The organism is Shewanella sp. T24-MNA-CIBAN-0130 (assembly GCF_040310185.1).
Lineage (GTDB): Bacteria > Pseudomonadota > Gammaproteobacteria > Enterobacterales > Shewanellaceae > Shewanella > Shewanella psychromarinicola.
In genome coordinates this window covers 57,672-115,342 of record NZ_JBEOPP010000008.1, presented here as the reverse complement: position 1 = coordinate 115,342, position 57,671 = coordinate 57,672, and the positions used below count along the sequence as shown (strand labels likewise).

Annotated in this window: 53 protein-coding genes and 1 pseudogene (2 of these 54 cut by a window edge); 25 read left to right on the top strand and 29 right to left on the bottom strand. The window is 40.0% G+C overall.

The genetic code is table 11. The features are described from left to right. Positions 1 to 463, bottom strand: the 5' portion of a protein-coding gene (minC, locus tag AAEZ02_RS05385; RefSeq protein WP_101031929.1) for a septum site-determining protein MinC. 203 nt of this gene lie to the left of the window's left edge; 463 of the gene's 666 nt are visible here — the first part of the coding sequence; its start codon is at positions 461 to 463; its stop codon lies beyond the left edge, outside the window. Positions 464 to 582: 119 nt separating this feature from the next. On the opposite strand from minC, the gene AAEZ02_RS05380 reads away from it, so the two are divergent. The 3 genes from AAEZ02_RS05380 to AAEZ02_RS05370 all read left to right on the top strand — a co-directional run bounded on the left by AAEZ02_RS05380 (position 583) and on the right by AAEZ02_RS05370 (position 2,385). After that, on the top strand, positions 583 to 876 hold the full coding sequence (locus tag AAEZ02_RS05380; protein WP_101031928.1) for a YcgL domain-containing protein: 294 nt from the start codon (positions 583 to 585) through the stop codon (positions 874 to 876). 31 nt (positions 877 to 907) lie between these two features. Then, positions 908 to 1,876, top strand: coding sequence for a lytic murein transglycosylase (locus tag AAEZ02_RS05375; RefSeq protein ID WP_124011662.1), 969 nt, complete (start codon positions 908 to 910; stop codon positions 1,874 to 1,876). Positions 1,877 to 1,938: 62 nt separating this feature from the next. Further along, positions 1,939 to 2,385, top strand: coding sequence for a YcgN family cysteine cluster protein (locus tag AAEZ02_RS05370; RefSeq protein WP_101031926.1), 447 nt, complete (start codon positions 1,939 to 1,941; stop codon positions 2,383 to 2,385). Between the two features lie 159 nt (positions 2,386 to 2,544). Here the strand turns inward: AAEZ02_RS05370 and dsbB are convergent, their stop codons facing one another. Both dsbB and nhaB read right to left on the bottom strand, forming a co-directional pair. Beyond that, complete coding sequence (gene dsbB, locus AAEZ02_RS05365; protein WP_124011661.1) at positions 2,545 to 3,054, bottom strand: disulfide bond formation protein DsbB; 510 nt, start codon at positions 3,052 to 3,054, stop codon at positions 2,545 to 2,547. Positions 3,055 to 3,168: 114 nt separating this feature from the next. Beyond that, a complete protein-coding gene (nhaB, locus tag AAEZ02_RS05360; RefSeq protein ID WP_124011660.1) occupies positions 3,169 to 4,773 on the bottom strand; it encodes a sodium/proton antiporter NhaB in 1,605 nt (534 codons plus the stop codon). Between the two features lie 585 nt (positions 4,774 to 5,358). Here nhaB and fadR point away from each other — a divergent pair. Then, positions 5,359 to 6,078 (top strand): fatty acid metabolism transcriptional regulator FadR, encoded by a 720-nt coding sequence (fadR, locus tag AAEZ02_RS05355; protein ID WP_101031923.1) that lies wholly within the window; start codon positions 5,359 to 5,361, stop codon positions 6,076 to 6,078. 131 nt (positions 6,079 to 6,209) lie between these two features. Here fadR and AAEZ02_RS05350 read toward each other — a convergent pair whose 3' ends face one another. From AAEZ02_RS05350 to sodB, 4 genes are all read right to left on the bottom strand, one after another. Next, positions 6,210 to 7,736 carry a SpoVR family protein gene (locus AAEZ02_RS05350; protein WP_124011659.1) on the bottom strand — a complete coding sequence of 509 codons (1,527 nt, stop codon included), beginning with the start codon at positions 7,734 to 7,736 and terminating at the stop codon, positions 6,210 to 6,212. A 9-nt stretch (positions 7,737 to 7,745) separates the two neighbouring features. Next, on the bottom strand, positions 7,746 to 9,014 hold the full coding sequence (locus AAEZ02_RS05345; protein ID WP_351122169.1) for a YeaH/YhbH family protein: 1,269 nt from the start codon (positions 9,012 to 9,014) through the stop codon (positions 7,746 to 7,748). Between the two features lie 64 nt (positions 9,015 to 9,078). Then, positions 9,079 to 11,013: a PrkA family serine protein kinase gene (locus AAEZ02_RS05340; RefSeq protein WP_101031920.1), complete on the bottom strand. Its 1,935-nt coding sequence runs from the start codon at positions 11,011 to 11,013 to the stop codon at positions 9,079 to 9,081. Positions 11,014 to 11,311: 298 nt separating this feature from the next. Continuing rightward, on the bottom strand, positions 11,312 to 11,896 hold the full coding sequence (sodB, locus tag AAEZ02_RS05335; RefSeq protein ID WP_101031919.1) for a superoxide dismutase [Fe]: 585 nt from the start codon (positions 11,894 to 11,896) through the stop codon (positions 11,312 to 11,314). Positions 11,897 to 12,130: 234 nt separating this feature from the next. Between sodB and grxD the strand changes: the two genes are divergently transcribed. Continuing rightward, positions 12,131 to 12,472 (top strand): Grx4 family monothiol glutaredoxin, encoded by a 342-nt coding sequence (gene grxD / locus AAEZ02_RS05330; RefSeq protein ID WP_011637214.1) that lies wholly within the window; start codon positions 12,131 to 12,133, stop codon positions 12,470 to 12,472. Positions 12,473 to 12,587: 115 nt separating this feature from the next. Here grxD and AAEZ02_RS05325 read toward each other — a convergent pair whose 3' ends face one another. Beyond that, a complete protein-coding gene (locus tag AAEZ02_RS05325; RefSeq protein WP_101031918.1) occupies positions 12,588 to 13,817 on the bottom strand; it encodes a uracil-xanthine permease family protein in 1,230 nt (409 codons plus the stop codon). Positions 13,818 to 14,367: 550 nt separating this feature from the next. Here AAEZ02_RS05325 and AAEZ02_RS05320 point away from each other — a divergent pair. Further along, positions 14,368 to 15,462, top strand: a complete 1,095-nt coding sequence (locus tag AAEZ02_RS05320; RefSeq protein ID WP_351077316.1) for a DUF2066 domain-containing protein — start codon at positions 14,368 to 14,370, stop codon at positions 15,460 to 15,462. A gap of 153 nt (positions 15,463 to 15,615) precedes the next feature. Then, positions 15,616 to 16,326 carry a DnaA inactivator Hda gene (gene hda, locus AAEZ02_RS05315; RefSeq protein ID WP_101031916.1) on the top strand — a complete coding sequence of 237 codons (711 nt, stop codon included), beginning with the start codon at positions 15,616 to 15,618 and terminating at the stop codon, positions 16,324 to 16,326. A gap of 114 nt (positions 16,327 to 16,440) precedes the next feature. Here hda and AAEZ02_RS05310 read toward each other — a convergent pair whose 3' ends face one another. From AAEZ02_RS05310 to bepA, 4 genes are all read right to left on the bottom strand, one after another. Further along, positions 16,441 to 18,390 (bottom strand): hypothetical protein, encoded by a 1,950-nt coding sequence (locus tag AAEZ02_RS05310; protein WP_351122166.1) that lies wholly within the window; start codon positions 18,388 to 18,390, stop codon positions 16,441 to 16,443. Between the two features lie 148 nt (positions 18,391 to 18,538). Next, positions 18,539 to 18,916: a DUF2069 domain-containing protein gene (locus AAEZ02_RS05305; RefSeq protein WP_101031914.1), complete on the bottom strand. Its 378-nt coding sequence runs from the start codon at positions 18,914 to 18,916 to the stop codon at positions 18,539 to 18,541. Positions 18,917 to 18,927: 11 nt separating this feature from the next. Continuing rightward, the gene (gene arsC / locus AAEZ02_RS05300; RefSeq protein WP_101034680.1) at positions 18,928 to 19,284 is read right to left on the bottom strand and encodes an arsenate reductase (glutaredoxin); all 357 of its coding nucleotides are present in this window, start codon (positions 19,282 to 19,284) and stop codon (positions 18,928 to 18,930) included. A gap of 98 nt (positions 19,285 to 19,382) precedes the next feature. Continuing rightward, positions 19,383 to 20,852 carry a beta-barrel assembly-enhancing protease gene (bepA, locus tag AAEZ02_RS05295; protein WP_101031913.1) on the bottom strand — a complete coding sequence of 490 codons (1,470 nt, stop codon included), beginning with the start codon at positions 20,850 to 20,852 and terminating at the stop codon, positions 19,383 to 19,385. 126 nt (positions 20,853 to 20,978) lie between these two features. On the opposite strand from bepA, the gene AAEZ02_RS05290 reads away from it, so the two are divergent. Both AAEZ02_RS05290 and AAEZ02_RS05285 read left to right on the top strand, forming a co-directional pair. Next, complete coding sequence (locus tag AAEZ02_RS05290) at positions 20,979 to 21,200, top strand: sulfurtransferase TusA family protein (RefSeq protein ID WP_101031912.1); 222 nt, start codon at positions 20,979 to 20,981, stop codon at positions 21,198 to 21,200. 25 nt (positions 21,201 to 21,225) lie between these two features. After that, entirely contained in the window at positions 21,226 to 22,308 is a 1,083-nt protein-coding gene (locus tag AAEZ02_RS05285; protein ID WP_101031911.1) for an AI-2E family transporter, read from the top strand. A 180-nt stretch (positions 22,309 to 22,488) separates the two neighbouring features. Here AAEZ02_RS05285 and AAEZ02_RS05280 read toward each other — a convergent pair whose 3' ends face one another. The 13 genes from AAEZ02_RS05280 to AAEZ02_RS05220 all read right to left on the bottom strand — a co-directional run bounded on the left by AAEZ02_RS05280 (position 22,489) and on the right by AAEZ02_RS05220 (position 34,847). Further along, on the bottom strand, positions 22,489 to 22,737 hold the full coding sequence (locus AAEZ02_RS05280) for a DUF2897 family protein (RefSeq protein ID WP_351077310.1): 249 nt from the start codon (positions 22,735 to 22,737) through the stop codon (positions 22,489 to 22,491). A gap of 75 nt (positions 22,738 to 22,812) precedes the next feature. Beyond that, entirely contained in the window at positions 22,813 to 23,550 is a 738-nt protein-coding gene (kdsB, locus tag AAEZ02_RS05275; protein ID WP_124011652.1) for an 8-amino-3,8-dideoxy-manno-octulosonate cytidylyltransferase KdsB, read from the bottom strand. An 88-nt stretch (positions 23,551 to 23,638) separates the two neighbouring features. Beyond that, on the bottom strand, positions 23,639 to 24,709 hold the full coding sequence (gene kdnB, locus AAEZ02_RS05270) for a 3-deoxy-alpha-D-manno-octulosonate 8-oxidase KdnB (RefSeq protein WP_351077307.1): 1,071 nt from the start codon (positions 24,707 to 24,709) through the stop codon (positions 23,639 to 23,641). A gap of 71 nt (positions 24,710 to 24,780) precedes the next feature. After that, a complete protein-coding gene (gene kdnA, locus AAEZ02_RS05265; protein WP_124011650.1) occupies positions 24,781 to 25,965 on the bottom strand; it encodes an 8-amino-3,8-dideoxy-alpha-D-manno-octulosonate transaminase KdnA in 1,185 nt (394 codons plus the stop codon). A gap of 171 nt (positions 25,966 to 26,136) precedes the next feature. After that, positions 26,137 to 26,751: a carbonate dehydratase gene (can, locus tag AAEZ02_RS05260; RefSeq protein ID WP_101031906.1), complete on the bottom strand. Its 615-nt coding sequence runs from the start codon at positions 26,749 to 26,751 to the stop codon at positions 26,137 to 26,139. Positions 26,752 to 26,858: 107 nt separating this feature from the next. Then, the gene (locus AAEZ02_RS05255) at positions 26,859 to 27,707 is read right to left on the bottom strand and encodes an alpha/beta fold hydrolase (protein ID WP_164839494.1); all 849 of its coding nucleotides are present in this window, start codon (positions 27,705 to 27,707) and stop codon (positions 26,859 to 26,861) included. Positions 27,708 to 27,742: 35 nt separating this feature from the next. Then, positions 27,743 to 28,453: a M15 family metallopeptidase gene (locus AAEZ02_RS05250; protein WP_124011648.1), complete on the bottom strand. Its 711-nt coding sequence runs from the start codon at positions 28,451 to 28,453 to the stop codon at positions 27,743 to 27,745. After that, positions 28,444 to 29,577, bottom strand: a complete 1,134-nt coding sequence (gene dapE, locus AAEZ02_RS05245; RefSeq protein WP_124011647.1) for a succinyl-diaminopimelate desuccinylase — start codon at positions 29,575 to 29,577, stop codon at positions 28,444 to 28,446. The genes AAEZ02_RS05250 and dapE overlap by 10 nt, the downstream gene beginning before the upstream one ends. Continuing rightward, the gene (locus tag AAEZ02_RS05240; protein WP_124011646.1) at positions 29,577 to 29,918 is read right to left on the bottom strand and encodes an ArsC family reductase; all 342 of its coding nucleotides are present in this window, start codon (positions 29,916 to 29,918) and stop codon (positions 29,577 to 29,579) included. Before AAEZ02_RS05240 ends, dapE begins: the two co-directional genes overlap by 1 nt. Positions 29,919 to 30,234: 316 nt before the next feature. Beyond that, positions 30,235 to 30,744 (bottom strand): PTS glucose transporter subunit IIA, encoded by a 510-nt coding sequence (crr, locus tag AAEZ02_RS05235; RefSeq protein ID WP_335686900.1) that lies wholly within the window; start codon positions 30,742 to 30,744, stop codon positions 30,235 to 30,237. Between the two features lie 69 nt (positions 30,745 to 30,813). Next, the gene (ptsP, locus tag AAEZ02_RS05230; protein WP_351122161.1) at positions 30,814 to 32,547 is read right to left on the bottom strand and encodes a phosphoenolpyruvate--protein phosphotransferase; all 1,734 of its coding nucleotides are present in this window, start codon (positions 32,545 to 32,547) and stop codon (positions 30,814 to 30,816) included. An 81-nt stretch (positions 32,548 to 32,628) separates the two neighbouring features. Then, positions 32,629 to 32,886: an HPr family phosphocarrier protein gene (locus AAEZ02_RS05225; protein WP_101031899.1), complete on the bottom strand. Its 258-nt coding sequence runs from the start codon at positions 32,884 to 32,886 to the stop codon at positions 32,629 to 32,631. Positions 32,887 to 33,230: 344 nt separating this feature from the next. Then, entirely contained in the window at positions 33,231 to 34,847 is a 1,617-nt protein-coding gene (locus tag AAEZ02_RS05220; protein WP_124011643.1) for a methyl-accepting chemotaxis protein, read from the bottom strand. Between the two features lie 273 nt (positions 34,848 to 35,120). Here AAEZ02_RS05220 and AAEZ02_RS05215 point away from each other — a divergent pair, with 273 nt between their 5' ends. The 3 genes and pseudogenes from AAEZ02_RS05215 to AAEZ02_RS05205 all read left to right on the top strand — a co-directional run bounded on the left by AAEZ02_RS05215 (position 35,121) and on the right by AAEZ02_RS05205 (position 37,295). Beyond that, complete coding sequence (locus AAEZ02_RS05215) at positions 35,121 to 35,831, top strand: DUF3334 family protein (RefSeq protein WP_124011642.1); 711 nt, start codon at positions 35,121 to 35,123, stop codon at positions 35,829 to 35,831. Between the two features lie 148 nt (positions 35,832 to 35,979). Next, positions 35,980 to 36,135 (top strand): annotated as a pseudogene (locus AAEZ02_RS05210) (LacI family transcriptional regulator); the annotation flags it as partial. A gap of 227 nt (positions 36,136 to 36,362) precedes the next feature. Continuing rightward, positions 36,363 to 37,295 carry a DUF808 domain-containing protein gene (locus AAEZ02_RS05205; RefSeq protein ID WP_101031896.1) on the top strand — a complete coding sequence of 311 codons (933 nt, stop codon included), beginning with the start codon at positions 36,363 to 36,365 and terminating at the stop codon, positions 37,293 to 37,295. 103 nt (positions 37,296 to 37,398) lie between these two features. Here the strand turns inward: AAEZ02_RS05205 and AAEZ02_RS05200 are convergent, their stop codons facing one another. Both AAEZ02_RS05200 and trmY read right to left on the bottom strand, forming a co-directional pair. After that, a complete protein-coding gene (locus AAEZ02_RS05200; protein WP_124011641.1) occupies positions 37,399 to 37,794 on the bottom strand; it encodes a DUF805 domain-containing protein in 396 nt (131 codons plus the stop codon). Positions 37,795 to 38,603: 809 nt separating this feature from the next. Beyond that, positions 38,604 to 39,200 (bottom strand): tRNA (pseudouridine(54)-N(1))-methyltransferase TrmY, encoded by a 597-nt coding sequence (gene trmY, locus AAEZ02_RS05195; RefSeq protein ID WP_124011640.1) that lies wholly within the window; start codon positions 39,198 to 39,200, stop codon positions 38,604 to 38,606. A gap of 290 nt (positions 39,201 to 39,490) precedes the next feature. Between trmY and AAEZ02_RS05190 the strand changes: the two genes are divergently transcribed. Next, on the top strand, positions 39,491 to 39,952 hold the full coding sequence (locus tag AAEZ02_RS05190) for a GNAT family N-acetyltransferase (protein WP_124011639.1): 462 nt from the start codon (positions 39,491 to 39,493) through the stop codon (positions 39,950 to 39,952). A 98-nt stretch (positions 39,953 to 40,050) separates the two neighbouring features. Here the strand turns inward: AAEZ02_RS05190 and dld are convergent, their stop codons facing one another. Beyond that, positions 40,051 to 41,751 carry a D-lactate dehydrogenase gene (gene dld, locus AAEZ02_RS05185; RefSeq protein WP_124011638.1) on the bottom strand — a complete coding sequence of 567 codons (1,701 nt, stop codon included), beginning with the start codon at positions 41,749 to 41,751 and terminating at the stop codon, positions 40,051 to 40,053. A gap of 1,073 nt (positions 41,752 to 42,824) precedes the next feature. On the opposite strand from dld, the gene AAEZ02_RS05180 reads away from it, so the two are divergent. The 4 genes from AAEZ02_RS05180 (at position 42,825) to AAEZ02_RS05165 (ending at position 45,868) form a co-directional block, all read left to right on the top strand. Then, positions 42,825 to 43,712, top strand: a complete 888-nt coding sequence (locus AAEZ02_RS05180) for an STAS/SEC14 domain-containing protein (protein WP_124011637.1) — start codon at positions 42,825 to 42,827, stop codon at positions 43,710 to 43,712. Between the two features lie 25 nt (positions 43,713 to 43,737). Beyond that, on the top strand, positions 43,738 to 43,956 hold the full coding sequence (locus AAEZ02_RS05175) for a hypothetical protein (RefSeq protein WP_124011636.1): 219 nt from the start codon (positions 43,738 to 43,740) through the stop codon (positions 43,954 to 43,956). 259 nt (positions 43,957 to 44,215) lie between these two features. Further along, positions 44,216 to 44,458: a YecH family metal-binding protein gene (locus AAEZ02_RS05170; protein ID WP_101031891.1), complete on the top strand. Its 243-nt coding sequence runs from the start codon at positions 44,216 to 44,218 to the stop codon at positions 44,456 to 44,458. A 510-nt stretch (positions 44,459 to 44,968) separates the two neighbouring features. Then, positions 44,969 to 45,868 (top strand): universal stress protein, encoded by a 900-nt coding sequence (locus AAEZ02_RS05165; RefSeq protein ID WP_164839493.1) that lies wholly within the window; start codon positions 44,969 to 44,971, stop codon positions 45,866 to 45,868. A gap of 781 nt (positions 45,869 to 46,649) precedes the next feature. Here the strand turns inward: AAEZ02_RS05165 and AAEZ02_RS05160 are convergent. Then, positions 46,650 to 48,854: a YfaP family protein gene (locus tag AAEZ02_RS05160; RefSeq protein WP_124011634.1), complete on the bottom strand. Its 2,205-nt coding sequence runs from the start codon at positions 48,852 to 48,854 to the stop codon at positions 46,650 to 46,652. A gap of 304 nt (positions 48,855 to 49,158) precedes the next feature. Here AAEZ02_RS05160 and AAEZ02_RS05155 point away from each other — a divergent pair, with 304 nt between their 5' ends. The 8 genes from AAEZ02_RS05155 to AAEZ02_RS05120 all read left to right on the top strand — a co-directional run. After that, positions 49,159 to 50,136, top strand: coding sequence for a transposase (locus tag AAEZ02_RS05155; protein WP_124011633.1), 978 nt, complete (start codon positions 49,159 to 49,161; stop codon positions 50,134 to 50,136). Positions 50,137 to 50,432: 296 nt separating this feature from the next. Next, positions 50,433 to 51,926: a hypothetical protein gene (locus tag AAEZ02_RS05150; RefSeq protein ID WP_124011632.1), complete on the top strand. Its 1,494-nt coding sequence runs from the start codon at positions 50,433 to 50,435 to the stop codon at positions 51,924 to 51,926. An 85-nt stretch (positions 51,927 to 52,011) separates the two neighbouring features. Further along, complete coding sequence (locus AAEZ02_RS05145) at positions 52,012 to 52,536, top strand: hypothetical protein (RefSeq protein WP_124011631.1); 525 nt, start codon at positions 52,012 to 52,014, stop codon at positions 52,534 to 52,536. 511 nt (positions 52,537 to 53,047) lie between these two features. Continuing rightward, positions 53,048 to 53,476 carry a hypothetical protein gene (locus AAEZ02_RS05140; RefSeq protein WP_123778305.1) on the top strand — a complete coding sequence of 143 codons (429 nt, stop codon included), beginning with the start codon at positions 53,048 to 53,050 and terminating at the stop codon, positions 53,474 to 53,476. Position 53,477: 1 nt separating this feature from the next. Then, positions 53,478 to 53,909: a hypothetical protein gene (locus AAEZ02_RS05135; RefSeq protein WP_124011630.1), complete on the top strand. Its 432-nt coding sequence runs from the start codon at positions 53,478 to 53,480 to the stop codon at positions 53,907 to 53,909. A gap of 251 nt (positions 53,910 to 54,160) precedes the next feature. After that, the gene (locus AAEZ02_RS05130; RefSeq protein WP_124011629.1) at positions 54,161 to 54,718 is read left to right on the top strand and encodes a hypothetical protein; all 558 of its coding nucleotides are present in this window, start codon (positions 54,161 to 54,163) and stop codon (positions 54,716 to 54,718) included. 420 nt (positions 54,719 to 55,138) lie between these two features. Continuing rightward, positions 55,139 to 56,353 carry an RsmB/NOP family class I SAM-dependent RNA methyltransferase gene (locus AAEZ02_RS05125; RefSeq protein WP_124011628.1) on the top strand — a complete coding sequence of 405 codons (1,215 nt, stop codon included), beginning with the start codon at positions 55,139 to 55,141 and terminating at the stop codon, positions 56,351 to 56,353. 223 nt (positions 56,354 to 56,576) lie between these two features. After that, positions 56,577 to 57,671, top strand: the 5' end (the start) of a protein-coding gene (locus AAEZ02_RS05120; RefSeq protein ID WP_124011627.1) for a bifunctional diguanylate cyclase/phosphodiesterase. Its footprint extends 1,149 nt past the window's final position; 1,095 of the gene's 2,244 nt are visible here — the first part of the coding sequence; the start codon lies at positions 56,577 to 56,579; the stop codon falls past the right edge of the window.

Here is a 57,671-nt window from a genome sequence, read left to right as displayed (position 1 = left end):
ATATATGAATGCTACCATCTGCAATGACTTCTGCGCCATTACCAACCGCACCAAAAATGATTAAATCAGCATTTTGTGCGTATATTTGTTGTCCAGAACGCACATTTTGCTTAATAATTTTGGTTGCCCGTTTAGGCAACTCTGCTTTACGGGCTTGTTTGCCCGACTTTACCACGGCAATAGCCATGCACTTTGCTTGTTCAATTTGCGCTGGGCTTGCGTCGGTAATGCCAACAATAATAAGATTTCGGTCAATTAATAATTGTTTTAGCGCATTGAAATCTATGTGGGAATGCTGAATGGCAGATAAATTTAATACCAAGGGTGCGCCCAAAAAGAACTGAGGAGCTTGAGCCAATTTTGAGTCTAATTCAGATGCTATGATATCGAGATCGTTATGATTAATATGCAGCACTGACAATGTAAAAGACGTGGCCTTTAATTCGAGATTTTCTTTAGCCATCTCGGCGTGATTCTCCAATACTTCAGTGATAAACTGATTTACAATTATTTTCTTGTCTCACCATGTTATAGTGTGCTCAGTTGACTATCAAGTTTGAACCTTTGGAAATTTACACTAAAATGATATGTGCAGTATATAAAAGTGGTCGAAGAGCAGATACTTACCTTTTTGTTAAAAAACGTGATGTTTTTGATGAGGTTCCTGAGTCGTTAATGGAAATGTTCGGCACGCCTACATTAGTAATGATTGTCCCATTATCTAAACGAACTCACTTAGGTATCGCTGATATTAACAAAGTGAAGTCTGCATTGGCTGAACAAGGCTTTTACTTACAAATACCGCCACCGCAAGTTAATTTACTCGAACAACACAAACAAGAATTAGCTCTTAAGACAGTAGCCCTTAAGAAATAAGCTCATTCTCAAAGGAGTAATCAAGACTAATATGATTCAAAAAATCATTTTAAGCGTATTTTTTTACTTCTTTTGTTCTAATATCTTGATGGCTGAATACAGCCATCGTGAATTTACTGACTACCTGTTACAGCTTCAACAGAAGTCGATAGCCGCTGGCGTTAATCAACTTACAGCAGAACGCTATATTGCTAATATTAAAATATTCAAAAAAGCCAATTTCAGCACCGACTTACAACCATCGACATCCTTAGAGTACTTTATCCCCCAAGCTGTTCCAGAAATTACTGTCAGTACCGCTAGAGCGATGTTTCAGCAGCATGAACCCCAAATAAATGACTTGAGTCGAACTTATCAAGTTCAGCCTCGTTTCCTTATGGCGTTATGGGGCATGAACTCTCGTTTTGGAGAGCGTCCGGGTCGTTTCCCTGGACTATCTGTATTAGCCTCACTCGCATATAAAGGTGATAAAGAAGCATTCTACATTAACGAATTTATTGCTGCGCTTAAGTTAATCGAGCAGACAAATATAACTGAGGATTTATTGCTCAGTTCCTCATCTGGGGCGATGGGACAGATGCAAATAATGCCGAGCCAATTACTAAAGTACGGTGTCGATGCCGACAATAACGGTATAATCGATGTCTGGAACAGCATGGATGATGCCTTTGCATCAACGGCGAATATGTTGCACCAACAAGGGTGGCAATATGATTCTACATGGGGGCGACAGGTAAAAGCCACCATGATGTTAGATCCTAATTTGCATGGTTTAAGCACTCATCACACATTCCCACAGTGGCAAGCCTACGGTGTCAGACGCTTCAATGGTAATGACTTACCGCAACGAAACGACATGGATGTGTCATTAATTGTGCCTGATGGACCGAAAGGGCGCTTATATTTGGTGTACGATAACTTCCGTTTATTGCATCAATTCAATGACACTTTGTACGATACCTTAGCGATAACTTACCTCTCTGAGAGAATTAAACAGTAAACTGAGGTGTTTTCGGTGTAAAATGCGGTCAAATTTCGATAAAAAGTTACTATAGATAGAAAATGATGACTCAGTTTTGGACAACCACACCTTTAGAAAACATGACACCCGAACAATGGGAGTCACTTTGTGACGGCTGCGGTAAATGCTGTTTAAATAAAATCATCGATGATGATACCGATGAACTTTATTACACTAAGGCAGCATGCCATCTATTAGACAACGACACCTGTGGTTGCCGTAGTTACCTTGATCGCTTTACTTATGTTCCTGAATGTACAGCTATTACTCCAGAAAATATCGCTGAGTTGACTTGGTTACCTGACAGTTGTGCATACCGTCGCTTGCATCTTGGTAAAGGTTTACCGAGTTGGCATCCGTTGCTGACAGGAAGTAAAGAGGCCATGCACAGCGCGGGTATTTCGGTACAAGGCAAAACCGTCAATGAAATGAAAGTGAAATATTTAGAAGACTGTATTGTATTGTGGCCATTATTGGACATTGAATAATAAGTGCAATAAAACACCTGTTCGGGATATAAATAGCTGAAATAGTCCGGTTATAACCTAATCCGCCCTATCTTAAGCCCAGCAAAGGCTATAAAAGCCAAAAGACCTCAATGAGGTCTTTTGATGCTTAATTTACTCTTCACGCTTACTTTTGCTGGTTTATCTTGCTGGTTTAAGCGCCGGCAACAACATTAATAACCAGATTACACAATAAACAGCAAAACCAACCATCATCCACTGGGCCATGCTAACAGAAAGCCATGACCATGGTGAGTCACTGCACATGCCTGTCGGCGAGAATACTGAAGGCAACCATGTGTCCAATGGCATAAAGCTGGGGAACTCAGGGTAAAAAGAGCAAGTAGCAAAAGGTGACGGATTAACCTGCATATCATTTAATTCATACGCTAATTGTAAGCCCCACACAGCAGAGATTGCCCAACCGACCATACCTACTAGGCGTAAAAACCACACTTCAGGTTGTAGCATGCCTATAAGCCCAGCCAGAAAAATACCGAGTACCGCAACTCGGATGTAAATGCACATCACACAAGGCGCTAGATCCATGCCATATTGAAAAAATAGGGCCGCTAACTCTAGCCCAATAGCGGATAATAACAATAAACCCCAAGAAATACGGCTACGACAAAACTGCTGTAATTGCGACAATTTCAGTTCCTAATAAACGTTGTGATAGAAAAAAACACCCTCAAATGAGGGTGTTCTAATAGACTGTAGAGACTTTAAGATAATTTAACTGCTAAGTCCAATAACGAGATTTAATTAATGACCCATTGCAGCACCAGTGATGTCTTTGGCTGAGTGGTGGATTAATAATTGAGTTTCATAGAGCATATTAGTCATATCGACTAAGAAACCGGTTTCAATAGCCAATACACCGACAATAGATAATACAATGGTATAAGGTAAAGCCATCCATACCATACGGCCATAAGACAAGCGAATTAACGGTGCTATAGCCGACGTTAACAAGAACAAGAATGCAGCTTGTCCATTCGGCGTTGCTACTGAAGGCAGGTTAGTACCGGTATTAATCGCCACCGCAAGCAAGTCAAATTGGTCTCGAGTGATTTGGCCACTCATCAATGCAGCTTTTACTTCATTAATGTAAACAGTACCCACAAACACGTTATCACTGACCATAGACAATAAGCCGTTAGCAATGTAGAAAATCACTAACTGCATATTTCCTTCATAACCTAATGCCCACTGGATAACTGGTGCAAACAGATCCTGGTCAATGATCACACCAACAATGGCAAAAAATACCGCTAATAATGCAGTGAAAGGCAGTGCTTCTTCAAAAGCTTTTCCGAGCGCATGTTCATCAGTAACGCCATTAAATGCAGTGGTTAAAATAATAACAGATAAACCAATGAGGCCAACAGAAGCTAAGTGAAGTGCCAAGCCTGCAATTAACCAAACACCAATTAAGGCTTGGACAACCAGTTTCATTTTATCTTGATCTGTTCGGTGCGAGTCTTCATGGGCTGCATAATCAGATAAAATACGGTGTACAGCGTCGGGTAATTGAGCGCCATAACCAAAAACTTTGAATTTTTCGACAAGAAAACAAGTCAATATACCCGCAACCAATACAGGCATGGTCACTGGGGACATTCGTAGAAAGAATTCGCCAAATTGCCAATGGGCCTGCGCAGCAATGATCAAGTTTTGTGGTTCACCAACCATGGTACATACACCACCTAACGCGGTACCAATACCTGAGTGCATTAATAAGTTACGTAAAAAGGCTCGGAACGCTTCCAATTCATCGTGGTCAAGCTGTCCAGTTGTTTCAGAAGTATGGTCATGACTAGCATCGTCACTGTTACCATCACTAAAACTCTTGCCTGACGCGACTTTGTGATAGATAGAGTAAAAACCTACTGCAACAGCAATAATAACCGCGATGACCGTTAAGGCATCTAAAAACGCAGACAAAAAAGCTGATGCAATACAAAACATCAAGGACACGATAATTTTAGAACGCACTTTTGTGATCATTTTGGTAAATACGAACAGTAGTAACTGTTTCATAAAGTAAATACCGGCGACCATAAAGATCAAGAGTAATAAAACTTCTAAGTTGGCTTCAATTTCATGAAGAACCTGTGAGGCAGATGTCATACCGATAATTACGGCTTGTATGGCTAACAAACCACCGGGTTGCAATGGATAACATTTAAGCGCCATGGCAAGGGTGAAAATAAATTCAACCACTAAAACCCAGCCGGCGAAAAATGGACTGACATAAAAAAACAGCAGGGGATTAATTACTAAAAACGCCAAAATTGCGTATTTGTACCATTTAGGTGATTTGCCTAAAAAATTGACAAACAACGCCTTACCTCTGGTTACAGGCATAGTAGCCTCTCCGATATTGTTATTGTGACGGTATGGATACCATATTTGATAGCTTACAACACATCATTATGTTTAACAGATTCGGAAGAATAGAGGCAACTCACATTCGAAAACTTGATAAAAATCAATTTTTGGTTAATTGAGTTAAAATGCCATTCGATAAATAGAGGATTATGACCCATTATTTTCTGTTTAATAACGATATCTTGATATAGCAAACAATGAGTTAGTACAAGAATGTATGTGGCTAACGCTGCATGGCTGTTATTTTATCGATAGTGTAGCCTAAAAAAAATCGAATTGTAACGTTGTTATTTGGTAAAAAAAACAACATAAAGATAATAAAATATCTACATCAGTATATACTAAATCTGTTTGGTTTTATGACTTAAATTGCTGATATGTTCATGATTACAGTGGTTTAATGTGATGTGCATTCAATTAATGACATTTGAATAGACTAGAGTTGTTCGAAAATCAATCGTTAAGAGAGTGGTGATTAAACAATGGTTTTTATTTTCCACCGCTCTGGTATGATCAGTAATAATAGTTTCGTCATTGTTTAGCAATAGGATATGAAGGCTGATGATCATCAATGCCAAAGGGCCAGCAAGTTTTGCCGAGAAATATATTGTTCGTTCCATTTGGGAAAACAAATTTCCACCTGGTTCCATTTTACCTGCTGAACGTGAGCTTTCTGAACTTATCGGTGTTACTCGCACGACGTTAAGAGAAGTGCTACAACGTCTTGCTCGAGATGGTTGGTTGAAAATCCAACATGGTAAACCTACCCAAGTGAATAACTTTTGGGAAACGTCTGGGTTGAATATTTTAGGGACGATTGCTGATTTAAATCCTGATGGTTTTCCATTATTAGTCGATCAACTAATGGCTGCTCGTGGTAACGTCAGTAACATATATTTTCGGGCATCAATCCGTCACAATCCCGAAAAAGTGGTTGAAGTCTTGGCCGGTATTCACAGCTTAGAAAATGAGGCTGAAGCGTATGCTGAATTTGATTATCAGTTGCATCATACATTAGCCTTTGCATCAGGCAACCCATTGTATGTTTTGATTTTAAATGGATTCAAAGGCCTTTACAATCGTGTTGGACGCTATTACTTTTCAAGCCAAGAAGCGCGTGAATTAACCATGCGTTTTTATCTTAAACTTGAAACGCTAGCTAAAGACAAAAATTATACTGATGTGCCTTCGCTAATGCGTATTAATGGTATTGAAAGTGGCAAAATGTGGCAAAAGCTGCGCGATGATTTGCCCGCTGAAATGGGTCATGATAATAGCTAATTAACGTTAGTTGTGAATCATGATCCTTGCTTAATCCGCTTGGGATATCGAATCATAGATATAAAAAAACCAATCACATTGATTGGTTTTTTTATCTGTTAATTATGGCTCAATATCTGTGCTTAGTTAGGTCAGGTGGATATGCTGTACTCTTTTGTTTCAGGGCAAGTAGAGAGTGTGCTAACGTCGCCTGAGTCATCAATTTGTTCTAATGTGACGTTAAACCCCCATAACCGATGCAAATGTTTTAATACCTCTTGATGGTTGTCTGCGAGCGGAATGTTGTCAAATGGAATGTACCGTAAGATAATAGATCGATCACCGTCAACTTGCACTTTCTGCACCTGAATATTGGGCTCTATATTCGACAGGTTATATTGTTGCGATAAAATGTTGCGAATGTCTTGATAACCTTGATCATCATGAATGGCTGATATTGAAAGTTGACTGCGTTTTTGGTCATCTAAAACGCCAAATAATTTAAAGTCACGGATCACTTTGGGTGATAAATATTGGCTAATAAAACTCTCATCTTTAAAGTGCTCCATGGCAAAATGAACCGTAGTGAGCCAATCGCTACCTGCTATATCTGGGAACCACTTTTTATCCTCATCCGTTGGCGTTTCACAAATTCGTTTGATGTCGATAAACATTGCAAACCCTAATGCATAAGGATTAATTCCGTTGTAAGAAGGACTATTGTAGGCCGGTTGTGCGACTACCGCGGTGTGATTTTGTAAAAATTCGAGCATAAAACGGTCGGTGACTTTACCTGTATCATATAAGTGATTCAGGATAGTGTAATGCCAAAAAGTCGCCCAACCTTCATTCATGACTTGGGTCTGCTTTTGTGGATAAAAATACTGTGCCATTTTACGTACAATGCGCACTAATTCACGTTGCCAAGAGGCTAATAATGGCGCGTTTTTTTCAATAAAATATAAAATATTCTCTTGGGGTTCGCTGGGGAAAATGGCTGTCGTTTTAAGGTTGTCTTTTTGTGGTGATGTCGGCAGCGTTCGCCATAAGTCATTTACTTGGCTCTGTAAATAATTCTCTCGCTCTTGTTGTCTTGCTTGTTCTTCTTTAAATGACACTTCAGCAGGACGCTTATAGCGGTCAACACCGTAATTCATTAATGCATGGCAAGAATCTAAGATCAGTTCGACTTGTTCAACACCATAACGTAATTCACATTCACGGATATAATTTTTAGCAAATACTAAGTAATCGATAATAGAGCTTGCATCAGTCCAAGTGTTAAACAAATAGTTATTTTTAAAAAAACTATTATGTCCATAACAAGCATGAGCCATAACTAACGCTTGCATGGTGATGGTATTTTCTTCCATTAAATAGGCAATGCAGGGGTCTGAATTGATAACAATTTCATACGCCAAGCCCATTTGACCACGTTTGTAGCCTTGTTCTGTTTGGATAAAACGTTTTCCAAATGACCAATGAGTATAACCAATCGGCATCCCAATACCTGCATATGCATCCATCATTTGTTCTGCAGTAATGATTTCAATTTGATTCGGGTAAGTATCAAGCTTAAAAAAAGCCGCTGCTTTTTCTATTTCTTGTTGATATTGTTTTAGTAAATCAAATGTCCACTCGGGTCCATCATCTAACGGGTTACGTTTTTTTTGAACCATGATAGCCCCCTATATAGCTTGTTTTTTAAAAAGTTCGCGAAATACAGGGTAGATATCTTCAACTTGGTGAATATGCTGTACCGCAATGTTATCAAACTGCTGTTGTAGTTGTTCATACTGGTCCCACAGCGTCTGATGAGCTCGATGGCTTATCTCTATATAACTGAAGTAACGCACTTTTGGTAAAATATGTTTCGCCAGTATTTCATGGCAAGTTGGGGAGTCATCAGACCAATTATCGCCGTCAGATGCTTGAGCAGCATAAATATTCCATTCAGTTTCGGGGTAACGTGCTTGTTGTATTTCGTGCATCAGTTTTAACGCACTTGATACGATAGTTCCACCGGTTTCTTGTGAGTAAAAAAACTCGTGTTCATCAACTTCTTTGGCTTGTGTATGGTGGCGAATATAGACCACCTCGAGGTTTTGATAACTGCGAGTAAGAAATAGGTACAGCAGAATATAAAAACGCTTAGCCATATCCTTGGTTGTTTGATCCATAGAGCCAGATACGTCCATTAAACAGAACATTACCGCTTGGCTGGAGGGGATTTCACGTTTGGCATAGTTGTTATAACGTAAATCAAAGGTATCAAGAAAGGGCACTTTAGCGATTTGCTGCTTGAGTACTGATATTTGTTCTTTAATGGCTAAAATTATCTCAGCTTTGGCCCCTGGCGTATCTTCAAGTAACGCTAATTCGGCTTCTAATTGTTTGAGCGCTTTCTTTTTTCCACCACTCATGGCAATGCGCCTTGCAAGTGATGAACGTATCGATCTGACAATATTAATATTGACTGGTACACCATCATTGGTGAAGCCTGCACGGTAAGTTTGGTACTCTATCAGTTTATTGAGGCGGTTTTTTTGCAAGTTGGGCAATTCTAAATCTTCAAATAACAGTTCCAAATATTCATCTTTTGATATTTGAAACACAAAATCGTCATCTCCCTCACCAGAGTTTGAAGCTTCGCCCTGTCCAGATCCATTTCCTTGTCCGCCCTTAGGGCGTTGAATTTGATCACCGCGATTAAATTGATCATTACCCGGGTGAACACGATCACGCTTCCCGCCTTGACCTTGTCTAAACAGCGGTTCACTGAGATCTCGAGTCGGAATACTGATCTCTTCTCCTTTATCAATATCAGTGACACTGCGACGTGTTACCGCATCACCGACGGCTTTTTTGATTTGTTTTTTGTAACGTTCAATAAAACGCTGCCGATTAACGGTGCTCTTGCCTTTTGCGTTGAGTCGTCTATCAATAAAATTAGCCATACGCCTCTCCCAAGTCATATTTCTGCCAGAGTCATTGACTATCTACTCTGCCAATATTGGGTTTTTACGATGATTTCCGCACTCGTAAATACCATTCTGACAATAATCTGACTTGTTTTTTGGTGTAGCCTTTTTCCATCATGCGATTAACAAAATCGTCATGCTTACGCTGATCATCATTGGATGTTTTGCCGTTAAATGAAATAACCGGTAACAGATCTTCTGTATTAGAAAACATTTTCTTTTCTATGACAATGCGCAGCTTTTCATAGCTGGTCCACAACGGATTATTGCCTTCATTATTGGCTCTCGCACGTAAGACAAAATTGACAATCTCATTACGGAAATCTTTTGGATTACTTATCCCCGCTGGCTTTTCTATTTTCTCTAGTTCAGCATTGAGTGCTCCACGATCAAATAATTGTCCGGTTTCAGGATCTCGATATTCTTGATCTTGGATCCAAAAATCTGCATAGGTGACATAGCGATCAAAAATGTTTTGTCCGTATTCTGAATAAGACTCAAGATAGGCGGTTTGAATTTCTTTACCAATAAATTCAACATATTTAGGGATTAAATAACCTTTCAGAAACTCTAGATATTTTTCGCTAATGTCATTGGGAAATTGCATTTGTTCAATTTGCTTTTCGAGTACATAAAATAAATGAACCGGATTGGCCGCTATTTCTGCACTGTCAAAATTGAATACTCTTGATAAAATCTTAAAGGCGAAACGAGTCGATAAACCTTGCATGCCTTCATCTACGCCGGCGTAATCTCGGTATTCTTGGTAGGATTTGGCTTTAGGATCGGTGTCTTTTAAGCTTTCACCGTTATAGACGCGCATTTTTGAATAAATCGATGAGTTTTCAGGTGCGATCAAACGTGATAACACGCTAAATTGAGCCAGGGTTTCAAGTGTGCCTGGTGCGCAAGATGCAGTTGATAATTCGGAGTTGGCTAACAATTTTTGATAAATTTCCATCTCTTCAGAAACCCGTAAGCAGTAGGGCACCTTAACGATATAGACGCGATCTAAAAACGCCTCATTGTTTTTATTGTTTCTAAACGTCGACCATTCGGATTCATTGGAATGGGCCAAAATAATGCCGTTGTACGGTAACGCAGACAAGCCTTCAGTGCTGTTATAATTGCCTTCCTGTGTAGCGGTCAATAATGGATGGAGCACCTTAATCGGCGCTTTAAACATTTCGACAAACTCCATTAATCCTTGGTTGGCTCGACATAATGCTCCAGAGTAGGCGTAGGCATCGGCATCATCTTGTGAGAAATGTTCTAACTGACGAATATCAACTTTACCCACTAGTGCTGATATATCTTGATTGTTTTCATCCCCGGGTTCTGTTTTGGCGATACCAATTTGGTCTAATATCGACGGATAAACTTTAACCACTCGAAATTTAGCAATATCACCACCATATTGATGTAAACGTTTTACCGCCCAAGGAGACATAATTGTTTTAATATAACGGCTGGGAATGTTGTATTCGTTTTTAAGTAATTCGCTATCTTCTTCTGGGTCAAACAAGCAAAAAGGATGGTCGTTGACAGGGCTGCGAATGCCATCGGCACTTAATATATAAATGGGCACTTGCTGCATCAATGCTTTGAGTTTTTCGGCTAGCGATGATTTACCGCCACCGACAGGGCCTAATAGATACAATATTTGTTTTGATTCTTCTAAGCCTTGAGCAGAATGTTTTAAATAGGCCACAATTTGTTCAATCGCGTCCTCCATGCCATAGAAATCTTTAAACGATGGATAGCTTGCAATAACACGATTAGAAAATATTCGACTTAAGATCGGATTTTTTGCTGTGTCGATGATCTGCGGTTCACCAATGGCCATTAATAAACGTTCAGCAGCAGATGCAAAGGCACTTTTATCTTGTTTACAGATAGCGAGAAATTGCTCTAAGGTATATTCTTCGTCGCGTTTTTTTTGATAACGTTGTTGATAATGCTCAAAAATGCCCATAGTAACCCCTTAAAAACGTGCAGTTGTATTGCTTAAAAAGCCAGAGTGATTAACGCGATGGTCTATAATGTGGTGATGAGTCGGTGGCGCAATATTAGGCTTTACGACTAAAGTGTAGGACAGGAAAAATAACTTGGCGAAGTTTTAATGAAAAATAAATTAAATAAAAACAAAGACAAACAGTAGCATTTGCAATAGTTGCAAAAATAAAGCTGTCAGAGTCGTGGTACTTTTGGTGGATTTTAATGCATAAAAAAGGAGCCTTAACGGCTCCTTTGATTTTTGCTATTAATTAACATTAAGCAGCAAAGTTGTTGTTAACAAATTCCCAGTTAACAAGTTGCCAGAAGTGAGCTAAATACTCTGGACGTGCGTTACGGTAATCAACGTAGTAAGCATGTTCCCATACGTCTACCGTTAATAGAATGGTAACTGATTCGTCAGTTAATGGAGTAGCAGCATTGCTAGTGTTAACAATCGCTAATGAACCGTCAGCTTTTTTCACTAACCATGTCCAAGCGCTACCGAAGTTGTTTACTGCAGAATCGGTAAATTTAGCTTTGAATTCTTCAAAAGAACCAAAAGAAGCATTGATAGCAGCAGCGATATCGCCAGTTGCTTCGCCGCCAGCGTTAGGTGCTAAGCAGTTCCAGTAAAAAGTGTGGTTCCAAACTTGAGCTGAGTTGTTGAACATACCACCAGTTGAAGTTTTAACAACTTCTTCTAGTGTTTTGCCAGCAAATTCAGTTCCTTCAACTAAACCGTTTAGTTTTACCACATAGGTGTTGTGATGCTTACCATAATGGAACTCAATGGTTTCTTGAGAAATGTGTGGTTCAAGTGCGTTCTTTGCATAAGGTAATGCTGGTAGTTCGAAAGCCATTAGTATTTCTCCATGGATTCAGGTTATCGTTTTGTTTACCCATCAGGTAACATTCATTTAGGACCATTGTACTGATTATTTTTGTGATGTGAATCATTGTTTAGGGAATTATGTGGATTGCAGTAATCGATTTTATCGATTTTAAAAAAACCCTACAAACTGTGGCATTTTGTTCTTTGTCTAGGTGTCGTACAATAGTCACTATATGTTCAGTCGTTGTAATTAGGAAATCAAATGGAAACTGTAGAAAAGATTAAACAGCAAATTAGCGAAAACCCAATTATTGTGTACATGAAAGGTTCGCCTAAACTACCAAGCTGTGGATTTTCATCTCAAGTTGCTCAAGTGATGATCAACTGTGGTGAACAATTTGCCTTCGTAGATATTTTACAGCACCCAGATATTCGTGCTGAATTACCAAAATTTGCTAATTGGCCAACATTCCCACAATTATGGGTTGAAGGCGAATTGATTGGTGGTTGTGACATCATCACTGAAATGTTCCAAAAAGGTGAACTTCAGCCAATCATCAAAGCGACAGCTGATAAGTTCCGTACAGAAGATGCTGCAGAATAATTGCTATTGATTGAGTGCGTTAAGCGTTCAATAAAAAGCCCCAATGCTAATCGCTATTGGGGCTTTTTTATTTTACATTTTATATGTGTTTACTTAACGATGCTGTAAAAGGATATTACTCGTCTGTTTGTGGCTTTCTCACGGCAGGTAAAATCAGGTTCATGAAAATAGCCACGATACCGCACAAGCTGATACCTGTTAAACTGAACGAGCCAATACCAAAAGCCATTCCGCCAATACCAAACACTAATGTTACCCCGACAATACTCAGATTGCGTGGTTCTGATAAATCGACTTGATTACGAATTAATGTATTTAATCCCACCGCTGCAATAGAGCCAAACAGTAAGCACATAATGCCACCCATGACCGGAACGGGAATGGTTTGCATCATAGCGCCCAGTTTGCCGATAAAGGCTAAGGTAATCGCGGTGATAGCAGTCCAAGTCATAATGCGCGGGTCAAAGCTTTTAGTCAGTGTAACTGCGCCGGTGACCTCGCTGTATGTTGTATTAGGAGGACCGCCCAGTGCCGATGCAGCAATCGTAGCAATGCCATCGCCGATTAGGGTGCGATGTAAACCAGGCTTTTTGAAAAAGTCTTTTCTAGTGACATTTGATATCGCTAAAATATCGCCAATATGTTCTACCGCGGGGGCAATAGCGACTGGGATCATAAATAATATCGCGTGCCAGTTAAACTCAGGGGCCACAAAGTTTGGCATCGCGAACCAAGGCGCTTCACTGACAGGCGTAAAGTCGACAATACCATTAGCTAAGCTGACAGAATAACCCACTAAAATACCGGCGAGAATAGGCATTAAACGGACTAACCCTTTGGCAAATACCGCGACTATGATAGTCGTCATTAATGCAGAAAGAGAAATGATTAATGCGATATTTGGCTCGACGATGATGAGACTGCCATCACCGCTTTTGCCTAACGCCATATTGACCGCAACCGGTGCCAAGCCTAAACCAATGATCATGATGACTGGGCCAACGACAACAGGAGGCAATAGAGTATGAATAAATTTTGTGCCACGTAACTTTACTGTTAATCCAAGTAGCATATACATACCACCTGCAGCCATTAATCCGCCCATGGTGGCAGGAATACCCCATGTTTGTACGCCATATAAAATCGGCGCGATAAAGGCAAAGGAAGAAGCGAGAAAGACGGGGACTTGACGTTTGGTGACTAATTGAAACAGTAGGGTACCGAAACCGGCAGTAAACAAGGCAACACTTGTGTCTAGGCCCGTTAATAACGGCATTAGCACTAGTGCACCAAAAGCGACAAATAACATTTGTGCGCCTTGTAGCGGAATTAACACGCGTTTCATATTTTTCTCCATCTTTGATTAGAAAGTTAGCGTGTGATTAAACGGCGCGAATTGTCACATAAAAGCGATCATATGCATAACAACTTATAGGGCGCTGTAGCGATTATTGTTATTCGATATGGCTACAATACCCAGGTCTTGTTGAACTCGAGCTGTCAAAATTTTTTCGCGATAAGCGAGTTAGCTCTTTGCTTAAAATGATGCGGCGCAAGTGTTAGAGACAAAGTCTCTAAGTAAGCCTGTCTCTTGTAACAAAGACCCTAGCTTACAAAGACACTTGCTTAACATCATTACCGCGGTTTAGCCGAACCCTCCGGCAGCGTTTGTGGCTTCTTTCTACTGCATTATCACTTATTCATCTCGAACATCGACACACCATAAACGTTGCCTTGGATAAAACGGCCATAAACTGTTGTAAAATTTATCTCAAAAGATCAATCACTTCCTTTCAATATGTTTGTGCAAAAAAGAGTTTTCGTTATCTATTACTCGATGAAATTTTATTATGATATAATTTGCCTACTTTTATTTGCTGCGTTTATGTTATCAGATGCTGAAAAAACTAATTAATCTCATTGTGTTACCCCTGTTTGCGCTTACCTCAATCGCGCTCGTGCAAGCTGCAGAAGTCGGCAAGCTTGATGAAGCGGATATTGCGGTAAGCTCACGCGCAAACGATGTTAAAGATCACGGCCTCAAAGAGGCATTAGCTGCCGTTTTCATAAAAAATTCTGGTCTGCCTAGCGTGGTGTTAAATCCATTGGTTAAGGCTCAAATTAATACACCAGAAGTCATTTTGACTCAATATGGTTATTATGAAAAAAATGGCGAGCTAATGCTCAAGGCCAGTTTTGACCATCAACGGATTATTTCAACGTTACGTCAAGCAGGTTTACCTGTTTGGGGTAGTCAGCGACCCTTGACCCTGTTATGGATGTCTGTCAATGAGAACAATGAGCCGACTGTGTTAGCTGATGCTTCTTCGGCAGATATTCGTATTGAGTTGGCTCAAGAGTCTACTAATAAAGGCATACCATTATTGCTGCCGATTATGGACTTGGATGATGTTATGCAAGTGAGTATCACTGATGTACGAGGGATGTTTACTGATGTATTAGCCAATGCATCTGCGCGTTATCAAGCGGATTACTTTGCCGTTGCGAATGTGGACACTCAAGGCGGTAATGTCCATTTCTCCTTTAAATTATTTGATAAAAATAGAACTAATGGCGTGTTACAAGCATTAATTTCACAACAAGGTAATGCTGCTGATTATAAACAAGCGACTAAACAAATGATGAACATTCTGGCCGATTATTATATTAGCCAGTATGCAATCGCCTCTACAGGTAGTGATGTTGCAACACAAGTCAGCTTTACTGGGTTAAATAACATGATTCAAGTGGTGCATGTTGAGACCTATCTTCGTCAGCTCAGTGCAGTAAAGTCGATTAAGCTTAGCCAGTTCAAGGGTGATTCTGCTACTTACTCGATAGCGCTGTTTAGTAGTGTAGACGATTTACAGCGGCTGCTTAATATTGATAGTCGGCTATCACAATTAGATACAAAGGGCAGTGTAGAGTCATTTTATGAGTCTAAGACTGACGACACCAAACCCAAATTGATTTATCAATGGTTAGGCTAATAAGTATTACTGGTGCGCGGTACATTGTAATAGTGCAGCGTTAAATACTGTACCAAGACTCGTTATGTGCAGGTTTGTCGTTGAAACTCGCATAATTGAGCGACTTAGGTATATAATAGTGTTAGTTCGTTTATGATTTTGAGACCTATCTGAGTGACACAAAACTCACCAAGACAATTATCTTTACCCGTTTATTTACCTGACGATGAAACCTTCCAAAGTTATTACCCGGCTTCGGGTAACGACGAGTTGATCCAAAAACTTCAAGCCAGTGCTGAGGGGAGGTTGGCTTCTTCTTTATATGTCTATGGTCCTGAAAAATCAGGCCGAACACATTTAATGCATGCTGCCTGCGCCCATGCTAATGACTCGGAACGCCGCACTCTCTATATTCCATTAGGTATCCACGCAAGCATTTCACCGGCATTATTTGAGGGCCTAGAATCTCTTGAATTGATTTGTATTGATGATATAGAAGCGATAGCGGGTAACCTTATATGGGAAGAAGCGATTTTTCATTTGTATAATCGTATTGCTGAACAACAAGATTGCCGCCTGATTGTCAGCGGCAAAGCTTCACCTTCTGAAACGGGTTTTTTGTTGCCAGATCTGGTTTCTCGTATGCAGTGGGGCTTAATTTATCAACTTCAACCGATGGCAGACGACGAAAAACTAGTTGCTTTGCAACGCCGAGCGGCAATGCGAGGACTGCAGTTGTCAGATGACGTAGGACGATTTTTACTGACTCGAATGGCGCGTGATTTACGTTCTTTGTTTGATGTACTCGATAAATTAGATAAAGCTTCGATGGTGCATCAACGTAAGTTAACCATCCCGTTTATTAAAGAGATGCTGAGCCTTTAATGCCTTAGGGTTTAATTCATTAGACATAAAATTATCGCCATCAGTCTATCCGATTAGACAATAAAAAACGCCAAATGCATTCATTTGGCGTTTTTTATTGCGTGAGTCAATGGCTTATTGCTTCACGTGATCACTGCCACTAAATTGCAATGGTCTAGTGTCAACAGTATTTTGTTCAGTTTGTGATGAGATTTTCTGTGGAGATTTTGATGGATCAGTTGTTAGTAGCAAGTTTTGTGCCCAGGTTTGGCCTTTAACTAACGCTACTGGCGCAGGTAAACCATCCATCACTTGTTTTACCTCTATTTCAGGTAACATTTGGCTTAAGACGTAACTAGCACGATCGTATAACTCTGGTTGACCGACTCGACCACGTTGGCCCCATTCAACCACAATCGTCGAGCTTGTCTCAATTTCTGGTTTGTCAGTAATGGCGATATCACGCAAAATACCATATCGATGGCTCATCATCACTTCTTCAAATAGCATGGCAACATCTTCTCGTCTTGACGAATAAGCATAATCATCGTTGGCGAGGTCACTTGAGAAAAATAGTGCTACATCACTTGGAGTATAGGCTTTTTGGGTGTTATTTGCAGATTCACCGGCATAATTTACTTTTGCAAGACCATACATCTCATTACTGGTTAATGGATAGCGAATGTTAAGTTGGTCTGATGTCATCTCTTTACCATCATACCGACGATTAAAATCATTTTCTAAGGTTGGACCTTGCAAATTGGCATGCATGCTTTGTGGATAATAATCATTTGCGTGAGCCAGTTCATGATAGAGCAAATCAGCTAAATCATAAGACATGCTGTCAATCGTGCGGTTGATGCGATTACCTTTTTCTATGTATTCACTTGCATAAGCATTATCTTTAACATAACGATAGGGAGATAAATAATTCAGGTCTTCACCAAAGTTGCTGCGATAATCAGGCGTTTCATTAATCGTATCTCGCTGGGCAGAAGTTAGCCACAGGTATTCAGGATCAAGATATATTGCTCCTATAAAACCAGTATAAAAGGCTGGTCTGATATCGTAACTGATGACGACAGCAGTCACTGATTGCAACAATTCTACAAAATCATTATGAGTTTGTGTACGTAAATAGGCTTCAAAGTTTGCCCCCATCCAGTCGTGCGACACGACCACTCTGTCCATAATCGTATCGATAGGATCGAGATTGGTATCTTGGCTAATAAAGGGCAACTCATTAATGATGTTGCATGGATCAACGAATTGGTTCGAGTAAACACAAGAGATTAGTTGGTTTGCATATGGTGAGTCAGGCTTGTAAGGGTGCATTCGTGCAATGGGGTAGCTGAAGTAGGCGTCCGATGGGGTGGTTTTTTCTTTGGTTACGAGTAAATTGACGTCATCACTAATGGTTTGGCCGTCAAATGTGGCAGTGGCTTTAAGACTGAATAGTTGATCGGTATCGACGTTTGGCGCAACAAAAAACGGCCTATTTATGTCACTTAAATCCACGTTGGTAAAGGCTTTATTATTAGCACTCGGATACATGCACCAACTGATATTTTCAGGTACTTGGCCGTTTATATTCTGTATACGCAAACTCGCATCAGTTCTATTCACCATTTGATGATCGCTATTAATGCGTAAAAGATTGTCATTAGAATCGGCAGTAATTGATACCGTTTCTTCAATGTTGATGTTATCGCCAGAGACCGTCACTTTAAAAGCGTAATCTTGGTTACTTGTGGGTGTGAATGCTAATACTTGGCTATTAACTGCAGCAAGTTCAAGACTGGGTCCTGAAATCTGCTGCCACAAAAATGTTTTTCCAATACTGTCTTGTTCATTGATACTGGCAATAATGCTACCTGGTTTGTCTTTGGCATAATCGTGTTCAAGGGTAAAAGTCAGTTGAGAGTTTGTGTCGGCAATGGAATAAGTAATATTTTCACTGCAGATTTCGAAAGTGGATGAGGTAGGTACACCTGGATTGTTATTGTCTGAATCTCCTCCGCAGGCGCTAACTAGTATGGCACTGGCTAAAAGACTGTAGATCCCTAAATTTTGCGATAACTTCATTAAACCTCCCTGTCTATTTTATTATTATTTAAAAATACATTTTTATAACATCCTGTTAGCAAAATAATGTAGCATGCTGTTTTGTATAAATGCAACTAACAAAAAAGCGCCCGAAGGCGCTTAGTGAGGCAACAAAAATGAAGGTTGGTTATTGTTGCTCAGATTTTTTCTTTAACCCTAATCCCAACTCTCGGCCACGTATGCGGGCATAAAACGGAAAACTGACAAGTAGTACGCAAATAAGCACCGATTCAATTAGGGCAAAAACAAGGGCGTCAGTGGTGACATAAGCTAGGGTTAATCCATGTAATAAATACAAACACAGAATAAAACTCGCCCATGCATAAGTGTATGGGTTACCCGTTAAAATACCTTTTAGCGGCAACAATAAAGGTACAATCCATATTAAGCTGAATCCTAGCGAGTAAGTTCCATTTATACCTTGTTGAATAAACCAGCCGCTGAGCAACAAGAGTAATGCAAGGTAACCAATTCGACTTAGTTGAAACAAGGTTTGTGAAGTCATTATTTTACTCGTTAAAGAATAGACAAAACATTTTCAGGTGGACGACCAATGGCAGCTTTGTTGTTCGCTAACACAATAGGGCGCTCAATTAATTTAGGTGTTGCTACCATTGCAGCGATAAGTTGAGCTTCCGATAACGATGTATCCGCCAAATTCTGAGCTTTATATTCGTCTTCTTTGGTGCGCATAAGTTGGCGAGCCGTTAAGCCAAGTTGCTGTAATATTGTATGGATTTCTGCGGTAGTGGGTGGCGTCTTTAAATATTCAACAACAGTGACATCGGCATTATTTGCTTGCAGCAATGCCAATGTTTCACGACTTTTTGAACAGCGCGGGTTATGTAGTATCGTCGTTTTTGTGGTTGTCATGGTCATAGTCCGTCATTAAAAAAATGGCAAACAATAAGTGGGTTTATTGTTTGTCATTATTCTATCAAAGAATTGCTTATAAGGTTAGATTATCGCAGCTATTTTAATGCCTCCATAGCTCTATCCGCTTGTCTAAACTGCCTTATTCTCGCTTCAATTCGCGCCAGTTGTAAGGTTTGGCCATCGGAATAGCGATAGGCATAATTGAGTTGGTCAATCGCACCTTTATAGTTCGCCGATAAGGCCATCAGTTCAGCATTGCTGTAATACTCAAGTGCTTTGTTGTCTAGCTTACGGTATGCATCAGCCATAATTTGATATGGCAACATGTTCTGTTTATCGAAAAATATCAGTTCTTCTAACAGCGGGATAGCTTTTTTAGGCTGATCTGCCTGAACATAAATATTGGCTAAGTTAGCGTTGACCACTTGTGAGGTCGGTTTTAATTTCCGTTGAGCTTCTAATAATGCTATCGCCCCCGCAAAATCTTTTTTCTGATCTAATAAGTCTGTTTTGGTGTCGATGTAAAACAGATTATTGTCATCTTGTTTAAGTAACCCATCAATAATGACTTCAGCTTGATCAAATTTCTCTAAACGGAAAAGTGCTAAGGCTTTGCCATAGAGTGCAGCCTCTTTAAAAGAGTATTCGTTCTTTTTTAGTTGTTGATCAAACAAAGATAACGCTGCATCATCACTAAAACTGGAAAAGCGTACTTGGATACGGGCTTTAGCTAACTGAAAGTTTAAACTATTAGGAACATTATGTTTAGGGTACTGAGCCGCGCGATTACGCGCCTCGGTAATACGTGATTCTGGTAACGGATGTGTCAGTAACATTTGCGGTGGCGTCGTGGTAAAGCGATAGCGAATAGCAAGTTGACCAAAAAATGTAGCGGCAGCATTGGGATCAAATCCAGCATCTACAAGAATTTGCATTCCAATACGGTCGGCTTCTTTTTCATGTAACCGAGTATAGTTAATTTTAGATTGTGTGGCTAATGCTTGAGTTGTTGCTAGCGCAGCCATACCGGCTTGAGGTGCGGCAATCGTTAATAAAATAGCCCCTAACATCCCCACAATAGTCGCCGTCGAACTCTTTTCTTGTGCTTCAAGTGAGCGAGCTAAATGTCGTTGGGTGACGTGAGAAATTTCGTGGGCTAATACCGATGCTAATTCACTTTCGGTATCGGCATTTAAAAATAATCCGCTATGTACTCCAACATGACCACCAAAAAAAGCAAAAGCGTTGATTTCATCATTGCGCAGTAAAAAAAAGTAAAAGGGTGTTTTTACTCCAGTGGCATTAGCAACCAGCTTATTTCCCAGTTCTGATAAATATTGATTCAGCACCGGGTCACTGAGCACGGGTGCCGAAGAACGTATAACGCGCATATAGGCATCACCGTAAACGGTTTCTTTTTCTAAACTAAAAGTATTGACCGCTGCGGTGCCAAGATCAGGAAGATCGTTATTGGCAAAGCTGTGGCCAATACTGGCAGCAAACAAAACGCTAATAGCACTAGCGGCCAGTGTTTTTGAAAAGGTCAATAATGATAATTTACGCAAACGGAACCTTTATGATGATTGAATCGAAAATTTAATCTTAACCAACAAGAATGCTTAATTTACATTGCTTGTGGTTTATTGTCCAAACTAGGATAATAGCCCTAGATTGTTTAAAGCAAGTTGATAATGATTTTAATTGATTTAACACCCTATGTTTGTCCTTATCCTTTGGTAAAAGTAAAACTTTTACTGAAGCAAATGGATCTGGATGAAAAATTACATGTACTCTTGTCTGACCCTGGTTCACGCCGAGATGTTCCCTTGTTGATAAAAAAAATGGGTTTTGGTATTGAAATCATTGCAGATCAATCGCATTGTTTGTCATTTATCATCACCAAAACAAATTGATATTGTTTATATAAAAGGTTTTTCAATGCTGGAATTTTTAACTGATTGGTACAAAACCCGTTTTAGTGATCCACAAGCCATAACGTTAATGTTTATCATTATTGGGATAGGTCTTGCATTGTACTTTGGTGCCGGATTACTTGCGCCCTTGCTCGTTGCTTTGGTGTTAGCCTTTTTGCTTGAGTGGCCGGTGGCACAAATGTCGCGGCTGAGGATCAGTCGAACCGCCGCCGCAACGATAGTGTTGGTGGTTTTTTTAAGTTTGATGCTCATTTTGATGTTAGGTTTGGTACCCAGTATTTGGCGTCAAGGGGTGTCATTGGTCACTGATTTACCCTCTATGATCGATAAGGGAATGCTAATCGTTAGAGAGTTTAGTGCAGATTATCCTAAATTTGTCAGTGCATCGCAACTTGATTCGATGATGGAAGAAATCAATAAAATGCTAGATACACAGCATCTTATTGATTTAGGTAAACAAATTCTGGGTTATTCTGCGTCATTACTAGTGTTAATGGTGTACGCCATTTTAGTGCCATTATTGGTTTTTTTCTTTTTAAAAGACAAAGACCTTTTGCTGAGAGGTAGCAAACGTTTCTTCCCTACTAACCGCGGTTTAGCGCGAAAAGTATGGTTTGAAATGGACCAACAAATCTTCAACTATATTCGTGGTAAAGTGATTGAAATTGTCATTGTAGGCGTAGCCAGCTATATCTTTTTTGCCATCATGGGGCTGCGTTATTCTACGTTACTAGGTGTGTTGACTGGATTGTCTGTATTGATCCCGTATGTTGGTGCCACGTTGGTTACATTACCAATTGCGTTAGTGGCTTTTTTTCAATGGGGTTTCAGTGCTGAATTTGGATACTTAATATTAGGCTATGGCATTATTCAGGCGTTAGACGGCAATGTGCTGGTACCGCTATTGTTTTCTGATGCAGTGGATTTACATCCGGTAGTGATTATTGCCGCTGTGTTGGTATTTGGTGGCTTATGGGGCGTGTGGGGAGTCTTTTTTGCCATACCGCTAGCGTCGTTAGTGAAAGCGGTGATAAATGCTTGGCCGAATAACCAAGAGCAACGACGAGTCAAGTTCGACTCTGAATAGCGCTTGCGAATGGGGGCATTAATCCTGATACAGTAGCCTAACCCGTTGTATAAAAATTAAAGCTAACCCTATTATGGTGTTAGCTTTTTTATTATGTGGTTTAGGTGTGAGATGTATAAGTGTTTATATGTACAATATGCTATTTGTACAGTGCTTGCTGAGGCATACGACAATCGGCCACTATAGTGTTTTGTCTTTACTGTCTTTACTGTCTTTACTGTCTTTACTGTCTTTGCCTTCTTTGGTAGAAGATTCTTTATCAAGTTCTTCTGAACTATTTTTTTGCTCAGGGTTAAGCTCTTTGCCTTTATGCTCACCAAATTGAGGCATTTTAAATTTGGCCGAATATTTCAACACTGCAATATTACTCGCGATAACACCTAGGACTAAAATGATAATTAGCCATACTTCATAGCCTTCTAAACTCATTGTAAACTCCTGTTTAATATTGATATTTTATAGCCTTGCTGTTAAGCCAGCGCAGGCTAGATCCATATCTATTGCTTAGTCGACGGCCAAACGTAGCTCACACTTGCGAATATCTTCTGGGGTATCAACTTCTGGTGAGTCAAATGCACTGATGGCGATTTTAATTTTGTAACCATATTCCAGTGCGCGTAACTGTTCTAATTTCTCGATGTCTTCAAGTTTACCTAAAGGCAACTTAGCAAAGGCATTCACAAAACGCTTAGTGTATGCATAAATACCTAAATGTTTGTAAACAGGGTAGTCGTTAGTATCTCGACCAAAAGGAATGCGGGCTCGTGAGAAATATAATGCATTATGGTGATTATCGAATACCATCTTAACGTGCAATGGATCGTCTAACTCACCTTTATCGACAATTTCAAAACCTAAGGTCGCCATGTCAAACTCATTAGGGTGACGTTCAAAAAGCGTAATGATTTGTTCAATTGATATTGGATCAATCAGCGGCTGATCGCCTTGCAAGTTAATCACTAAATCGTCATTACTAAGACCAAGTTGCTCGATGGCATCGTTAATACGGTCGGTACCTGAAGCCGCATCTGGGCTGGTCATTACCACTTTACCACCAAAAGATTCAACCGCGTCTTTGATCCGGTCGTCATCAGTAGCGACATAAATATTATCTACCCCTCTTGCTAATGAGGCTCGTTCATAAACGTGTTGGATCATGGGTTTACCATTAATCGGGGCGAGTGGTTTACCCGGGAAACGGCTTGAACCATAACGTGCAGGGATTAATAGAGTAACGTTCATTAATATGACCTACTTGTGGTTGTGACAATGGTGTAGACAATAAATAAAAGGGCTCATAAGAGCCCTTTATGACTAAATGTATCGTTTATTATATACGACGGAATAACGTCGTTAGCATTTCATCAGTAACTTTTTCTTCCCAGCCTTTACCGTACACATTGTCCCAAAGTGGGCCCATGCTCTTGGTGACGGCAACCATCTTAGCGATAGTTTCATCTGGTAAATCTTTACAGATATTTTTCGGCAGAGTGATGTTGTGAATTTTCATCATTTTACGGAACTCAGTCACGCCTTCAGGGTAGAACTCTTCTAACACATCAAAGGCTAAACAGTTACCAATACCATGGTGATAACCCAGCACATACCCGAGACCGTAAGATACAGCATGACATGCACCTACTTGGCTATAAGCAATGCTCATGCCGCCCATGTAAGATGCCATCATTAATTTGTCATCTTTTTCTGGGTGGTCGTTTAAGAACACTTGACGACATAAATCCATCGATTTTTCAGCGAAGGCTTTAGCAAACTCGTTAAGATAAGTACCTTGTAATGACTCTACGCAGTGGATAAAGCAATCCATACCGGTATAGAACCACTGATCTGTTGGAACCCCTGCAATTAATTCAGAGTCCATAATGATTTGATCAAATACGGTGTAATCAGAGTTTAACCCTAGCTTACGTACCGGTCCGCACAATACCGCAGTACGTGACGCTTCAGCACCAGTACCCGATACCGTTGGAATACCAATATGATGTATCGCAGGGTTTTTAATCAAATCCCAGCCTTGGTATTCAGAAGAACTACCAGGGTTAGTTAGCATTAACGATACCGCTTTAGCCAAATCCATGGTTGAACCGCCACCTAAACCGACGACGCTCACAGGTAATTGGCTGTTAAATGCTTTAACTTGTGCCGTTAAACCATCAACTTGTTCTGTGGTTGGCTCATCATCTACGTTAACGTAGATAACTAAGTCGTGTGCTTTAGTTGGCACGCGGTCAGCCAGTGGTTTGCCCTGGTGGACATCATCGACAAGAAAAACAACAAAATCGTTTACGTCTTGTCGTTCTTGACCTAATACAACATCAAGTTGTACAAATGAACCACGACCAAAGATCATTTTTGGTACACATTTAAAATTTTTAAAACTCATTACAAGTGTCTCCATTGAGATAAATTCTGTAAAAAGTGCTCTCAGCTATCACTGACCAAGAGACATTAATGCTAGGCGAAAGCACGTTTAATATTCTCAATACGCTCAGCAATTTGCTCATCGGTCCAAGATAATTTTATCAGCATCGAAATGGTGCGGCTGATGATAGCGTCAGACTTAGGCGTTAGCACCTTAGTGTAATCTGGGCGATCGGCTATTAACATAATGGGTAACGCAGCAGGAGCGTTAAGCTCTTGGATGTGCTTCCAATTTTTAAGATAATGCCAATTGTTAACATACCAGTAAAAACAACCATCAACTTTGTTGGCTGCGAGCTTTTTATTAATTTCTTGAGTGCGAGCTTCCGTTGGCATCATAAATGTTAAGAAGCCTGCTGAATCACCTTCTGGATCAGGAATTTCACGGAATGTAATTTCTGCGATAGAAGCCATAGCATCTTTGATGGTTTTCTTGTTTTTACGTTGAATAGCAATGATTTTATCAAGCTTACGTAACTGTGCTAAACCCATTGCCGCATTCATTTCAGAAATACGGAAATTCAACCCCATCATTGGGTGCGATTCTGCACCGCGATCATTGCCTACATGGTCATGACCGTGATCTGAAAACATATGTGAATGGTTATAAATCTCGCTGTTGTTGGTCACAATCGCGCCACCTTCACCACAGGTAATGGTTTTGACTGAGTCAAAAGAGTAACAACCCACATCACCAATTGTGCCTAATGCTTGGCCTTTATAACTGCCACCGATGGCTTGACACGCGTCTTCTAAAATCACCAAGTTATGCTTTTTACATACTGCTTTGATTTCGTCCATCTTAGCCATTGAACCACACATGTGAACCAGGTTAATCGCCTTGGTACGTGGTGTGATTGCCGCTTCAATACCTTCTGGAGATAAACACAATGTTTCATCAATTTCAGCAAAAATGGGTACAGCACCGGCCATAAACACGGCTTCAACAGAGGCGACAAAGGTAAATGGAGGAACAATGACTTCATCGCCAGCACCAATGCCCGCTGCTGCCATTGCCGTTTGTAATGCAGCGGTACCGCTTGATACTAGATGAGCGTGTTTAACGTTCATCTTTTCGCAAAGTAATTGCTCCATGTCGCGGGTTTTCCAGCGATCATTGCGCATATGGTCAAAATTGTAACGGAAGGTAAAACCGTTCTCCATCACGTCAGCAACTTCCTGCTTTTCTTCAGGACCAAATAATTCAAAACCAGGCATGGAAATCATCTCCTAAAAATTCTGCGCATAGTAGCGCTAAATAAACGGGATGATTATAACGTCCTTCAGTGGTGGTTCGCGACTTTTATTGCATATTTTTAATAACAATAAACAAAGGCCTACTAAATAAACGACCTATTGATAAAGTGTAAAAGCAGATAGAAGGAGCCGTTATGCGAAATTTCGGCCATGAAGACGGTCAATGGTCACGTCTAAATCGGTGAGTAATCCGTTATTAACCCCGTAAATCCAACCATGTACTGCTACATCCTGACCGCGATCCCATGCTTCTTGGACTATGTTGGTCGACACGACATTTGACACTTGTTCTATAACATTAAGTTCGCAAAGACGATCAAAACGCCGTTGCTCAGTCATGGGTTCAAGTTCTGCACAATGAAAACGATGAATATCACGCAAATGCCCAAGCCAATTGTCAATCAGCCCCAATCGCTCTTGATTCATTGCCGCACGCACACCACCGCAGCCATAATGCCCAACGACCATAATGTGCTTTACTTTCAGCACATCAACAGCGTATTGCAGCACCGATAAACAATTTAAATCAGTGTGGATCACCATATTAGCGATATTACGATGAACGAATACTTCACCCGGTAATAAGTCGATAATTTGATTAGAAGGCACTCGACTGTCAGAGCAACCAATCCACAGGTACTCAGGATTTTGTTGTTTTGCTAATTTTTCGAAAAAGGTGGGATCTTCTTTGTTGATCCGTTCAGCCCAACGGCGATTATTTTCAAATAAAGGTTGAAGAAGTTTCATTGGTGCTCAAATTAGGTCGTTTTCGCCGGTAACGCATTACAGACTATATGTCATTTGTCTCGATTATATCAGCAATATCGGTGGATCTGGTCTATCCATTTAAGTGATTAATTAAAATTAATTTTACTCAAAAAATCAATAAGATGCTGATTAAAAATAGTCGGTTTTTCGATGTTAGCTAAGTGACCCGTTTGTTCTATGTGGACTAATTGACTGCCATCGATGGAGTCATGCATTAAATAACTTTCCAGTGCGGTACGCAAATGGCCGCTTAATCCAACCGTCACTAATGTGGGTAATGTTAGCGATTCGACAAATTCGAGGGTATCGCGTTTAAAGATGGCCATGTTGGCAAATTTAAGTAACGCGGCAATTTGCGCGCTGGAATAAGTGGTTAATTCAGTGCTGAATTGCTCTATCTCGGCCGTAAGCGTGGCATCTTGGGTGATTAATTGCTCAATGTCTTTACTGAAAAATAAGCCGCTAATAGTCTGTGCAAGCTCCGATGATATTGCTTGTTTGTTGGCTATTTCAGCCATTAACCCTTGATATTTAATGCAATTGACTTGCGGTTCAAATCCAACAAAACTGTTTAACATCACCAGCCCATTAATACGAACTGGGGCATGTAAAATCAGTTCTGCCGCAATGGCGCCGCCACTGCCATGGCCTATGATGGCGGCCGAATGAATATTGAGCATATCCATTAGTGTTAATACATGTTGGGCCACATCTTGCAAATTTTGAGTCGTCTCTGGGATAGTCGTCGTTTGACCATGGCCCCAAAAGTCGATGGCGATACAACGATACTGTGTTGATAATTCATCGATCTGTGCTCGCCACATATGACTGTTTGCGAGTAAGCCATGACAAAAAATAACCACAGGTCCATGGCCTTCATCCGAGTAATACAGTGGCTGATTATCAATTATTTTATGGGGCATTAAAGTGGACATAACAGACTCATTCAAAGGGAACGTACGCACAGGCATTAAGCCGGAGAGGGCGCAACAAAAAAAACGTAATGATTAACTAACTCGGTTAGTCGTTCAAGTAATGATGATTTTAACGATATTTCTGCAGCAGACAACACTTTTGCTAATTCAACCGCGCTAAATTGCGCTAACAATTCATTAGCAACGGGGAAATAACTTATATGCCAAGGCTCTGGGCTAACACCGCTTAAATGAGGCTGATACGGGAAATAAAACCCAAATTGAGCAGCGTGTAAATTGAGCCACTGGTGCAATGGAGCACAAGGACCATTGCCTGAGTATTCTGCTGTGATTAATTGTAACGCTTGCTGGGTAATACTATTGGCATCATATACATCAATATCTGTACCCCAATGGTGCCTCGAGGCACCAGGTAATGCAGACCATATCAAAATAGTATCAATTAGTTGCTGTGGCGTGAGGGTAGTAAACTCTACGGGATTTGAGGTTTTATCGAGTAAAGGACGTTGGCCACAAGCTTTTGCATTCCAAATACTCAATTGGCGATCAAATGGTCGATATGCCGAGCATATTTGCAAATCAAACCCTGCCGCTGATGCCGCATTTTGCAGCTGGTTAAATGCAGCTGCAGTGCGCTGTTCCAGTAAATATTGCCCAATAGCAACTAGATTTTCATCATCTAAACCATAAAGTGACGCTTGCTCGCAAGCAATATCGACCAAGGGCTGCCGTGGACTTATTTGCACAGTAGTTTTTCCAAAATGCGTTCATAACAATTGGCCAATATCTCTAAGTCGGCCACATTTACGCATTCGTTGACCTTATGAATAGTGGCGTTTACGGGGCCTAATTCCAACACTTGTGCGCCCGTTGGGGCGATAAAACGTCCATCTGAAGTACCACCTGTGGTTTGTGGATCGGTTTGATAACCTGTGACTTCACGAATTGCCTCACGCGCAGCGTCAAGTAATGGACCGTCACCGGTTAAAAACGGTAAGCCATTAAAAATCCAGTTGATATCATAATCTAAGCCATGTGCATCAAGAATACTCACTACCCGTTGGATCAACTCTTCTGCGGTCACCTCAGTGGAGTAACGGAAGTTAAACATGACGGCTAGCTCACCTGGAACCACATTTGATGCGCCCGTACCGCCATTGATGTTAGCGATTTGAAAACTGGTGGGTGGGAAAAACTCATTGCCATTGTCCCAATGCATTTGTGCGAGTTCAGTTAGTGCAGGAACCGCTTTATGAATAGGATTATCGGCTAAATGTGGATAGGCTACATGACCTTGAATACCATTGACGGTTAAGTTGCCTGTTAAGCTGCCTCGGCGACCATTTTTGACCACATCACCCAATTTATGCGTTGAAGAGGGCTCGCCGACTAACGCCCAAGTCATTTTTTCATTACGGGCTTCGAGGGTATCAATCACGCGCGTAGTACCGTTAATAAACGGACCTTCTTCGTCACTGGTAATTAAATAAGCAATAGAGCCATTGTGATCTGGATGTTTGGCGATAAATCGTTCGGTAGCAATAATCATCGCCGCCAATGAGCCTTTCATGTCGGCAGCGCCGCGACCATGTAAATAATTATCAATAATGGTGGGTTCGAACGGTGGAGTGTGCCAACGATTGAGATCGCCTGTTGGTACCACGTCGGTATGGCCAGCAAAGCAAAAAACAGGGTCGCTATTGCCACGTCTTGCCCACATGTTAGTGGTGTCTTCAAATACCATTGGCTCAATGTTAAAGCCAATGGCGGCAAGACGATTGGCCATCAACGTTTGGCAACCTTCATCTAATGGCGTTACCGATGGGCGTGAAATCAGATCTTTTGCTAATTCAACTACGTCATTATTCATTATGCGAACCACATTTGATATTCTGCTGCTTTAAAGCCAATCAGCAATTTATCCTTGTTAACTAAAACTGGGCGCTTGATCAGCGTAGGGTGTTGCACCATCAATGCGATAGCCTTGTCTTGAGTGAGATCGTTTTTTTCGGCATCATTTAAGCCACGAAAACTGGTACTTCGTTTATTAAACAGGGTTTCCCAACCGACGATATTAGCCCACAGCGCTACCGTGGTTTCACTTAGACCGTCTTCCCGAAAATCGTGAAACGTGTAATCAATTTTTTCGGCTTCAAGCCATTTGCGCGCTTTACGAACAGTATCGCAATTTTTTATGCCGTATAAGGTCAAAAGAATACTCCATTAATGTCGATTGGATTGTAATAGTAAGGTTTGGCTTTCAAAATAAGCCTGAAAAGTGCCTTATGTAAGATGGATATCAGTGAATGCATTTAACAACATTGTGGCATTGTGAAGCGGCTTGAACAAGCCTAAGACGGCGTTTTGGGGCGATTTCATAATTTGCAACCTAGGCTAATTTAAGCGTGCGGTTGCATATTAATGTGTCGCTAACCATTAGCAATAACCATTAGCATTATCGGTTAACTATGGCAGTTAACTATATCGGTTAACTATGTCGATAAAAATAGCTCAGTCCAACATGATGTTACATTTGCACAGTAAAAATAATATCTTTACCGGCAATGACACTACCTTGGGCTTTATCTAATTGTTTAATATCTTCCATGTTTGCCAACACCACAGGGGTCAATAGACTGTCGACTTTATCGCGCAAATAGGCCAGATCAAAAGCCAAAATGGGTTCACCTGCTTTGACTTGCTGACCTTCTTCGGCTAAACGTTTAAAACCATTACCCTTGAGCTCAACAGTGCCAACACCAAAGTGAACAAACAATTCTAGCCCCTGGGGTGACTCGATACTGAACGCATGATTGGTTTCAAAAATTTTACCAATGGTGCCATCAATTGGGGCAACCATAAATTCGCCCTTAGGGTCGATAGCAATACCATCGCCAACAATTTTTTCAGCAAATACCACGTCGGGTACTTTTTCGATTGCAACAATATCACCCGATACTGGTGCATAAATAGCTATACCACCAGTCAATGGTGGTTGGCCAGAAATCAATCGCCGTATTCGGCTTAAAAATCCCATAAGAACAAGCCCCTGTTAGTCATATTTTTATGCGGTTAATTGTAAACGGCTCTGCCAGCTTTACCTACTTTATTCGTGTGATTGGTCGCAATCGAGTGAAAAAGCGTTAATGGCTTCACGAATATCAGTAATGCGAGTTAACAAAGCGATGTGTTGTGCATGGTTAACAAAATGGGTGTAGTTACCTTCAATCAATGCCACTTTTACGTCTAATAAATTAGCAGGATTGATACTTAACTCATCAAGCCCTAGTCCTACCAATAAGGGCAGAGCTTGTGGGTCGCTGCCAAGTTCACCACACAATGAAACACTGACATGAGTGTGTTTACAGTGGGAAATCGTTAAGGCAATAAGTTGTATTACTGCCGGTGACAGAGGTGGGTATTGTTTAGCTAAATGCGGATTGGTGCGATCGGCCGCTAAGGTATATTGGGTTAAGTCATTGGTGCCGATACTGACAAAATCGAGTAATGGCAACATACTTGGCAGGTTCAATACTGCTGCTGGGGTTTCAACCACAATGCCGTAGCTGAGAGCCCCAAAACCTTTTTCTTGCTCATTCAACTCGGATTTAGCGCGTTCAATTAACAAAAACGCGGCGTCAAGTTCTTCTACCTGGCTTACCATCGGAAACATTAATCGAACTTGGCCATGATTAGCGGCGCGAAGGGCGGCTTTCACTTGAGTAATAAAGGTCTCTGGGTGTGCCAAACTATAGCGAATGCCACGAATGCCAAGGGCAGGGTTATCTTCGTTGTTTTGAGGCAAGAAAGGAATTTCTTTATCGGCGCCAATATCAAACGTTCGAATGGTAAGCACTTCACCTTGTAAGCTATGAAGGGCATCGCAATAAAGTTTATATTGTTGATGTTCATCTGGCAGAGCTTTGGCATTCATTAGTAAAAATTCGGTACGAAATAAGCCAATACCTTGGGCTCCAACATCGGTGACATGAGATATTTCACTCAGGTTGCCCACATTGGCCAGCAAAGTGACCTTATGACCGTCGCGAGTTTGACTGGGTTTATCTTTATAAATCATCAATGCTTGGCGACGCAGCAATTCTTGTTGTTGTTTCTGCTTTAATTGATCAAAAACGTCAGCTGACGGGGCAACATGTAATTCACCTGACATACCATCTAAAATAAGCTGGGTGCCATCTTCAATGACGTCTTTGGTTTGTGAAAATTGATAATTGAGTAATGCAGGTATCCCTGCTGCCCGAGCCAAAATCGCAGTATGGCTTGTTAGACCTCCAGACTCTAGGATCAGCCCGGTGATGTGAGTTAGTGGCAATATGGCAAATTCTGCAGGGGTTAAATCATCAGCCAGTAATATAGTGTCTTCGGCAAGGGTCGATAAATCCCATTGTAAGTGCCCTTGCAACGCACTGGTTAAGCGCTTAGCCAAACACATAATATCAACACTGCGATTAGCCAAATAAGGGTCATCTAATGCCGACATTTCTGCTGCATGTTGATTAAAAATGCGATCAACAGCAACGGCGGCACCGACTTTAAATTGACGAATATGTTGATGAAGTTGCTGTTGTAGTTCCTCATCTTCAAGCAACATAATATCGCTATCAATAAGTTGGAAATTATCACCATCTGGGTACAGGTGATGTTGGCAGTGTTGTAAATGAGCAATAAGGTGATTAATGGCTTGTGTTAGTTGTTGTTGCTGCTGGTCAATTTGTTCAATAGAGAGAAGTTTAAAATCCAGTGGTGGCAGTTGAGTGGTGATAGTCAGTGCTTTACCAAAAGCGATGCCTGCTGATACTACTATTCCGTTGATTGACATATCGCTGTCCTATTAACTATGGTTGTCCTAATTAACTCTAATTAACTCTAATTAACTCTAATTAACTCTAATTAACTCTAATTAACTCAGAGTCATCAGCAGTGAGGCAATTTTGTCAACGGCTGCTTGGGCGTGTTCACCGGAAGCAAATACCGTCACTGACACACCTTGGTATAGACCTAATGTTTGTAACTTGAATAAACTTTTGGCGCTGGCCTGCTTACCATTGCATTCAACTATGACGTCGCAATCAAACTCTTTTGCCTCTTTAACCAGTAATGCCGCTGGGCGGGTATGAATACCGTGAGGAGCAACAATGGTGACCGTTTTTTGATACATAGACAACATACTCTGTAATGAATGACAACTAAATACTCATCGGATTAAATATCAATATTTCAATAAGCTAGTCGAAATATCCACTAGCTTATTGGTTAAATGATACCTTGTAGAACTCAGCTATTTAATCTAATAGGCATAATATACCCTAAAGTCATAATAGCTAAAAGCGATGTTCGACTCGAAATGAGCTGTGATGTTGATATAGACCATGGCTATAAGCCAATATTGTTTGTCGATAAGACGGCGAGGGTGAGGGTAGTAACATTAAGGCTTTCCATGCTGATGGGTATAATATCAACCGTGGAAAGCCTTTGTTTGTGTAATGAGTTGATCGAATTAAATTATATTTTAAATTGTCCTAGTGTCTGACTCATATCTACACTAATAGTTTGCAACGATTGTGCTGCCTGACTGTGGGTTTCGTTAGCTGTTAACGATAGTTCGGTGAGTTCAGAAATCGTACTGACATTAATGTTAATGTCTTCGGTGACGAGTGCTTGTTCTTCTGTGGCGCTGGCGAGTTGCGCTGTCATGCTACTAATATTTTCGATAAGCGCTAAAATTGCGATAATCGCATCACTTGATTGCACAGCTTTTGATTGCAGCTGAGCAGAATGTTGCTGTGTGTTAGTAATACTGTTAATAACCGATTGAATACCTGTCTGGATCTGGTTAATAATTTTATTGATTTCATTGGTTGAAGACTGAGTCCTGTTTGCCAACGCACGCACTTCATCAGCGACTACAGCAAAACCTCGGCCATGTTCACCTGCGCGTGCAGCTTCAATGGCGGCATTCAGTGCAAGTAGATTAGTTTGATCTGCAATGCTACCTATCACGTCAAGGATGCTGCCAATCTCAGCAGATGATTGACTGAGGGTTAACGACACCGTTTCTGCTTGTTGTAGCTCACCGACTAAACTTTCTGTCTGTTCAACTGTTTGTTGCATCAATTGTTGATTTTGTTCGGCTTGATGTTTCACATTGCTGGCACCGTCTGCCGCATCTTGAGTGTTTCGAGCCATTTCTTGGCTCGTCGATAGCATTTGGTTAATCGCAGCGGCGACACTTTGAGTTTCGCTGTGCACTTGGTTCGCGCTTTGATTCGATAATTTTACAGTATCTAATAAATGCACAGCTTCATTATTTAAGGTATGCCCAAGAGGTTGTAAATTAGCAACCATATTAGCTATTTTAATCACAAATTGATTGAACGCATCGGCTAGTTTGGCGACTTCATCATTGCCTTCTGTCGACAAGCGTTGAGTCAAATCGCCTTCACCTTTGGCGATTTGTTCCATCGCGTCGATTGTGACGTTAAGAGGTTGGGTAATGGAATGATTAAGCAATAAAAAGAACGCAAAAATAGGCACTGCAATCATCATCATAATAATGAAATAGTCAATAATGATACCTGTCATACTGTTATTGACATCGTTGACGTTTGCTTGGGTGATTAGCGTTAATTCAAGTTTTGGATAATATTGTGCTGCGGCAAGTACCGTTTGCGGTTGATTTTGTTGATCGACAACCGCAAACTTTGCTTGGGCTGTTTGGTGTTGTTTTGCCGTGGTGATTAGCTGTTGATAAGGCGTTGAAGCATCATTTGCCGCCAAGTTGTTGATGGATTTACTGATTGATCTTGGGTTTAGTGGATTAACAATAATATTATTTTGATTATCGACAACAATAAACGCTTGATGCTCAGAGACCTTAATGTCACTAACAAACTGGCTTAATAATTCGACCGTTGCATCAGGATTAACAAGCTTAAAGGCATCAAGCGTGCTACTTAATTGGTTGACTTGTCCGGTGAGCTGTTTGAACTTTTGCTCTATTAAATGATTGTATTGTTCATTAATGGAAAAAGAACCGAAAACCACTGTACCTAAAGCGGCTAAAGCTAACATAATAAATAATCGCTTTAAAATGGTTAGGCGTCTCAATAATCTAATCATTATCAGTCCTATTTTAAACTATCAATACAAAGTAATGGGATTATAATGAAAATATTAAAAAAAATAAGCGTAAAAGATTGTTTTTGTGAACAAACTGCATATTTTATATTTGTAAGCATAAGGTAGTGAATTGGTTAAAGCTGTTTTTTATCAACTGGTTAGTTGAATATTAACGTTGTTTGGTTAATTAATGTGCTAAGCAATTGTTTTAATTTTGATTTTTTTACGGTTTACCCGCAAGATTAGTGTAATTAACGAAAAGGTATTAATGCTATGAATTCATCTTCTATCGTCAACAATGACGATATTCTACTTAAGCTTTGTCATTCAGTGTCTCATGTTCTTTCTAGCACGAGTGCTAGCCAAATTAGTCATGCTGGGATGATTCAAAGTATTTCTCGCACCCGCTTAAAACCTGATTTGGGTTGTTTCTCTATTTTCGATGGTGGTTTTTCTGGCTTGGTTGTGATCAACTTTTCTGCGGCAGCGGCTATTGAAATTTATCGCCGTTATATGCTCAACATGGGAATGCCTGAAACGGAATTAGCGTTTTCACATACTTCTGATGATGTGAGCAATGTAATGGGCGAATTAATGAACCAGATTTTGGGTGATTTTATTGGTAAAATATCAAAAGAATTACAAACATCCATTAGCCAAAGTCAGCCTAAAATGTTGACGATTAATAAAGAATTAACGATTTCAGTCGATACTAACCTCGATAACGCCGTCGCGAGAAGAGTGTCGTTTAGGACTGAAAATAACCATATTTTTTATCTTGAATTTGCCATGGATAAAACAGAGTTTCTTCGATCTGCAGACTTTGAAATGAATGAGGAATTTGATCTTGACTCATTAATCGAAACTCACGGTCAAAAAGCGCAAGCTAAATCAGATAAATCACAAGATGTACTCAATGATCCCAATGTAAAAGGCCTTGTTGTCGACGATGCTGATGACTTACTCAGCGAGCTTGGGTTATAACGTCAGGGATATAATGAAAACAACCATGTTAAGTTATTTATCTTGGTTGTTTTGTTTACCAAAATGCACTATTCATAGAAGGTTAGCTATAAAAATGGCATTTAAAGCCACTTCTATTGATATAACTTACTGTGATGGCGTGTTTTAGTTGACCGTGTCTGGTGCGTTAATGAATAGTCCATTGGTAAATTTAGACACGCGTCAGCCATTTCAAGCTATTGCCAAAGAGCTTAATGCTAACGTTGATAAAAATGCCAGTAACTTAAGTACTCAAAATAGGCATATATTAGCCTTATTAACTTGTGGTTAAGAGGCCTGTCAGCGATTAATCAAAAACCATTTAGTGTTACATAGCTCTTGTGGTGTGATGGTAGAAGACGACTCACTGACTTAACGTGTACTGAGTAGTATTTTGAGTATCAACACTAGGTCAATATCACGGGTTTAAGTGTTCCCATGTGTTTACTCTAAACGATGTATGACATAAGTAAAAATCAACCAACTGATTGATTTAAAAGGATAAGTCTTTTTATGGCAGGTGCCAGTTTATTAACCCTATTAGATGATATTGCCACTATTTTGGATGATGTAGCGGCAATGAGCAAAGTGGCGGCACGCAAAACCGCTGGTGTTCTGGGTGATGATTTAGCGTTAAATGCGCAGCAAGTATCGGGTGTTGCCTCTGAGCGAGAGCTTCCTGTCGTGTTTGCCGTCGCCATGGGGTCGTTTCGCAATAAAGTCATTTTGGTGCCGATGGCCATGCTGATCAGTGCGTTTATTCCATGGGCTATTACTCCTTTATTGATGTTTGGTGGTTTGTTTTTATGTTATGAGGGCTTTGAAAAGGTCTATCATTCACTAACACATAAGCGTGTACCAGTGGTCGATGACGATGCGGTGGTTGCCAAAGCAAAAGCTGATATCGAAGACTTAGCAGCATTCGAAAAAGAAAAAATAAAAGGGGCGATTCGCACCGACTTTGTCTTATCCGCTGAAATTATCGCAATTAGTTTAGGTGTTGCTGCACACATGGACCTAATGGGGCAATTTTTAACCTTATGCGTTATTGCCATTGTGATTACGATAGGCGTATACGGCCTAGTGGCAGGGATTGTTAAAATTGATGACCTTGGTTTGTATCTTGCTCAACGTAAGCCCAGTGGAATAGGGCATAAATTGGGATTAGGATTAGTATCTGCAGCCCCTTACTTAATGAAAATTCTCACATTTGTCGGTACTATTGCCATGTTTATGGTTGGTGGCGGTATTTTAACTCACGGTATTCATCTGGTATCTGAATGGATTGCGCATGCAGAAACGCTGGTAAGCCAAGTGAGTGTTGTAGGTGGCTTTTTAGGGTTATTAACCCCAAGCGTGTTGAATGCACTATTTGGTGTTGTTGCTGGTGGTTTAGCGGTATTAGTGATCAATGGTGTGACTAAGCTAATGCCCTCTAAAACCTAGTTTTATAGTGATAAAGCTGGCTGCAGATACGAAAAGAGCATAGTCAATGACCATGCTCTTTTTTAATGAGTGATGCTAATCTCTGTTAGTGAATCACTTAAGATTAAACGGCTAAGTCATCACTCTCACCAAGGTTTGGTTCTGCTTTTGGATTCGGGCCGTATTCGTTATCATCTTTACTGTTAAAGCACATCACGACGAGCAGAATTAATGCACCAAGCAGCGGGATAAACATTAATAATAACCACCAACCAGAATGGTCAGTATCGTGAAGACGACGAACACTCACTGCGATGCTTGGAATGACGATGGCGAGTGAATAAATAGAACTCAATAATCCAGCACCATAAAGTTCACTGTATAAGCCCACACCCATATCCAATAAGGTCAGCACAATACTAATGATCATGCTGATCAGTGCAAACATCCAGTATTCTTTACGACGTGCTCGGCCGCTAAAATCGAAATACTGTTTTAAAACCTTTACATACCAATCCATTCGTTATTCCTTAACGTTAATTTTTTTTAATCTAGTGCATTTGTAACAAAACAGCCTTGAATTAACAAGATTTTATTTTATTTAAGCCTAAACATTAATGCCGATTTGATCAACAACGGCATTATGGTACAAGCTGATAAAAAGGTTGTTAACGTGGCTGATCACTTGGCTATCTCAAGGGATAATAAACCCTTATCAAACTCGCTACTTGCGTGGAATTTTCAAGCAATAAATAAACCATAACCTTCATTACGCTAAAGATTATAACCCGGCGCATTTCTGCTATCTTTTGCGCAACATTAACATTTAACTCATCAGTTTAGCTCAAGAGTTTGGCCATCAATAAATATAACACGGTTGCGAATGTGTGGGTCTTGAACATCAACCACTTCATCACGGACTCATTCTAAAAAGTTAGCGTTTAACATCAGCCGCAAATCTCGTTTCGACTTAGTGTTTTATCTCGTCGGCTTTCGGTGTTGTTTGGGACCTGGGCGGGTTATTTGAGAGGCGTCAAAATCTAATTTTGCATTCTTGACGAAAAAATTAGCGGGTATGAGCATATCGTAATGCCACTGAGTGATGTCGGAAGCCATAAGTCACCGCATACCTGCGGCAATCCACAAGGTAGCGGAATAGGGCATAATAAATTGCCAAAAAGGTAAGACATCCATTAGAAAGCAAGGACGACGGAGACTAAGGTTTAAGCTTTATTGATAGGATTTGTCTGTTATGTAAGCTCAACAAGCTTAGCGTTAATTGACGTAAATTATCCATCAACTGCAGGTCCTTGATCCAATCGTATTGATTTACAACCGTATATCTAACTCATTATGGATTAACACCACGCATTGAGACGCGAATAGCATTTTTGGCCCTAAGTTTATATGTTGAGTACCGAGTCGCTTTAAGCTATTAAAGCTCTTTTTAGGCATAGGAATATGATCGGTGAGTAGAAAACAAGGATTATGTGCAAACTCTATGTCACGCACTGGGGTGCCTTTTTTCTCCAACATATACAGTTGATATTCTTCGGCTAACTCTTGCACTAGCTTTTCAAAACTCACAGTGCGTACCGTAATGCCGGGCTCAACCACACGCAATTGCTCTTTCGTCATGCCCTTTGACGCGGTTAAGGCTTTGGCAATTTTATTGGTTAAATTTTGCTCATGGAAGCCGCCTATATGACCCAGTTCACCTGAACGGAAACAGATGGTGCGAGAAAAATCTTGGGTGCTTTCTAATACTAAATAAACAATAACATCATCCCGATGAGACTGGGCCACAAAGATGGTGTTCATTAAGGTATGGGCTAAAATTTCAGTATGGGCCTCTTGGCCTATACTCGCCACAAACTGCTGACTATCAACTGGAGCCGCTCTGGCTCGAACTACAAAAGCGCGCATCGGTAAATCCTATTAGAAGTAAATTAAACATGAAGCGGATAACGTAGTCGAATAATCAATCTGTTACTGCGCATAGCATTATTATTGCAGCTTTAAGCTTGGCTGTAACGCGATTAATCTATTGGTTTAGTTTTAGATAACGCAGACTAGTTCTAATGAGTAATACAGTTGTTAAAACAAGCGCTAAGCGTTATGTTGTTAATGCTGGAATGTGATTTATTCAATTATTGATGCCGGTTATCAAGTCAATAAATCACATTCATGAGATCATTAATTCAAGGTCATTTACGATGATAATCAGGAAAGCGCTAGAGTCTGACGTTCAATCTATTTACACCATGAGAAACCGAGCTATTATTGAAAAATGCATCGGATTTTACAGCTCATCGCAGTTGGCATTATGGACACAAGGCGACATCTCTGAGGCATTGATTAATGATATTGTAGCGAACTTCTATGTTTCGCTATTCAAGGATCGTGTTATCGGATGCGGTAAAGTTAATCTTGAAACGGGCATGATAGACGCTATTTTTGTCGACCCTGACAATTTTGGACAAGGGGCTGCAAAGTCAATGTTGGTATTTCTTGAATGCCGAGCCTTGGAGAACGGTCTTGAATTATTACAACTCGAATCCACGCTAAATGCCGCATCATTTTATCGCGCCTGTGGTTTTGTTGGTGATGAAGTGTCAACTTATCATTCACCGCGGGGGATCCGTTTGGATTGTATTCCAATGCGAAAGTCGTTGTAATAGTTAGACTCTGTGAACAGACATCAATTCTTAGGTAAATATCAGCCCCCTTTGTGTAGAGGGCTGTTTTGCATAAGGAACGGGATCTTGGCAACAGATTAATGTTGGCAACTACAATTACGCTGGTTTTTTTCAGTTTTACCAATACCGGGGTTGAATGTATTGGTTGGGTCGAGAGTTAAATAAAAGTCTTTAAGAGTTTGCTCTGCTTCATACAAATGGCCCACATTATGCTCAGCAGGGTATTTAACGCCGCGTTTATTGAGCAATTCAAGCATGCTTTTCTTCACTTCTTTAGGATCTGCACCTTTTTTCAAAATGTAATCCTGATGAAAAACGTGACAGAAAAAGTGCCCATAGTAGAGCTTCATTTCAAGCTGTTGTTCCAATGCTTCCGGAAGTTGTTCTAACCAGTCAATATCATCCCGTCTTAGTGCTATATCTAACGACAATAAATCACCTACGTCTTTTTGATATAAGGTATGGTAGCGCATAGCAGCACCTGCGGCTGCAAAACGGTTTAAAACGGCAGCTTGTGTTTCTTGTGCATCACATTCAAAAAAGTCACCTTCTTGCTCGGCAAAAAAGCCAGTCAAATGAGTTCTCGCTTCTGCAATACCTTGCTCGCTCATTTTCAAAATTAAGTGATGATCGTATTTGGCTCGATATTGCAAAATACGCGGCGGTAAATGTTGCGGAAAAAATCGACTGGCAAGTTGCATAAGCCAATCACTTAAATGAGAAGACACAAAGGGTAACGATTTACACACGGCATCTATTCGGCCTTTTAATGCAAACAACTTAGGTAAACGATCCGTGCCTAAGTGTTTCACACTCAAAAATGTGTCTTTGCCATACTGGGCAGAGATATCGAAAATATCTTTGTGTAAGTATTCGCCCACCTCTGGTAAATGCTTATATTGTTGTAAAATTTCCCGTCTGAGCCTGCCCAATACTAAGGGATCGTTAGTGCCAACATAAAATGTTTGCTCTTGCTCAGCAACGGCAAAAGTATCTAACCTGACCGCAAAAACAGCTAACTTGCCTGCGCAGCCACTGGCTTCAAATAAACGCCTTGGATCGGCGTTGTAGCGGCTAGGGCTGTTTTCATCTACCTGACGGACACGGTGCTGATATTCTGTATCTGAACGCTGAGCATCGCTTGGCGCCAAGTTTTCCTTAGCAAAATTACCCGTCATCAAATTGGTTAATATCTCTTCAGGAGTCTCACCCAGCTCAATACCTAAATGATTAACCAGTTGTAGTTCACCCTGTTCATCAACCCGCGCAAACAACGCCATCTCAGTATACGCTGGACCTCGTTTGACTAACGCGCCGCCCGAATTATTGGCTATGCCACCGACCACGGATGCTCCTAAACACGAAGAACCAATCACCGAATGAGGCGTACGCTTAATTGGTTTTAGCAACGTCTCTAGGCTGAACAAGGTTGCCCCTGGAAAACTTAAAACCTGTTGACCTTGTTCCAATAAAGAAACTTGATCCATTGCCAACGTATTGATGATAATAATAGGTCGGTCATAATCATCACCACTGGGTGTGGAGCCCTCTGTTAACCCTGTATTAGCCGCTTGCATAATAATAATAACTTTGTGGTTAACACACACTTGCAAGGCCTTATATAACACCAGCAGAGACTGCGGTTTGAGCACCGCAAGCGCATCACCGCCGCCAGTTCGCCAACCAAAGCGAAATCGGCGTGATTTTTGCTTATTTATAATGATTTGATTTTGACCTACAACGTCTTGAAGTTGTTGCAGTAACTGCGGATGGGGCATGATGTGAACTTCCTAACATTCATTCAACAGTTGCTAAAAATCAGCTATATGTTGAAACAACAAATACAATATCTCTACCCTAGGCTAATAAAACCCAAAACACCACAATAGATTATCCCGATATTTTCTATTAAAATAATCCAACATTACTCGCCAAGCTGCAGCATTAGTGCGTATGACGTATGTTGATCACTGTTTGAAAATCGAGAGCGGAAACCACGATAAGGCTCAACAAACCGGCAACGATGGTTGGGTGCTGAAAACTTAATTTTCAAATAATACCTCTTACTCCCCCCTTTATTGTTATCAAACAGTTTGTGCTGCTTTGAATTTACCTAATTGCTTAAATTAAACTTTTCAGAGCCCAACCTATTGATAAATCCCGTTCAATTTGTACGTTTGAATAAAGATAAAAGCTATCGAAATAAAAGTATCAAAAGTTATCTTATAGGATGAGTGCGATGGGTGTTTTAGGCTTCGTCGTTTTGCTTCGTTTTGCTTCGTTTTGCTTCGTTTTGCTTCGTTTTGCTTCGTTTTGCTTCGTTTTGCTTCGTTTTCTAGGTTTACCATTGATGTGATTAACCAAATATTATGGATTCAAACATGGCTCAATTTATGGGTTTGAAAAAAAATTAAATAACAACGACAAGAATATACAACGGATGAACATCTCTCTGAGCATCAGCAACAGGCATAAATAAATGCTGAACATGCGCTATAATTAGCTTAAATAAGACTCTAGGAAAAGAACTTGCTGAAGCCTTGATAGAGTTGCTAAAATTAAAATGCAATTAATTATTCTTTCAATGGCTTAGATGGGTCCTCCGAGTTTCCTGGCCCATGAGGCGCGTGATGATGAACACGAAGAGCTCATGGCAAAGACAGGGCAAGACCCAAGGCCGTGAGGTTTTTGAAGCTGGTATATAATCAGGAAAGGTAAGAGCAAATTCAATACACTAAATTGTAACATCATGAAACGTTTCATTCTGAAATGTTGTCATTGATCAATAAGCTCTATAAAAAAAGGTTTTAAGATGAAGTTAGTGAGTAGTGTGTTTTAACTGATTCTGGATGTGAACTATCCGCAAAAGAAGGAAAATCCTATGTTGCAATTTATCCCTGTATTTGATGCTAATATCATTGCTGTACGAGCTTCAGGACAATTAACTGATGCAGATTATCAGAATTTTTTACCTCAACTTGAAACGCAAATTAAACGATTAGGCAAAATCTCATTACTTTTTGAGTTTGATAATTTTTCCGGCTGGGATTTAGATGCCGCCATAGATGATGTTAAGTTTGGTATGAAACATCTTAGTGATTTTGATCGCATTGCGATGGTTGGCGATAAGTCTTGGGAACATTGGATGGCGTTAATCGCGAAGCCTTTTTTAATATCTAGTGAAGTGCGTTATTTTAACAGAGAAAATCTGCAACAAGCATGGGACTGGTTACGTGAAAAACAAGAGTTTGAAAAGGCGGTGGAACAATTACACCCCTATAAAAATATCGTGGTTGCGGTGGATTTTTCCTTGTATTCAAAGCATGCATGCAAACGCGCAATAGAATTAGCTAACTACTATCAAGCTTCGTTAACATTACTCAATGTTGTTCCAGAAGTACTCGCTTATACACTCTATGGCGATCCAGTGGGCTACAACGTTGTTGATCTAGATATCATCAAAGATCAAAACAAAAAAGCTATTGATGCTGCTCAGTTTCAGATGAAAGCGTTTGTAAACGATTTGGATACCGATTTTCCCATAGAGACCAAAGTAATTTGTGGTGAGATAAATTATGGCGTTGTGTCTTTTTTGGAAGCACAAGATGTTGATTTAGCCATTTTTGGTGCAAAAAAGAAAAAAGGCATAAACAAGTTATTGGGCTCAGTGGCGCATTATGTTCAAAATCATAGTCGTTGTGAAATATTAATCGTTCCGGTTCAAGCTCCTGTGTTCTAACTTATTATGGTTAAGGTGTATTTATATGTCTGATATACAAAATATAGAAATTGAACGTTACCAAGACAATATCACTGAAGATATTCGTAAAGTCGTCGAAAAATATCGCGAAATTATGGCCTGGGATGTTCCTGATAATGACACTGTGGAGGCTGACAGGCTTATCTTTCAAGCAATTTATTCAGCACTTGCAGAGATCGAAAAAAGCTCAAAAGAAAGCGAAAGCCATGCAAAAGGCCGTTAATAAATCAACAGATGCCGCTAAATTTATCATCACTCTGACGGCTGATTTCATCGAATATTTATTCGCAAAGCTATGCTAAGTTGAATATTAATTTTTTATTTTACGGGTATCGTTTATACAGATGTAGTGGGTATGCCGTATCATTTTTTAATCCGGGCATCAAAAAAATATTTTTTCGGATCTTGTGGGTGAGATCTGTATTTATGAAAAAAAAATAAGCTATAAAGTATAATAAATTTACACCTTAATTGGAGATACAATGTCTGGATCAGTACACGGCCATCAAGTTATGCAATTGATGCTAACCCATGGCTCTGCGTTAACAAAGCAAGAGCTTAAAACGTTAATGCATACTAACTTTGGTGCTGATACTCGTTATCATACCTGCTCTGCAGCGGAGATGGACGCTGAGATGCTTATTGAGTTTTTAGAAGGCAAAGGTAAGTTCATCCCTAGTGAAGGTGGTATTACAACAGCAGCAGATAAAATTTGTAATCACTAAATCATTCACTGACAACATGTGGCTTAGATCTCCTTAGGCCTAATGTAACAACACTCACTTTATACTCAGATGCGATGTCATATCACATTGAGTGCCTCTGCTGAGGCGGTATTTAATCCGCACAGTCCTGCTTACATCTAACAAGTCGTTTTGTTTGCATTTGTAAACAAACTCTTGGATGAAAATGCTCAATCGCCTAGATTTTGCAATATGGGTTTATTGCGATAGTTGATTGAGTTAGTAAAATGGCTGGCTTCATTTGCGGCGCAAATATTTATGGTCAAGGTGGGATAAAAATTGTAACAATAAATATGGTCGCAACAATTATGTAGATGTTTGATTTTACTCCGGTTCGATGGCTTAACTATTCACTATAAAGCCCCCTCAGTTAGTGTCAATCAATCTTTCTGTGTCAGGGTGAGATCCACTAATACTGAAGTATGAGGCGAAAATGCCTCTGTTAAACTAGGATTGTACAGGTCTAATACCATTACGATGGAGGCCGCTACCATGTACCCATATGAGCACATATTAGCTGTTACAGAAACACCAAACCTACTGAATAGCTCATTTCACAAAGCCGTTATCTTAGCCAGTAGATCACGCGCAAAACTCACATTGCTAACCGTAAAGCTTACCCAAACTAGCCTGTTGAAACGTCTATTAGAAAGAAGCTGTGTAATTGAACCTAAGTCAAAACGAACATTGACAACCAAAGGATTAGAGCAAGTTCTCAAATACCCAAGCAAACAAATCAGTTGCCAATCGAGCACCATTTATCGCGCAGTGCTAAATCAACTAAAACAAGAACATTATGATCTTGTGGTATTGCCTCATAAACGTTATCACTCCATTATTTCTGAGTTAATTTCTGCTGACGAATGGCACTTATTAAGAGAAACCTTGGTACCCGTAATGTTTGTTAATAGCAGTCAATGGCAGACCCAAGGGCACGTGCTGACCGCCTTAGACATTAATCACACTCAAGATTGCCATCAAGCTTTTAATCATCACATTATTCATGAATCTAAAGGTATAGCAGACAGCATCAATAATGATTTACACTTCATTAATTGTTTTTTGGCTGACAATTACAGTATAGCCTTTGAAACCGAAGATAGGGCCCATGCTCATTCAATGTTGTCACAACAAGCAAACCAGCAAAGCATTCTTAATCACGCAGTGGCAGATTTACTGTCTGAAAAATATCACTGTCACATAGCTCATGGCTTACCTGAAGATGCTATTCCCATCAAGGCCCATCAACTCGATGTGAATATGGTCATCATGGGAGCGGCCGAGCACACAGGGTTAATCCACTCAATTAAAGGCCATATTCCTGAACTGCTGATTAATCAACTCCCCTGCGACATACTCGCCGTTAAACCGCCCACAAGTGAGCTTAGATAAGTTCAAAAATCTATCGATCAGACAACACAACACAACACAACACAACACAGGGACGTGACTAAAACGCCTCTCGTCGGATATTCATATTGTAATATCGCCACCTTGCTTTCTCATATAAAAGAAGAGTATTAATTTACAACCAAGGTATATGCTCCTCGTCTCTTTAGTGGTTGTTTGTCGATCTTCAAATACCTTTTAATCTATAGGAATGGAGGTACATTGACACTGTTGAAAATTGCTTAAAACGTAAACAATTACTTCAACCATTAAATTTATAATCAATGCACAAGTACACCTTACTTCGAGCCGCTCATCAAATTAGGTCTGGGTTGATGCACGTATTCTTAATCCCACATCCCCATATACTACTTGATAAATAACAAGCTTTTCTGCTGTGATAGATTTAGCTTATAAGTCATTTTATGGCGATTAATTGCCGAATGCATAGACTTTTGGGTTGAAATCATCTCATCAGTAATTGAGCGTAGGTGTTGGCAACTCAAATAAAAAGGGGGTTATCTTGTTACTTCATAAAATGGCTATTTAAAGACCTCGTCCAGCTGAATATAGAAAAATTTTGTTGTACCCGATGGTCTTTTGACGCTAGGGCGGCCGATTACCCTGATGGTGCTGCAGGAATAGGTAATCGAGAAAAATGAAGCTAGTTTGAGGAAGGCGATGAGGTTTGAGAAAGGTAAAGTGGATAAATTCATTAAAGACAGTAACAAACTAAATAATGAATAAAAAAGGGATTAAGTGTTAACTTAATCCCTCTCGCTATTTACTTGGTATGATTATCGTAATACTTGCTATTAATCATGCCTTTAACAATTGATTCAATTTTTTTGATTGGAACAACTGATTGCTGTCTTTGTGATGATTGCACAGTCACCGACTGCGGTTCTTCGCTCCATTCATTGATGGCAGCGAACAATAACTGACCATCAGCATCTTTTTCAATTTTAGCTACATGCCACCATTTTGTAATACCATCTGTTGGAGGGCTAAATATATGTTGTTCATTATTAAATATAAATTCAACGCGTGTTGTCGCTGGGTTAATGTCTGGTGAGTCAGAAAAATTCTTTACGTAATAATCGTAACTACCTTCAACAGGAAATTGAGGAATAGAAATCACTTCAGGCCCATAACTTGTTATATCATCAACATCTAAATAGATGATGGTTTCATTAATAGTGACTTCTGAATTGGCATAATACACATGGCTTTCATTACCTTCAGCATCAGTGATATAGAGATGTGAGTCTAAATCTCGGGGTGCTTCACCCCAGTTCAAGGTTATTTTGGTTAACGCTTCAGATAGCACTAAACACTCAGCTAAGGTGATGTCCTCTTCAAAAGTGTTAATAATAGATGTACGGCTTTGAAATTCGATTGTTGCACCAAGTAAAACGGTAGAATGACTCTTAACCGGGATGCTAAATGTGCCATCATCGATAGAGAATGTGAGTGAGCGCCCCAAGTAATCACGTCCGTCTGAAATAACGCGAGCACCATTTAATAAATTACCATCTTCGTCTTCCACACAACCATTTACTATAATGGTGTCGTAAATCATATCAGCATTCCAAGTAGTGAAATGACTAACATTACCTTGATAAAATGATTCATCGTTGACTGAAAATAATAGTGCTTCACCTTCTTCAATCCATAAACCTGACGTGGTGTCGAAATAATAAAGCGGTATCGTCGCGGGGGGATTAGTACCTGCAACAGGTATTTTAATCTGCGCGACTTTGTTTGGAGCGAGTTGTAGCTTGTTACCTGCACTATCAACAAAACTGACTGTAATAGCACCAAATGATTCTATTGGCACAATTTCGTTAGCACTGTTTGTTGTGAGCATATCACCTGGCATCATTTCAATATCAATAGCCGGGTTAATGACCGTTAGTTCAGCTACAACTGCAGAGGACACAAGGTTACCGTTCAAGTCGACAAGGCTGTTTTCAGGTAAGGTAACAAGCACATTACCATCAACAGCTAGCTCAGAGACTTGAGTCGCATCAAAACTAATAGATGCATGGACTGGTTGTAATAGTAAATTGTGCTCTTGGGTTAACTCATTTCTTGAAATGCTCAACGCAGCTTCTGAATAATCCGATGCATCGGCAACAAGAGTCAATCGGTCACTTAATTGGATATCTTGAATTTTAGATGTGAATAATCCTTCTGCATCAGAGGTTGTCGTATTAACAACTAGGTTGCCATTAGACAAACTCACAACACTATCCGGGATAACTTCGCCATTAAAATAGTTAATTGTGGTGCCAGAAATAGTATAAAAATACTTTTCATTTAAATTGAAACTAACTTGAACTGGAGCAACGCCATCTTCACCACCGTCAGTAACTTGTACAGAAATGTCGGTTGATATTGTTTCTAATACGGAAGATGTATAACTCATTAAGCCTGAAGGACTAATCGATAAACCCGTTGGTCCGGCGACTAGCTCAAAGCTAATGTCATTTTCAGTATCAGTATCGTCTACATCAGAGACTAATAATTGGTAAGTAAATGTTGATCCAGAATCAATACTTTGCGCTGCGATAGCAGACACAAAAGGTGCATCGTTGACAGGGGTCACTATGACATCAAAATCCTGTACAGCTTGTTGCGCTTCATCTTCACCGCCATCACGGACTGTGACACTCACAGTGCCAGACGTTAATACACCTTCAAGCGGCGTCCATGAAATTAGACCTGTATTGTTAATGGTCATGCCATCTGGCGGATTGGTTAATGTGAATGTTAAATTCGTACCGTCATTGGCATCGTCTGGATCGGTAACGGTTAGCTGATACAGGTATTCACTATCTTCAATTGCAGTGACAACAGCGCTAGCAGATATTAACGGTGCAATGTTTTGAATCACCTCATCCTCGGAAGATGAGTCACAGCCAGTTAATACAAAAGAAAGTGCTATAGCAACGATAGATAGTTGCCACTTGTTTGTTAATTCCATTTACATACTCCATTAATTTGAACGCTATTGATAAGCTTTAAAACATCATCCATAAATAATGAATTCATGGAAGGATATTTCATGGCAAATAATGAAGATTTAACAATGTTATATCAATACTCATAAGTGATGTAATTTAGCGCTGAGAGGTACACTTTTGTACAAGGTGGATGGGGGGGGGTCGAATGTAGCTAGCGGATGGCCATTATGGCATTGCTTTAACTAAATGAGGACATCCACGATAAATAGCGTGATTTAGAAGCTTCTACTAAACTCAAGAAAGTTATCGATGTTGGAGCTTGTTATGCCACGCCCTCGTAGAACTCAGATTAGTGTTGAAGACACGCCATTTTACCATTGCTGTAGCCGTGTGGTACGGCGCGCTTTCCTGTGTGGTGATGATAAATTTTCTGGTCGAAATTACGATCATCGACGTGGTTGGGTAGAATCACTATTATGTGAATTAATTGATGTTTTCTCTATTGATGTAGCCGCCTTTGCTGTGATGTCAAACCATCTACACGTGGTGTTACGTATCGATATCGAAACCGCAAATCATTGGACTGACAGAGAAGTACTTGAGCAGTGGCATAAGCTGTTTAAAGGTGATGAGCTAACCCAAAAGTTTGTTAAAGGTGAGTTAGTTGAAGCCCATGATGTGCTCAGGTTAAAACACACCATCGCGACTTATCGAAGCAGGTTGTGTGATATCTCCTGGTTCATGCGCTGTCTTAATGAGCCAATAGCAAGACAAGCAAATCAAGAAGATAACTGTACAGGGCGTTTCTGGGAGGGCAGGTTTAAATCTCAGGCCCTGCTTGATGAAGTAGCAGTATTGGCCTGCATGGCATATGTTGACCTCAATCCTATCAGAGCCAAGATGGCTGACAACCCAGAGCAATCAGACCATACCAGCATTCAATTGCGAATTAAGGCTGCTTTGAAAGGCGAACAACCCAAAAATTTACTGCCTTTCATTGGCAATGAACGTAAAAATCAACCTAAAGGCATTGCATTTTCACTACAAGATTATCTTGAACTGGTCGATGATACTGGACGTATTATTCGAGATGACAAGCGTGGCGCTATCAATGTTAGTAGTGCTAAGTTACTCACAAGATTGAATATCCCTCAGGATCATTGGCTCAAACTCACCACTGAGTTTGGAAAGCTATTTCACGGGCCAGTGGGTACACTTCAAGAACTCACTAGCTATTGTGAACATCTAGAAAAACGGCGACGACACTTTGCCAGTTGTTGCCAGCATTTAAAAGCTGGCTAATCTAAAACTCCTTTCAATAACCACGTCTTCCAAATCAGCTTAATCCTCTAATGGGTTGGATCATAGTGGCTAAAAATCACTATTATTGAAGGAAATTGGTTCATTTTTCAATCTACGGCCATAAACTTATAACATATCGGCCTTCTAGCAACGAACCTTCACAATCTTGCTTGAGCACATCTCGAAAGTACATTATGTTATTGTTTTATAATGGCTGGCCTGATTTTTTTGTTATGGAAAAAGTTTATTAAAGAATTAACTGAAAACACGTCTAAAATCGTTGAGGTAAAAGCAATATGAGTATTAATTTAATTCCGAGCCTTGAGTTTTCTAATAGATTTTATGAATCAGACTCAGTTATATATATTCATACCAATCAACATTGTGGCATCATTAATTATGTCGATGAATATAAAATAATAAAATACGACATTGGTGCTTATTTTATCAATGTGCTTGATGATGTGCCGGTCATTTACTTTGGTACTGATCATCAAAGTTATAACAAGAGTTATCACTTAAATCATCAATTTAAATTGGTTGAGAAACCAGAGTTACTGGCAAGAGAATCAGAAGGTTTTAATATAATTATTTCCAACGATTTTGATATAACCCTGATAGAGAATGATGATTACGATATCTATTGGCAAGTAATAAACAAGAAGACACAAGAAGAGCGCATCTTTAACTATGATGGTTATGCCGTTAAGCATAATGGGCGGCTTTATGTAAAAGAGTCTCGTCAAATTATCGCGCTTTCAGATGACCTGTCTGAGCGCTGGACAATAAAGTGTGATGACTCTCAAGCTACAGGTTTTCAGCGCAGTCGTTTTTTTGCTGATAATTATTTAATTTATGTGTCTTTTCGCGAAGAGCCTAGTAGCCTTCAACCCTGGGCAGGCGATACCGTTAATCTGGTGTGCTTAGACAGCGGCAATACCCTATGGACACATACTTTTGATAACCCAGTGATGAGTGTGATGCATCACGAAAATTCAATCATTGTGGGTACTGACCTTCATGGTTTTATCTTAGATGCCGCCAGCGGCGCTATCACGCTGCAGTTTGCTAGCCCCTATAACATTATGGATATGGAGACGGTTTTTAGCGAAACAGGTGGTTTTTTAGGTCAACCCCGCAGTGAAAGCCGCTTATGGACCGACGGTCATTATCTGTATTTTACCGGTAATGGCGGTAATCAACTGCACATCTACCAAATGGATGGTAGGTTATTTAGCGGGCCACACCAGCTTAAAAAAGGCTATCAATTTCGCGCTGCTACGGGATGCTTTCATCTTAATGGAAAAAGTTACATCTCCATTTTTAGTGATGACCAAGCGTTTCATTTAGTTGATTCAGGGGTAATGGTCATTGACCCTAAGACACTCACAAGCGACTGTACCATTGAGATAGAAAAAGGCCCCGAGCGCGAAGTCCTCCACCATGTGATTGATAAAAAGGCAGAGTATTATCAGTTAGTGATACACGCCGATGAGCATTCAAACAACAGGGTGGATGATTTAATTCGCTTTGCCGAAATTGACACCAAACGTATTGCCGCCCGCTATGGCTCACAAATTTGGACCAATAAAGAAAAAAACAGAAAATTTAATGGGCAAATTCAGTTAACCATTCATGGGTCTACTGCCATGAAGTTAGCATGTGAGCCAATGCTCGATATGTTAGTGGACCGAGTATCCCATTGGGCGAAAGCGTCGAGCACCGCATCGGGTAATCGTAAAGCGCATATTAAGGTCAGTTGGGAATGGATTGTCAGCCCCAGCGATTAAGCATGTGCCATAAGCGTTATTGAAGAGAGATAAGCGGAAACGTAACGCGTTAGTGCCTATTTTATAGCAATATTAAGGAAAATAGATGTCAAAGTTAAGCAGTCAGGATGTTGTGGCATGGGCTAATAAATATCAATTAGCATTGGATGACGAAAATGTAACAGAAGGAGCGTTTGATGACTCATTTGAGCTTAATGATTTTCTGGTGTTTGCTTTAGCGCCTGCGGGCACTATGGCCCTTGGTGAACAAGGTTGCCCACCAAGTGACTACCTTGCAGATGTTATCGATGATTACTTATCCTTGATTAGTGACAAAGACATCACCCTTGTCAGTGTAGAGTCTGACGATGAATGGCAAACCGCCACCGCTGTTTTTGATGACTCAGGTGAGCAAATAACGCTGGTTATTAACGATATATACGCTTCAGACTGGGTGCCCAGTGATGTAGGCGATAAAATGTTAGCCTTGTCAGCGCAGCGTTGCCCGCAAAGGCTGTATACCATTTATGGTGAAGATGCCTTTACCGTGCTTTATATTCCACAAGATGCGGTGGAAGAAATAGAAACAATGCTTAAGCAGTTACCTCTACCTGAATGGATGGAAGACTAGGTTACTTTTTAAGGAGATTGCTGCACGCGGTTCGGCTGTCAGCTATCAGCTTTAACTACCATTAACCTGAAAGCGTGGACGTTACCCGTTTTGATAAAGATGTCGAATCTTTTATCAAGTATTCATAGATGGCATCTTTAGCATTGCATTTTTTACATGACAAAAAAGATATTCAGCGTGTCGCCGATCTCGACAATATCCCAGCGCTTGAGGAGTAAAATAAGATGGCAAAATTAGCATTAGCAAAAGAAGTGTGGTTAAGCAAGGATGCTGCTTGGCTCAAACAGCGTGAATTGGATTGGGGTAACATTTAATTAGGATTAGTACTTCAAAAACGAGCGGCATATTTAGATAATCACATACTAATTGATAATTGTTTTGCTATTTCGATAGGGTAAAATTAGAAAGCTTCATCCACATTAAGGTTGATTTTTTACCTAACCATTAACACCATTAAAGATGAAACTATAAACACTAAACAAAAATAGTGTCTTAAAAGGAGTTTTTTACTATGAGCATGACTAGAGCTGAAGTCAAAATTACGGTTGCTAAATTAATTGAAGCGTCATATTCGAAAGATAAAGGTTTAACAACAAAAATAATGGCTGAAAAAGGAAGTTTTAAGCTTACTGTTGATCAGAGTGGAACGGCTACCTTAAGCGGAAATGCTGGTGTATTAACATTCAGCGGGACACCAACTCTTGAGAAAATAGGTATTAAGGTCAAGCGTATTAGTATTAGCTTTGAAAATAAAGGTGAAATGAATATTGGATATAGTGCAACAGTAAACTTAGCAGTCATAAGTTTAACTGTTAATGGTGATTTTGATTTAGAAGAACTTATCACTTCATGTTCAGGTTTATTATGCTCAGCAGCGAGAGCTCTTAAAGGTCGAAATAGGGCTTATGAAGCTGAATTAGAAAGCATAATGGGAAGATAATATGAGATCAATTACTTTGTTTTTGCTATTGTTTTTTTCTGCATGTGCAGTAAAAATGAATAATGGACTATTATATTCAAGCTATTATCGATACGATCAATCTGTGAGTGTTGATAACCTACACAAGTTGCAATCTGATTTTTTTAGTTCAAATTTAATAAAAAATTTGAACGTAGATGAGTCTGAAATAACTGAACAATTACTCTTTAAAAAGTACATGTTTAAGCAGAAATCACACTTTGAAAAAATAAATGAGAAAGTCGGGTGCTTATCTATTAATGGATTCGATAATGAGAACATGCCAATATCCTTCAATATAAAATATGTTGCTGAAAATGAGCACTGGCTTATAGAGGAAATTGGAGTTTTATTTGTAAATTCGATTGCTGATTTTACTGATTCAGCTAAATGTCCCAGTGAATATCAAAATTGAATTTAACGTCAGAATATTTGACTGATAATCTGAACTCAACATGGCCACCAATCCAAAATTGGCGCAAGATATTATTGATGCAATTAATGATCCTGATATGTCTATAGAATTAAGAGATAGAGTGGCTAAATAAGAGTCAGTAAATATATGACTAAATAAATAGTAGCGAGTATGGCTTCCAACTCCCAGAGCTAACCGATTTTTGGCAACTAGCATCGCAGGATAGCGATCTAGCTTGGTTGGATTTTATCATGAATGATGAGGTGCTTCTTGACGATCCTGAAAATCAAAGAGTAGAGCTCTCTGTGTGGTTTGATAGTTTTATCTGCCCGCTGCCTAGCAGTGCTAAAGATGTGTTTGCCATTATTGGGCAGCGTTTAACAAGCTTGGGTTTTAGTGACACGCCTTACCATGCAGAGCAAGTACAAAGGGTGAGTTTAACCCCCATGTTAACAATCGACTTTATGGCTGAAATGGGCTTTAATATTGATGAGCCGGTGTATGCCTACCAATATGACTTGCTCTGTAGCGCCGATTTTGTGGGTACCGACCAGTGCCAATTACAGTATAAGGTGTTGTTAATCGATACCGCCAAGCCAGAGCCTTATGTGCTTTTGGTGGAGTCCCTTCCATACGAAATAGGATGTCGAAAAACCAGCGGGTATTACGCAATAAACGCTATTTATTGGATGCCTTACGCGAAGAAGACGGCTTGCCTTTTTATCGGCATTATAATTTCGCCCAAGATCCTGTTTGGCCTAAAACCATTCCGCCAGCAGCAAAGCATTACCCTGACTACCGCACATTGATGGCGATACCTTTCAAGGATGCAACTTACCTCCCTTTTAAACAAGGTCGGTTTGGTTTACTACTAGGAATGGATGAGTTTGCCCAGGTTGAGGGTCAGTCTTATACAGACTGGTTGAGTGGAAAAGACTAATCGATATTTAGGATTAATCATCAGCGGCTTTCGGGCCGCTTTTTTTATTCTTTGCATTAGTGAACATAACATCACGCAGTTGTGAAAGGGGACGGGTTAAATTCAGCGTATTAAGTGCGCTTGATGTTACAAAATCTCATTCACAGAAAAACCTATAAACGTAGAATGATTGGCTAGTTTATGCTGTCAAAGTGAGGAGTAAAGCCTGATATGGCCTTGCTATCAACAGCTTTAATCCCTATGATCAGCACGTTTTTAAATTGATTGTTATATTAGATAGAGAGCCCCCATGTTGACTTATCCGTTGTCAGGCAGTTCATCAGAGTTGGTATTAAATGTACTAACCATGGTGTTAACCCGAGGAAAACCATTAGATAGAGCCTATTCAGAGCATTTTTCTGGTTTAACCCTTAACCCATCAGAGCAAGCACGGATCACGCAAGTCACTGGCGATATTTTACGTCGCTTAAACTTATATTGTTTTCTGGTTGATATTAAACCGGAAGAGTTTGATCGTTTAGGATCTAAATTACTCAATGGTTGGCATGTTTTTCATGGCTTAGATTTACCTAAAATGCAGTATTCATTGCAAATTGAGCAGGCGGCATTTAGTGCTAATCTTGAACAAGCAAAAACAGACCCTGTGCTATGGGATGGCTGTCCAGAATGGTTAGAAATCATAGGTCAAGCACAGTTAGGTGATAAATGGCCCGCTGAACGTGCAGCACTAGCAGAGCAGCCAAAGCGTTATTTACGCGTGAATGAACTGAAATGTAATCGCGAATCCCTTATTGAAAGACTTAAAAAAGAAGGCGTAACTGCCGTAGTGGTAAGTGATGTTGCTTCTGCTATTGAGGTTACATCAGACTCAGCACTATTTCGAACCGATGCATTTAAAGACGGCTGGTTTGAACAGCAAGATGCGGGTTCACAATTGGTTGCTGACGCTGTGGGTGCCAAACCAGGAATGCGGGTTGTCGATGCTTGTGCGGGTGCGGGTGGTAAAACCTTACATATTGCAGCACAAATGCAAGGTAAAGGTCGTTTGCTTGCGATGGATGTTGAGCAATGGAAACTCGATAACCTTAAAACTCGGGCTAAACGCGCTGGCGCACATAATGTTGAAACGCGGATTATCGCTAGCTCTAAAACCATTAAACGTCTGAAATTATCGGCCGATCGAGTGTTATTAGATGTGCCTTGTTCGGGACTTGGGGTGTTAAAACGTAATCCTGATTCTAAATGGCGTGATACGCCGGAGCGTTTGCCGGTGCTGGTTGAATTGCAAAAGCATATTTTGCAGAGTTACTGCCGTATGGTCAAAGTTGGCGGAATGCTCATTTATGCGACATGCTCTATTATGCCAGAAGAAAACCGTCATCAAATCGATGCGTTTCTCGCTGAAAACCCGCAGTTTACGCTTATCGAGGATGAAAACATCTTGGTTTCAGAACGTGGATTTGATGGTTTCTATTTAGCTAAAATGGAACGTATAGCTGAATAGTTATTCATGGCTATTGATTTTTAGAGTCATCATATTGATGGTAGATAACAAAAAACAGTGCAAATCTTCTGCACTGTTTTTTTTTATGGATAATTATTTACTGATAAAAGGCACTTTTTTAACAAATTCATAATAAATCGTTGATAAAGTTCTTATAAATGCATAATCTAATAGTTACATTAGAAAATGTATTTTTAAGCATTTGCCGTGATGATGGAGCGTTATGGATATAGGGACAGATATTAATCACTTCATGGAAGAGATCAACCAACATTCTTTTCGTGAATCAAGTGTTGAACGCTACAGTACAATACTTGATATGGTATTGCAGGGCCTTCCGTTAGGCGAAATACTTCATGACTTAGTCTTGTTGATTGAAGCACAAAAAATAGGAACTCGGGCATCAGTACTTTTACTCAGTGATGACGGTAAACGGCTATTATCGGGTGCGGCTCCTAATCTTCCTGAAGAATATAATAATGCTATAAATGGCATCGAAATTGGTCCCAATATTGGTTCTTGTGGGGCTGCAGCATTTACGTGTGAAAGTGTCATTGTTGAAGATATCGAGCATCATCCTAATTGGAAAGATTATAAAGCATTACTATTAAAAGCGGGATTGAAAGCGTGTTGGTCTGAGCCTATAAAAGACAGTAATCAAAAGGTATTGGGCACTTTCGCCATGTACTATGACACGGTTAAATCGCCATCAGAGCAAGATTTATACCTAATACAAGAAGCGGCACGTTTGGCAAGTTTAGCCATTGATCGAAGTCGTGGAATGTACATTGAACGGTTAAGTCGGCAAATTTTTAACAGCCTGCCCATCGCGCTTGTGATCACCACTGAAGACAACTCAGTCTTATCCGTTAATCCCATTTTTAAATCGCTAACATCTACCTATTATTCAAACCTGAAACTCTTTGATGTTCATCGTTTTTTAAGCCATTCTCAGCATCATGTGGTTGCTGATTTATTTGAAAATTTAAACCGAGGGCAGGCTTGGCAAGGGGAGTTGAAAGGCCTTAAAAGCGATAATGATATTATTGATATTGCTCTTACCGTGACGGTTATTAGAGATAGCTTTACTCAACAAAATTGTTTCGCATGGCTGATTACTGATATTTCAGCTCGTAAAAATGCTGAAAAATTAATTAATTTTCAAACAAACTATGATCAATTGACCGGATTATCTAATCGAAAGTATTTATTCAATACGTTACAAACCATGATAGATTCAAATAACAACGTAAATGGTTGTAAGCAAGAATTTAATTTAATGTTGATGGACATCGATCATTTTAAGCAAATTAACGAC

Bases quoted from the DNA above. Each gene is read 5' to 3' on its own strand.
- AAEZ02_RS05380 (WP_101031928.1), top strand. From the start codon at position 583: ATGATATGTGCAGTATATAAAAGTGGTCGAAGAGCAGATACTTACCTT.
- AAEZ02_RS05375 (WP_124011662.1), top strand. From the start codon at position 908: ATGATTCAAAAAATCATTTTAAGCGTATTTTTTTACTTCTTTTGTTCT.
- AAEZ02_RS05370 (WP_101031926.1), top strand. From the start codon at position 1,939: ATGATGACTCAGTTTTGGACAACCACACCTTTAGAAAACATGACACCC.
- nhaB (WP_124011660.1), bottom strand. From the start codon at position 4,773: ATGCCTGTAACCAGAGGTAAGGCGTTGTTTGTCAATTTTTTAGGCAAA.
- fadR (WP_101031923.1), top strand. From the start codon at position 5,359: ATGATCATCAATGCCAAAGGGCCAGCAAGTTTTGCCGAGAAATATATT.
- AAEZ02_RS05350 (WP_124011659.1), bottom strand. From the start codon at position 7,736: ATGGTTCAAAAAAAACGTAACCCGTTAGATGATGGACCCGAGTGGACA.
- AAEZ02_RS05345 (WP_351122169.1), bottom strand. From the start codon at position 9,014: ATGGCTAATTTTATTGATAGACGACTCAACGCAAAAGGCAAGAGCACC.
- AAEZ02_RS05340 (WP_101031920.1), bottom strand. From the start codon at position 11,013: ATGGGCATTTTTGAGCATTATCAACAACGTTATCAAAAAAAACGCGAC.
- sodB (WP_101031919.1), bottom strand. From the start codon at position 11,896: ATGGCTTTCGAACTACCAGCATTACCTTATGCAAAGAACGCACTTGAA.
- grxD (WP_011637214.1), top strand. From the start codon at position 12,131: ATGGAAACTGTAGAAAAGATTAAACAGCAAATTAGCGAAAACCCAATT.
- AAEZ02_RS05325 (WP_101031918.1), bottom strand. From the start codon at position 13,817: ATGAAACGCGTGTTAATTCCGCTACAAGGCGCACAAATGTTATTTGTC.
- AAEZ02_RS05320 (WP_351077316.1), top strand. From the start codon at position 14,368: ATGCTGAAAAAACTAATTAATCTCATTGTGTTACCCCTGTTTGCGCTT.
- AAEZ02_RS05310 (WP_351122166.1), bottom strand. From the start codon at position 18,390: ATGAAGTTATCGCAAAATTTAGGGATCTACAGTCTTTTAGCCAGTGCC.
- AAEZ02_RS05305 (WP_101031914.1), bottom strand. From the start codon at position 18,916: ATGACTTCACAAACCTTGTTTCAACTAAGTCGAATTGGTTACCTTGCA.
- arsC (WP_101034680.1), bottom strand. From the start codon at position 19,284: ATGACAACCACAAAAACGACGATACTACATAACCCGCGCTGTTCAAAA.
- AAEZ02_RS05290 (WP_101031912.1), top strand. From the start codon at position 20,979: ATGATTTTAATTGATTTAACACCCTATGTTTGTCCTTATCCTTTGGTA.
- AAEZ02_RS05285 (WP_101031911.1), top strand. From the start codon at position 21,226: ATGCTGGAATTTTTAACTGATTGGTACAAAACCCGTTTTAGTGATCCA.
- AAEZ02_RS05280 (WP_351077310.1), bottom strand. From the start codon at position 22,737: ATGAGTTTAGAAGGCTATGAAGTATGGCTAATTATCATTTTAGTCCTA.
- kdsB (WP_124011652.1), bottom strand. From the start codon at position 23,550: ATGAACGTTACTCTATTAATCCCTGCACGTTATGGTTCAAGCCGTTTC.
- kdnB (WP_351077307.1), bottom strand. From the start codon at position 24,709: ATGAGTTTTAAAAATTTTAAATGTGTACCAAAAATGATCTTTGGTCGT.
- kdnA (WP_124011650.1), bottom strand. From the start codon at position 25,965: ATGCCTGGTTTTGAATTATTTGGTCCTGAAGAAAAGCAGGAAGTTGCT.
- can (WP_101031906.1), bottom strand. From the start codon at position 26,751: ATGAAACTTCTTCAACCTTTATTTGAAAATAATCGCCGTTGGGCTGAA.
- AAEZ02_RS05255 (WP_164839494.1), bottom strand. From the start codon at position 27,707: ATGTCCACTTTAATGCCCCATAAAATAATTGATAATCAGCCACTGTAT.
- dapE (WP_124011647.1), bottom strand. From the start codon at position 29,577: ATGAATAATGACGTAGTTGAATTAGCAAAAGATCTGATTTCACGCCCA.
- crr (WP_335686900.1), bottom strand. From the start codon at position 30,744: ATGGGATTTTTAAGCCGAATACGGCGATTGATTTCTGGCCAACCACCA.
- ptsP (WP_351122161.1), bottom strand. From the start codon at position 32,547: ATGTCAATCAACGGAATAGTAGTATCAGCAGGCATCGCTTTTGGTAAA.
- AAEZ02_RS05225 (WP_101031899.1), bottom strand. From the start codon at position 32,886: ATGTATCAAAAAACGGTCACCATTGTTGCTCCTCACGGTATTCATACC.
- AAEZ02_RS05220 (WP_124011643.1), bottom strand. From the start codon at position 34,847: ATGATTAGATTATTGAGACGCCTAACCATTTTAAAGCGATTATTTATT.
- AAEZ02_RS05215 (WP_124011642.1), top strand. From the start codon at position 35,121: ATGAATTCATCTTCTATCGTCAACAATGACGATATTCTACTTAAGCTT.
- AAEZ02_RS05205 (WP_101031896.1), top strand. From the start codon at position 36,363: ATGGCAGGTGCCAGTTTATTAACCCTATTAGATGATATTGCCACTATT.
- AAEZ02_RS05200 (WP_124011641.1), bottom strand. From the start codon at position 37,794: ATGGATTGGTATGTAAAGGTTTTAAAACAGTATTTCGATTTTAGCGGC.
- trmY (WP_124011640.1), bottom strand. From the start codon at position 39,200: ATGCGCGCTTTTGTAGTTCGAGCCAGAGCGGCTCCAGTTGATAGTCAG.
- AAEZ02_RS05190 (WP_124011639.1), top strand. From the start codon at position 39,491: ATGATAATCAGGAAAGCGCTAGAGTCTGACGTTCAATCTATTTACACC.
- dld (WP_124011638.1), bottom strand. From the start codon at position 41,751: ATGCCCCATCCGCAGTTACTGCAACAACTTCAAGACGTTGTAGGTCAA.
- AAEZ02_RS05175 (WP_124011636.1), top strand. From the start codon at position 43,738: ATGTCTGATATACAAAATATAGAAATTGAACGTTACCAAGACAATATC.
- AAEZ02_RS05170 (WP_101031891.1), top strand. From the start codon at position 44,216: ATGTCTGGATCAGTACACGGCCATCAAGTTATGCAATTGATGCTAACC.
- AAEZ02_RS05165 (WP_164839493.1), top strand. From the start codon at position 44,969: ATGTACCCATATGAGCACATATTAGCTGTTACAGAAACACCAAACCTA.
- AAEZ02_RS05160 (WP_124011634.1), bottom strand. From the start codon at position 48,854: ATGGAATTAACAAACAAGTGGCAACTATCTATCGTTGCTATAGCACTT.
- AAEZ02_RS05155 (WP_124011633.1), top strand. From the start codon at position 49,159: ATGCCACGCCCTCGTAGAACTCAGATTAGTGTTGAAGACACGCCATTT.
- AAEZ02_RS05150 (WP_124011632.1), top strand. From the start codon at position 50,433: ATGAGTATTAATTTAATTCCGAGCCTTGAGTTTTCTAATAGATTTTAT.
- AAEZ02_RS05145 (WP_124011631.1), top strand. From the start codon at position 52,012: ATGTCAAAGTTAAGCAGTCAGGATGTTGTGGCATGGGCTAATAAATAT.
- AAEZ02_RS05140 (WP_123778305.1), top strand. From the start codon at position 53,048: ATGAGCATGACTAGAGCTGAAGTCAAAATTACGGTTGCTAAATTAATT.
- AAEZ02_RS05135 (WP_124011630.1), top strand. From the start codon at position 53,478: ATGAGATCAATTACTTTGTTTTTGCTATTGTTTTTTTCTGCATGTGCA.
- AAEZ02_RS05130 (WP_124011629.1), top strand. From the start codon at position 54,161: ATGAATGATGAGGTGCTTCTTGACGATCCTGAAAATCAAAGAGTAGAG.
- AAEZ02_RS05125 (WP_124011628.1), top strand. From the start codon at position 55,139: ATGTTGACTTATCCGTTGTCAGGCAGTTCATCAGAGTTGGTATTAAAT.